We start from the raw sequence: 55,357 nt of genomic DNA on the forward strand, positions 1-55,357 counted from the left end.
GGCGATCAGGGAATGTCCGGTGAGTGTCACGGTATTTACTCCTAGGAGGTAGGCGGTCAGGAGAGGGTGGCGATGAGGGCTTTGAGGTCCGCGAGGTCCTGCGGCGCCAGGTTCTGCAGCGGGGTGCGGACCGGGCCTGCCGAACGGCCCACCGCGTCCAGGCCGCCCTTGACGATGGACACGGAGTAGCCCTTCACGCGGTCCCTGATATCCAGGTACGGGATAACAAAGTCGTTGAGCTTCCGGTTCACGGCGGCACGGTCGTTGTTGCGGACGTCCCGGTAGAAATCCAGGGCAAACTGCGGGACAAAGTTGTACATGGCGCTCGAGTAGGTACTCATGCCCAGCTGCAGCAGGGGAAGTGCGAACGTCTCCGCCGTGGGGAGTCCGCCCAGGTAGAAGAGCCGGTCGCCAAGCTTGGCGTAAACCCGGGCGTCGTGCTCCAGGTCGCCCACGCCGTCCTTGAAGCCGATCAGGTTCTCGTGCCGGTCCGCCAGGAGGGCCACCGTGGTGTCCTTGTAGATCGCGTTGGCGCGGTTGTAGATGATGACGCCCAGTGAGGTGGACCTGCAGATGGCGCTGACGTGCTCGGCCAGTCCCGCCTGGTCCGCCTCGGTGAGGTAGGGGGGCAGCACCAGGAGGCCGTCGGCCCCTGCGGCCTCGGCGGCTTGCGCGTTCTCGATGGCCTGGGCCGTGGAGCCGCCGGCCGAGGCGAGGACGGGAACCAGGGAACCCACTTCGTCGACGGCGGTACGCACCACGCGTGCCGATTCCGCCGGGGTCAGGGAGAATCCTTCGCCCGTGCCGCCTGCAGCGAACAGGCCGGCAACGGGAAAGCTGGCCTGCCAGGCAAGGTGCTTACGGTAGTTTTCCTCGTCGAACGCCAGCTCGGCGTCGAAGGACGTGACGGGGAAGGAGAGCAGTCCCTCCTTGAGTGTTGCGGCGAGTTCCTGGGGGGTGTACTTGGCCATGATGCGTTCCTTTGATTGCGGCGCCGGCTGGCCGGCGGAGGGCTGTTTTCTCCCTTCAGCCTAGGAATGCTTTTGATGCCTGTCCAAGAGTTTTAATGGATGGATTGATACCTTGCAGGTATCAACGACGTCAGGCGGCTTAGCTGACCAGGCCTGGGCGGTGCGGCCCGCGCTGGGCTACGGGCCGGCGTCGAACTCCAGGTCCTGCAGCAGCCGTGACAATGCCGGATTGCTGACCTTCCGGTTCCACAAGGCGTACAGCTCCACCTGGTTGCCGGGTGCGGGCGCCAAGGGAAGGAACTCGACGCCGCTGATGCCCAGCACCGTGGCGGAGGAGGGGACAAGCGCCACCCCGCGCTTGGCCGCCACCAGCGAAACCATCGTCACAATCTGGCTGACGGTGTGCACCACATTGCCGTGGCGGATGGGCAGGAGCCGGACCACCAGGTCGTAGAAGTAGCGGGCTTGCGTGGGGGAGTGCATGATCAGCGCCTCGTGACTGAAGTCTTCCGGCCCGATGGGCCGGTCCAGCGCCGTCAGGGGGTGCCCGGCCGGGACCGCCAGCATCACGGCTTCGTGGGAGAGCAACCGCGAATCGAAGGTCCGGCTGTCAAAGGGCGGGCGCGCCAGGCCCAGGTCCAGTTCGCCGGTCAGCAGTCCGTCCAGCTGCTCGCCGGTCACCAGTTCCTGCAGTTCGATGTCCACGTCCGGAATGATGCCGGAGATCTGCTCCAGGAGTGGGCCCAGGACGCTGAAGCCGCCGGCCGCCGTGAACCCGATCCGCAGGACCCCGGAACGACCGGAAGCGATTCTCCGGGCTGTGGCAGGAGCCCGCTCAGCCAGCGTGATCAGGCGGCGCGCCTCGTCCAGGAACGTCAGCCCGGCGGGGGTCAGCTGCACCTTCCGGTTGTCCCGCTCCAGCAACTCGGTGCCGACGATCCGCTCCAGTTTCTGGATCTGGCGGCTCAAGGGCGGTTGCGTCATGTTCAGGCGTTCGGCGGCCCTGCCGAAGTGCAGTTCCTCGGCGACGGCGACGAACCCTGCCAGCTGGTCGAAGGTGAACATAATGCCTTCCGGGTATCAACGGTGTACGGCCAAATCCTTGGAGGCATCATATCTGGCGGCGGCGGCGGCGCGCGGGCGGGCGGTCCGCGCGTCAGTCCAGCCGGGCCAGCTCCACGAGCGCATCCAGGACCTGGAGCTGGCCCTTGACCAGCTTCAGCCGGGCCTCTTCGAGGGAAAACCAGCGGGCATCGTCGATCTCCGGGAAATCCCGGATGGTGCCCGAACCCCTGGGCCATTCCAACGGGAAGGTGTTGCTGGCGACAATTCCGGGGTTGAAGTCATGTTCGGCGACAAACACGGTGATGATCTTCCCGCTGGACTGGCGGAATTCCCCCAGGAGGCGGTACTCGGCGTCCGGTGCGTCCGTCCCCATCTCCTCCGCAAATTCCCGCAGCGCGGCCGCCAGCGGGTCTTCGTCCGGGGTGTATTCGCCTTTCGGGATGGACCAGGCATGGGCGTCCTTCCGGGCCCAGAAGGGGCCGCCCATGTGGCCAATCCAGACCTCCAGGCCGGCGGCACTGTCCCGCCGGTAGAGCAGGATCCCCGCACTTCGGACCGGCATCTGGCTCCTCCCTGTGCCGGCGCGCGGCCGGCCCTGATCCGCCGTCCGGCGTTAACCCCGAATTCATGGCGCTGATCTAGGTTAAGCCCTCAGGCACTTTGCTCGAAGGGACCCATCATGGCCAGCATCGAGAACGTATTGGGCCGGCTGACGCCGGAGGAGCACACCGAGCTCCGCAACCTGGGCCCGCAGGGGCACCTGCCGCGGCACCTGCTTGAAGCCATCGACCGGGCGGCCGGGGGACCGGGCGCAGGCCGCGGCTACTACGTGTCCACCGGCAACGTCAGCTCCACCGGCGGAACCCTGGTGGTGCTGCGGGACGACGTCTCCGGCTGGCTCTTCGCGGACGAATCCCCGGACCAGCCGCCGCAGTCCTGACGGCGTGGGCCGCCGGGCACCAGGCTGCCGCTAGCCGATAAGCAGGCTCAAGGCCTCGGTCAGGTGCTCCACTTCCCGCACGGAGAAGCCCGGCGGTACAGGACCGGGCCCGTTGTGGCTTGCCGGCACCACGGCGTGCGTGAAGCCCAGCCGGTGCGCCTCCTGGATCCGCTGGTTGATGCCGGGAACAGGGCGGACTTCACCCGCCAACCCCACCTCGCCAAAGGCAATCAGCCGGATGGGCAAGGGTTTCCGGGCCTTCGCCGACGCCACGGCCAACGCCACGGCAAGGTCCGTGGCAGGCTCGCTGAGCTTCACGCCCCCCACGGTGGCCACGTAGGAATCGTCCTTGTGGAGCAGGCAGCCGGCGCGTTGCTGGAGGACGGCAAGCAGCATTGACACCCGCGAGCTGTCCAGCCCGCTGGTGGCCCGGCGCGGCTGGGAGTTGGGGCTTTCGGCCAGCAGGGACTGCACCTCCGCCAGCAGCGGACGCCTGCCTTCCATGGTGACGGTGATGCAGGTGCCGGACACGGGTTCCTTGGTGCGGCTGACAAACAGTCCGCTGGGATCGGTGAGGCCCTCGATGCCGTTTTCGTTGAGGTCGAAGCAGCCGACGTCGTCCGTGGGGCCGTAGCGGTTCTTGACGGCGCGCAGCAGCCTCAGCCGGGAATGACGTTCACCTTCGAACTGGCACACCACATCCACCAGGTGCTCCAGCAGGCGGGGGCCGGCGATGGAGCCGTCCTTGGTGACATGGCCAACCAGGAGGGTGGTCATGTTGCGCCGTTTGGCTGCGGCGATGATGGAGGCTGCCACTTCGCGGACCTGGGACACGCCGCCGGCGCTGCCGTCCACGTCCGCACTGCTCAGTGTCTGGACCGAGTCAACAATCAGCAGCCGCGGCTCGATTTTCTCGACCTGTCCCAGCGCCTGGCCAAGGTCCGTCTCCGCCGAGAGGTACAGGGATTCGGCGACGGCGTCGATCCGCTCCGCGCGGAGCTTCACCTGCGCCGCGGACTCCTCACCCGTCACGTACAGGACGTCCTGGGCGGTGCGGGCAAATTTGGCCGCCACGTCCAGGAGCAGGGTGGATTTGCCGACGCCGGGCTCGCCCGCCAGCAGGATGACGGCGCCCGGAACCAGGCCGCCGCCCAGCACCCTGTCCAACTCGTCCACGCCGGTGGGGAGGAACGCGGCAGTGGTGGCATCGACGTCGGCGATGCGCCGTGCCGGTTCCAGAACCGTGGTGGCGGCCGTGGTCCGGGCCACCGCCGCGCCGGTTTCCTCCACGGATCCCCACGCCTGGCATTCGCCGCAGCGACCCACCCATTTGACGGTGGTCCAGCCGCATTCGGCGCATTTGTAGGCCGGCGCCTTGGACGCCCGGGAAGTCTTTGTTGCCATGCGTCCAACCCTAGCCGCGGGCACCGACATCCCCGTACCTGCAGGACGTCACCGCGAGCCCATGATTGGCCGGATGGAGACTGCACCGGCGGGTAAAAGAGCCGCTAATCTATTCCTTGAAGTTCGCGGTCCAGCAGGGGCCGGGACTAAGCCCGTCGAATGGCCCATCAGTGACATCCAGCAGCGAAACAGCAGACCAGCGGACCCCCGTGACGCCGCACAACACTTTCCTGGACTGCCCCACAGGGACCGTCAGGTATTACTTCGCGGAAGGCGTCTTCCACTGGTCGGCCGGGCTGTACCGTATCTATGGATACGAAAAAGGGGAGATTGTTCCCTCGATGGACATGGCGCTCGCCCACATCGAGCCTGCAGACCGCCCGACAGTCCTGGCGTATTGGGATCATGTTGCCTCCGTGGGGGGACCCGCATCGATTTACCTCTCCATCCGCGACGCCAAAAACCGTCAGCACAAGTTGTTGTTTTCCGCGGACTACATCCTTGAGGGAGATGCGCCGGTTGGCGTGTGGGGCGTTGTGGCGGACCTGACCCAATCGATTCACACGGACCGTCACCAGCTCGCCACGGAGGCCGTTGCCGCATCAGCCCGCAGCAGGGCGGCGATTGAGCAGGCCAAGGGCATTCTGATGGGCCGCACCGGCGTCGATGCGGACGGGGCATACGCCCTCATGAGCCAGTTGAGCAACGAATCAAACCGCAAGGTGTCCGTGATCGCCCTCGAAATCATCGAGCGTGCCATCGCTTCCGCCGCAAGCGGGACAACACCGGATCACCCGCTGCTCCAGTAGGGCCCACACGTCAACGCCGCAACCAGCCCGCCTCCGCAGGAACTAGGGTCGGACGCCAAGGCCCGCCAGGTCCGGGACCAGCCACCGGTCGCCGGCCCGCTCCAGCGGAACCCGGGCCACCACTGCCGCGGACTCCGTGGGAATCGCGCCGAGGAGGCGTGGCACCGGGGGTGTACCGCCGTCGGCCGGCCCTTCCGGATCCCAGGCGACGGCGACGCCTTCGGCGGCCAGCGCTTCCTCGTCGAGCACCACCAGGACCAGCGGAATGGCCAGGTCCGCATAGGTCCCCGTCAGCGCCCAGGCCAGCTGCGAGGCGGTGGCGGCGTGGATGAAGCCGGTGTCATCAAACATGGTGGCGCGGGTTGCCACGTCGTATTCGCCGAAGCGGGCGCAGGCCTCCCAGTCATCCTCGATGGCCACATGGACCAGGCGCTGTCCGCTCATGATGAATCCTTCCTCGTAATGAAACGCCATCGTGTCATTAAGCGCGTAGAATCGCTACTGCAGCCAAAGTGAAGGAGCGGTGCATGGAACTGGAACGCAAGCGCGGCAGGCCGAGCGCCGGCGAACGGGCAGAGCGGCAGCAGCGGATCCTCGATCTGGCCATCCGGCTCTTTGGCCACTGCGGTTTTGCGGGGACTTCCCTGGACGCGCTGGCGGATCAGGCCGGGGTTACCAAGCGCACCATCTACGCCTATTTCACGGACAAGGAGGGGCTGTTCACCGCCGCGGTGGACCGCCAGCACGCGTACCTGGCGCAGGCGCTGGAGCCGGAAACTTCCCTGGCGGAGGCGGCCGCGCGGATTGTGGAGAGCCTGCATTCGGATGACGCCGTGACGCTGCACCGGATGGTCATCGCGGAGGCACCCCGCCTCCCCGGATTGGCTGCGGCCTTCTACCGGCACGGACCGCAGCGGTCCATCAGCTTCCTGGCCGCGCTGATTGAGCGGACCCCATCGCCAGCCCCCCGGGAGGCCGCCGAAGCGCTCTATACGCTGCTGCTTGGCGAGGCGCACCGCCGGCGGCTCCTCGGCCTGGCGCCGGCACCCGACCAGGAGCAGGCGAGGGCCCACGCGCGCCGCGCCCTGGCCCTCATCTGCCCGGACGCCGCATAAACCGTATTCCAACCGGGAAAGCACTTGCCCGCAGCTTCCGCCAGCCTGTATAGTCAGGTCCCGAAGGCGATTTCGCCTACAGGATTGTTACTCGGCAACGAGGCAAGACCTGAGACGCACAGTCCGTGCATCTCGGGTCTTTTTTTGTGCCCAAAAATAGACAGAGAGGTCTGACATGGCAAGTGTGGACTACCGGTCGTTGGCCGGAGATATCCTCGAGGGGGTGGGTGGCGAAGCCAACATCGCCAGCGCCACCCACTGCGCCACCCGGCTCCGGCTCAAGCTGCGGGACGAATCCAAAGCGGATACCCCGGCAGTGGAGAAGCTGCCCGGCGTCATCACGGTGATGAAGGCCGCCGGCCAGTACCAGGTGGTCATCGGCGACAACGTCCCCACCGTCTACGCGGAGCTGGGCAAGCTGACCCGGCTCGGCGATGACAGCGCGCAGGAGCAGGAAGCCGCCCCGCAGGGCAACCTGTTCAACCGATTCATCGACATGATCTCCGCGATCTTCTCGCCCATCATCTGGCCCCTCGCCGGCGCCGGCCTGCTCAAGGCCTTCCACAGCCTGGCCACCCAGCTGGGCTGGCTGGACCCCGTTTCGCAGACCAGCATAGTCCTGGCAGCGGCAGCGGATTCCTTGTTCTACTTCCTGCCGGTCTTCCTGGCCGTCACCGCAGCCAAGCGGTTCAAGGCCAACCAGTTCACCTCCATGGCCATCGCCGGCGCCCTGGTCTACCCCAGCATCGTGGCCCTCGCCGCCGCGACGGAACCCCTGAGCTTCGCCGGCATCCCCATGGTGATGATGAACTACACCAGCTCCGTCATCCCCATCATCGTGGCCGTCTGGCTGCAGGGCTACCTGGAGCGTTTCCTGATCCGCGTGCTCCCCGCCGCCATCCGGAACTTCACCACCCCGCTGCTCACCATCGTTGTGATGGTCCCGCTGATCCTGCTCACCGTTGGCCCCGTCACCACCTTCGCCGCGCAGGGCCTCTCCTCCGGCATCAACGCCGCCTTCACCTTCGCCCCCTGGCTCGCCGGCGGCATCATGGGCGGATTCTGGCAGGTTTTTGTCCTCTTCGGCCTGCACTGGGGCCTGGTTCCGGGCATGCTCAACGAAATCAGCACCCAGGGCTACTCCCTCCTCATGGGTCCCCTGGTGGCCGCGGTCCTGGCCCAGGCTGCAGCCACCCTCGCGGTAATGTTCCGCACCCACAACAAGGCCCGCCGCGCGGTAGCCGGCCCCGCAGCGCTCTCCGGTTTCCTGGCCGGTATCACCGAACCCGGCATCTACGGCGTCAACCTGCCGCTGAAGAAGCCGTTCTACTTCGGTATCGCCGGCGGTGTGGTGGGCGGCGCCATCGCAGCAGCAGGCGGCAGCGGCGCCACCGCGTTTGTCTTCCCGTCACTGCTGGGCCTGCCCGCTTTCGGAACGGTGGGCAACTTCGGCCTGCAGCTCGCCGGCACCGGCGTCGCCGTCGCCATCGCCTTCGCCCTGACCTTCTTCTTCGGCCCCCGCGAAGCAGCGGCGCCTGAATCGGCCGACGCCGGCACTTCCGGCCCGTCGCCCGCAGAGGCTGCGCTGGAGGCGGCTTTGCCCGTCCCGGCTGCAGCGGTCACCGGCGCCGTGGATATCATCGCCCCGGTCGCCGGGCAGGCAATCGCCCTGGCCGACGTGCAGGACAAGGTCTTCGCCTCCGGCGCCATGGGCAAGGGCCTGGGCATCATCCCGGCCGACGGCCGCATCTACGCCCCGATCTCAGGCTCCATCAAGGCGGCCATGAAAACCGGCCACGCCTACGGCATCAAGTCGGACAGCGGCGTGGAAGTCCTGGTCCACATCGGCATCGACACCGTCCAGCTGGACGGCCGCGGCTTCGAAGCTGCCGTGACCCGCGGCCAGCAGGTCCGCGCCGGCGACCTGCTCGCCGTCGTCGACCTCGCCGCCGTCGCCGCGGCCGGGTACGACACCACCACCCTGGTGATGGTCACCAACACCGCCCAGCTCGCCAGCGTGGACGCCGTCACCGGCGGCACCCTGGCCCAGGGCGACACCGCCATCACCGTCCAGGTCTGACCGGCACCTGCCGGCTTCCCCATTCCCGCACTGCAAAGGAAACGTACTGTGACCACCACATTCCCCAAGGGCTTCCTCTGGGGCGGCGCCACCGCCGCCAACCAGATCGAGGGCGCGTACAACGAGGGCGGCAAGGGCCTCTCCATCCAGGACGTGATGCCCAAGGGCATCACCGAGACCCCCACCGAGGGCCCCACCCCGGACAACCTCAAGCAGGTGGCCATCGACTTCTACCACCGCTACGAGGAAGACATCGCAGCCTTCGCCGACCTGGGGTTCAAGGTCTTCCGGTTCTCCATCGCCTGGAGCCGCATCTTCCCCCTCGGCGACGAGGCCAGCCCCAACGCCGAAGGCCTCGCGTACTATTCGCGTCTCCTGGACGAGCTGGAAAAGCATGGCATCGAACCGATGGTCACCATCAGCCACTACGAGACGCCCCTGCACCTGGCCCGGAAGTACAACGGCTGGACCAACCGGCAACTGATCGGCTTCTACGAAAACTACTGCCGCGCCCTGTTCGAAAACTTCGGCACCCGGGTGAAGTACTGGCTGACGTTCAACGAGATCAACTCGGTCATCCACGAGCCGTTCCTCTCCGGCGGCATCCCCACGCCCAAAGACCAGCTCACCCAGCAGGACCTGTACCAGGCCATCCACCACGAACTGGTGGCCTCGGCCCGCGCCACCAAGCTGGCCCGCGAACTGATGCCCGCCGCGCAGGTGGGCTGCATGATCATCGCGCTGCCCACCTACCCGCTGACCCCGGACCCCTCGGACGTGGTGGCAGCCATGCACACCGCCCAGGACAGCTACGCGTTCGGCGACATCCACTGCCGCGGCGAATACCCGGGTTACCTGCTGCGCAGGTTCCGGGACCAGGGCATCGAGCTGGAGATCACCGTCCAGGACAGGGAAGACCTCAAGCACACGGTGGACTTTGTCTCCTTCAGCTACTACATGAGCATCTGCGAGACAGCGGACCCGGCCAAAAAGATCAAGGGCGCCGGCAACATCATGGGTGGCGTCCCCAACCCCACCCTCAAGGCCTCCGAGTGGGGCTGGCAGATCGATCCGCAGGGCCTCCGCGTGGTCCTGAACGACTACTGGGACCGCTGGCAGAAGCCGCTGTTCATTGTGGAGAACGGCATCGGCGCCGTGGACACCCTGGTGGAGGTCGACGGCGGGAAGACGGTGGTTGACGACTACCGGATCGACTACTTCAACGACCACCTGGTCCAGGCCGGCGAAGCCATCGAGGACGGCGTCCAGCTGCTGGGCTACACCTCCTGGGGCTGCATCGACATTGTCAGCGCCTCGACGGCGCAGATGAGCAAGCGCTACGGTTTCATCTACGTGGACCGGAACGACGACGGCACCGGCTCGCTGGCCCGGTACCCCAAGAAGTCCTACGGCTGGTACAAGGAAGTCATCGCTTCGAACGGCGCGAGCCTGAAAAAGTAGTACCCCGCTGAAACCCGCTCAACGAAGAATGGAGGACGACATGGAAGTGTTGCGCGTATTCAACAACAACGTCGTCCTCGCACGTGCGGCCGGTAAGGGCGAAGTTATCCTTACCGGCCGCGGCCTGGGCTTCCAGGCCAAGCCCGGCCAGCAGGTGGACGAGGCCAAAGTGGTTCAGGTGTTCGTCCCGGAGGATGGGCGCAACGCGGACAACTTCGGCGCCCTGGTGGCGGCCATCCCGCCCGAACACCTGGCCCTGGCGGACCAGGCCCTGGAAATAGCCCGCGCCGGAATGTCCGGGCCGCTGAACTCCACCACCGTGGTGGCGCTCGCGGACCACCTGAGCTTCGCCATCAAACGGCTCCGCCAGGGCCTGGCCATGGACTACCCGCTGCGGGCCGAAGTGGCCCACCTGTACCCGGACGAACTCCGGATGGCGCAGCAGATTGTTGACTACGTCAACCGGCAGCTGGCGGAGAACCTGCCGCCGGAAGAGGCCATTGCCATTGCCTTGCATCTGGTGAACGCCGGTTTTGCCAGCGGCGACCTCTCCCACACGTACCAGATGACAGGGGTGTTCGCGCAGCTGTTCGAGGTGCTGGAACAGGCTTACGGGCGGGCTTTCGACCGGGAAACGGTGAACGCGGCCCGCTTTATCACGCACCTTCGGTATTTCTTTGTCCGCGCCCACACCGGCAGGCAGCTCGCCGAAGGCGCCACCGGACTGGGCCTGGCCATCCGGCAGGCGTACCCGGATGCCTACGGCACGGCCCTGAAGCTCCAGGCGGTCCTGGAACTGCGGCTGGGGGAGCCGCTCACCGAGGACGAAGTCACTTACCTCACCCTGCATGTGGCCCGGATGGCGGACGATCTCCGCCTGTCCCAGCAGACGGCCGGCTAGAGCGCCGGCAGCACGTCCCGGGCTTCCTGCGCGTCCATTCCCGTGGCCTCCAGCAGGTCCACCATCAGCGGCCGGAACAGCATCACCACCGTTTCGCCCTCCAGCCGCTGCACCTGGAGCAGCTTAGGATGCAGGCGCAACGCGATTTCGCTCAGGTCGCGGCGGGCAGTGCGCAGGTGTGCGCGGCGGGCACCGTCCTGCTGTTCAGCCAGGCCAAGGGAGAGTTCCTCGATGGCGGCAGCGGTTTCCTGCAGCACCTCGGCGATGTTTTCCGTGGCCTCGTCGGAGAGGGCCGCGTGGTTGATGGCGCTGGTGAGCCTGCGCGCGAACACCCGGCTGTTGCGCAGCGCCAGGTCGATGAAGTCCAGCGATTCCTTCAGCCGGTCCAGCTCGTCGCGGTGCCTGCGGTAGGCGGGGGCCAGGGTGGCCACCTCGCCGGAGGTCCGCAGCGACTGGCGCATTCCGTCCACCAGCGGCTGGCAGTTGCGGCCCCGGATGAGCGCGTGCCAGGCCTGCGTGGAATCACTGTTGGCCAGCGCGTCACCGCATTCGCGCAGCACCTCGGCCAGTTCGTGCAGCAGTTTCCGGACGTCCTTGCGCGGTTCCCGCCGGGGATCCTTGGGAATCAGCACCGTGATCAGCAGGGCGAAGAGGCCGCCCACTACGGCGTCGATGCTCCGGGTGAACGGTCCGCCGTCGGGCGCCGGCAGGAGCACCACCAGCAGTGACTGCAGCCCCAGTTGCGTGGTGAAGATGGTGCCGCTGTCCAGGAACCGGGCCAGGAGGATGGAGAAAAGAAGCACGACGGCGGCCTGCCAGATTCCGCCGCCCAGCCAGTGCAGGAGCAGGTCACCCACGGCGATGCCGATGGTGCAGCCCAGCCCCACCTCCACCACCCGGCGCAGCCGGGGTTCGCGGGAGAAGCCCAGGGCGAGCAGCGAGGACGTGGCAGCGAACAGCGGCCCGGAATGCCCCAGCACGTATTCGGCAAACGCGTAGGCGCCCACCGCGCAGACCGTCATCTGGATGGCCGGGACCAGGGAGTTCCTGCTGCGGATCATCCCGGTCCTGATGCGGCCGTGCAGGAACCGCCTGCCTGCTGAAAGTCCTGCTGCGGAAGCCATGCGTTCCAGTCTATGGCGGGGGCGTGTACTACGGCCCGAAGTGTGATCTGCGCAATGGTGACCCGGCAGTTGTAAGCCAATATCCCGCGGTCGTTAATTCTCCGTTCACTTTGGGGCGCCCGTCCCGTTACCTGCACCCCATAGCTTTTCTTGAAGGTACTGAACGTACGCATCGCGCAGCAGGGCTCTCCGTTCCCTGTCCGCACCTGAATCACCCTGGAAGGGGTACATCCTGTGAAGGCACTTCGCTTCGGCCGCCACGCGGCTCTCGCTGTTATTGCAGCCGGCGCTCTCGCGCTCACCGCCTGCGGTTCTGACAACGCCACCGGAACCACGCCCGCCGGCGATTCCACCTCAGCCGGCCCCAAGGTCACCGGCACCCTGACCGGCATCGGCGCCTCCTCCACCGGCGCAGCCATGGACGCCTGGAAGGCCGGCTTCACCGCCGCCAACTCCGGCGCCACCGTGCAGTACTCCCCGGATGGCTCCGGCGCAGGCCGCAAGGCCATCATCGACGGCTCCGCCCAGTTCGCCGGTTCCGACGCCTACCTCAAGGACGAAGAGCTCGAAGCCTCCAAGGCCCAGTGCGGTCCCGACGGCGCCATCAACATTCCCGTCTACATCTCGCCGATCGCCGTGGCCTTCAACGTCCCGAACGTCACCGAGCTCAAGCTCGACGCCGCCACCGTCGCCAAGATCTTCCGCGGCGAAATCACCAACTGGAACGATCCGGCCATCGCCGCCCTGAACGAGGGCACCACGCTTCCGGACCTCAAGGTCACCCCGGTGAACCGCTCCGACGACTCCGGCACCACGTCCAACTTCACTGACTACCTGGCCGCAGCAGCCCCCGAGGTCTGGACCGACAAGTCCGCAGGCGTCTGGCCCGCAGCCCTCCAGGGCGAAAACGCCAAGGGCACCTCCGGTGTGGTCAAGACCGTCACCGACACTCCGGGCGCCGTGACCTACGCCGATGACTCCGCCGTGGGCGGCAAGCTGGGTACCGCCGCCATCAAGGTCGGCGAGGAATTCGTCAAGATCTCCGCCGAAGCAGCAGCCAAGGCCGTTGAAGCAGGCAGCCCCGTCGAAGGCCGCTCGGCCACCGACGTTGCCATCAAGCTGGACCGCAAGACCACTGAAGCCGGCGCCTACCCGGTGGTCCTGGTTTCCTACCACGTGGTCTGCAGCACCTACGCCACCCAGGAAACGGCTGACCTGGTGAAGGCCTTCGAAAACTACGTAGTCTCCGATGCCGGCCAGCAGGCAGCAGCGGACTCCGCCAAGTCGGCGCCGCTCTCCGCCGCCCTTGCGGAGAAGGCCACCAAGGCGATCGAGTCCATCAAGGTCAAGTCCTAACCAAGCATTGACCCCACGTTCCCCGCTCCGCCAAAAAGCGGGGCGGGGAACGTGGTTGTGTCCGCTTCATCCGCCAGCTCCATTTCCCGATCGAAGGGCCGTCGAATGACCGCCACCTCCCTGACCAGCACCCAGGGCGCAGGCCGCGCCGGGGATAAAGTCTTCTCCGGCGCCGCGCTCGCCGCCGGTTGCCTCATCCTCGCCGTCCTTTTCGGCGTCGCACTCTTCCTTGTGGTCCAGGCCATCCCGGCCCTGACCGCCCCCGCCGACGAAATACAGGGCGGCGCAGGCTTCTTCACCTACATCGGGCCCATCGTGGTGGGCACGCTCATCGCCGCTGTCATCGCCTTGGTGATCGCCACCCCGATCGCCATCGGCGTGGCGCTGTTCATCTCGCACTTCGCCCCCCGCGGCCTCGCCGCCGGCCTGGGCTACGTGGTGGACCTGCTCGCTGCCATCCCCTCCGTGGTCTATGGCGCCTGGGGCGCAGCGTTCCTGGCCAAGGAAATCTCGCCGATCTACAACTGGCTGGCCGACAACATGGGCTGGCTGCCCATCTTCCAGGGCCCGGCGTCCGCCACCGGCAAAACCATCCTGACCGCAGGCATCGTCCTGTCCGTGATGGTGCTGCCCATCATCACGTCCCTGTCCCGCGAAATCTTCCTGCAGACCCCCAAACTGCATGAAGAGGCCGCCCTGGCGCTCGGCGCCACCCGCTGGGAAATGATCCGGATGTCCGTCCTGCCGTTTGCGCGGCCGGGAATCATCAGCGCCATCATGCTGGGCCTGGGCCGTGCCCTGGGCGAAACCATGGCCGTGGCCCTGGTGCTGTCCTCCGGGGCACTGACCGCCAGCCTGATCCAGTCCGGAAACCAGACCATCGCGGCGGAAATCGCCCTGAACTTCCCCGAGGCGAGCGGACTGAAGGTCAGCACGCTGATCGCCGCAGGCCTGGTCCTGTTTGTCATCACCCTGGCCGTGAACATGCTCGCGCGCTGGATCATCAGCCGGCACAAAGAATTCTCGGGAGCCAACTAAATGACCTCCACCCTCACCCCCGTGCGCAGCAAGCGCTCGGCGCTGACCAAGGGCCAGTTGCCCAAGTACGCCCCGCTGGTGGTCCTGGCGGCCGCATTGATCGTCGGCGCCGCCATCCTGGCCCTGGTGGGCTTCAACGCTTTCGGCTGGGGCATCGTCTCGGCCGTCCTGTTCGCCGTGGGCCTGGTGTCCTGGAGCGCCGCCGTCGAAGGCAGCCGCCGCGCCAAGGACAAACTGGCCACCTGCCTGGTGGTTGGCTCGTTCCTCGTGGCGCTGCTGCCCCTGGTCTCGGTCATCTGGACTGTCCTGGTCAACGGAGTCCCCGGCCTGCTGGCCCCCGGCTTCCTCACCAGTTCCATGAACGGCGTCACCGGCGTCTATGACAACCGGGCGGTGGAGGACGGCGCCCCGGTGCTGGGCGGCATTTACCACGCCCTCCTCGGCACCATCCAGATCACCCTGCTGGCCACCATCATCTCCGTTCCCGTGGGCCTGCTCACCGCGATCTACCTGGTGGAATACGGCAATGACGGCCGGCTGGCCCGGGCCATCACGTTTTTTGTGGACGTGATGACCGGAATCCCGTCCATCGTTGCGGGCCTCTTCGCGGCCGCCTTCTTCTTCGCGGTGGTGGGGCCGGGCACCAAGACCGGCGCCGTGGCCGCCGTCGCGCTTTCCGTCCTGATGATCCCCGTAGTGGTGCGTTCCAGCGAGGAAATGCTGAAGATCGTGCCCAACGAACTCCGTGAGGCTGCCTACGCCCTGGGCGTGCGCAAGTGGCGGACCATCCTTAAGGTGGTCATCCCGACGGCTATCTCCGGCATCGCGTCCGGCGTCACCCTGGCGATCGCCCGCGTCATCGGCGAGACGGCCCCCATCCTGGTGACGGCCGGGTTTGCCACCAGCATCAACTCCAACGTTTTCGGCGGGTGGATGGCCTCGCTGCCCACCTTCATCTACACGCAGATCCTGAACCCCACCTCGCCGGCCAACCCGGACCCGTCCTCGCAGCGGGCGTGGGGCGCCGCCCTGGTGCTGATTATCCTGGTGATGGTGCTGAACCTCGCGGCCCGGCTGATCGCCCGCGTCTTCGCGCCCAAAGCCGGCCGCTGACCTCCAGCCGCCCCGCCCGGGCCACCCCCCCATCAATTCATCCCAGTCAGTGAAGGAATACCATGTCTAAGCGCATCGACGTCAAGGACCTGAACGTGTACTACGGCGATTTCCTCGCCGTGGAGGACGTCACCATCAACATCGAGGCCAAGTCCGTCACCGCCTTCATCGGGCCTTCCGGCTGCGGCAAGTCCACGTTCCTGCGGACGCTGAACCGCATGCACGAGGTGCTCCCCGGCGCCCGCGTTGAAGGGGAAGTGCTGCTCGACGGCGACAACCTCTATGGCCCCGGCGTGGACCCGGTCACGGTCCGCTCGCAGATCGGCATGGTGTTCCAGCGGCCCAACCCGTTCCCCACCATGTCCATCCGGGACAACGTCCTGGCCGGCGTGAAACTGAACAACAAAAAGATCTCCAAGGGCGAAGCCGACGTCCTGGTGGAGCGTTCCCTGCAGGGCGCCAACCTGTGGAATGAGGTCAAGGACCGCCTCGAGAAGCCCGGCTCCGGGCTTTCCGGCGGCCAGCAGCAGCGACTCTGCATCGCCCGCGCCATCGCCGTGGAACCCCAGGTGATCCTGATGGATGAGCCCTGCTCCGCCCTGGATCCCATCTCCACGCTGGCCATCGAGGACCTCATCAACGAACTCAAGGACCAGTACACGGTGGTGATCGTGACCCACAACATGCAGCAGGCCGCGCGTGTGTCCGACAAAACCGCGTTCTTCAACATCGCCGGCACCGGCAAGCCCGGCAAGCTGATCGAGTTCGGCGAAACCCAGGGCATCTTCAGCAACCCCACCCAGAAGGCCACCGAAGACTACGTCTCCGGCCGCTTCGGATAAACCTCTGGTGCCGGCGGACCCAGGAGGCAGTTTTCCGTTTCCGGCAGGCCGTCGCCCGGGGGCCTGCCGTTATTCCGGGACCTCCAAGTGGAACCCGCAGCGGCACTTCAGCACCCGCGTTGGCAGCGAAATGGCGCTGAGCCCGGCGTTGGTGTTGGCGTTGCGGTAGCTGAGCCGTTCCACCTCGTGGTCCGTCCCTGCCATGGGAAATCCGCAGTGGATGAAATCCTCGCCAAAAACCATCACGCCGGCTATTCCGCGCACCTGGTTGAGGGCTGCTGAGACGTCCGCCGAGTATGCCGGGTGTTCATGGAACAGCCGGCAGCCGTCGCAGGTGTAGGACACCGTGACCAGGTCCCCGTCAGAACTGCCCAGGGCAATGACGGCGTGGATGGTCAGGTGGTGTTCCGTGCCGCAGTTGCCGCACCGGAGCTGTCGGGGTTGGGGCGGGAGCCGCCGTTGATTCGGGATGGACAAGGCGTGCGCTCTTTTCCATGTGGTGCATACGTAGCCGCCGATTCGCTGCAGCGGCACCCGTCCGCTGCCCTGCATACGACGTCGAACGGCAGTTCCGGCCCCCTTGCGGAACATATGCTCGAATTTACGTCACCCCGGATGCCCTGTACAGGGTCCCGCGGGTGTTCAGTGCTCCAGCGGCGTCAGCGCCAGGGCGAGCACGAACCCGAGGGCGGCCGCCGCCACGGGGGTCAGAAGCCACAGACCCAGGATCCGGATCACCAGGCGGCGGTTGGTGACGGAGAAGTTCTGGTTCTCCCCGGCGCCGAGGACCGATGCGGTCACCAGGTGCGTGGTGGACAGCGGCCAGTGCAGGCCGATGGCACCCACAAACAGCATCACGGCGCTGAAAATCTGCGCGACTGAACCCCGTAGCGGATCGATCCGGGTTATCTTGTGGCCAATGGTGTAGGAGATGCGCCAGCCGCCAAAGAGGGTCCCCGCGGTGATCATCACCGCGGAAAGCAGGGCAACCCACACCGGAATGGAGCCGCCGTCGGCATAACCGGCAGCCAGCAGTGCCAGCAGGAGGACGGCACTGACGCGCTGGCCGTCCTGGAGACCGTGCCCAAAGGCCACCGCGCCGGCCGCAATGGCCTGGCTTCGCCGGAAGCGCTGGTTCACCACATTGGGCTGGGTGTAGCGGGCGCCCCAGGTGGCCGGATAAACCAGCAGGAAAGCTCCGCTGTAAGCCACCACCGGCGACAGCAGCAGCGGCAGGATCACCTGGAACAGCAGCGACTGGTCCACCCCGCCCACGCCACCGCCGCCGACGGCCAGGCTCGCGAGCCCCGCGCCGGCCAGGCCGCCCACCAAAGCGTGGGTCGACGACGCCGGAATTCCGCGCCGCCACATCAGCAGCCCCCACGCACAGGAACTGACCAGGCCTGCAGTCAGGATCCCCAGGCCCTCAGGGCCGGGTGGAAGGCTGATCCAGGTCCTGGCGACAGCCACGGCGAGGCTGGCGCTCAGGAGCGCCCCCACCAGGTTGAAGAAGGCGGCCAGCAGCACGGCGACGCTGGGGGTCAGCGCCCTGGTCCGGGTGGCCAGGGCCACAGAGGTGGAAACGTCGCGGAAGCCGTTGAGGAAAGCAAACGCGGCGGTGAGCACCACCACCACGCCGAAGATAACAGCTGTCACTTCAGGATTCCTTGACGATGATGCTACCCACCTGGGTAGCGATGCGCCGCATGTCCTTGGTGACTTCCACCAGCTGGTTGGCAATGTCACGGTTGCGGGAGTACTGGGCCCACTTCATGTCGGCGATCATGTCCGCCACCCATACCCGGTGGGTCCGTTCCGCACGCTTGGCCAGCCGCAGGATCTCGATCCAGTAATCCTCGAGGTCATCGAGGTTGTTCAGCCGGCGCATGGCGTCCACGGTGAGCTCCGCCTGCCTGCTGATGATTTCCAGCTGGTCCGCGGCGCGCTTGGGCAGCCGGTCCAGCTTGTAGAGGCCCACCAGGTCCGCTGCCGCGTCCATCTTTTCCATGGCTTCGTTGAGGTAACGGGAAAGGGCGTACATGTCTTCGCGGGGGAGCGGGTTCACGAAGCTGGTGCGCATATGGGTCAGCAGCGCAAAGTGCAGTTCCGCGGACCTGGCTTCATGGTTGTGCATGTCGTCCACGAGTTTGCCGTGCTCGGAGGCCGGAACGCCGAGGATTTCCGCCAGGGTGGCCGTGGCCAGCACAATCTGCTGCGCCATCTGGGAGAGGAGGTTCAGCCCGGCGGGCTCCTGGGGGAAAAGGCGCAGCTTCACGTGTTTACCGGTCTCCGGGGAAAGTACAGGGCAGGGTTTGCTGCCGTGTGACTTGACGCCGGCGCGCAACTGGGGCTAACTCTACCGGCCCGGGTCTGGTGCCTTGGAACGGGACCGGAAGAGGACAGAAAAATGGTGCCGAACCGGATACGCCTCTCGGCGGTAGGCCGCTCTAGGCGGCTGAATGTTGAAGCCCGGGGGTTTCGCGGCTCGGCACCGGTTTCAGTGTTCTACTTTGGTTCGCGCAAGTCAACCTTGACAGATCCGGCGGCCCGGGTGCGGGCGGCCGTCAGTCCAGTTCGCCCAGCCGCCAGGCGTTGGCAGCGTGTTCCAGGTCCTCGGCCGTCTTCACCAGTTGGTGGGAGTTGCGGGTCAGCTTGCTGGCATGGGCTTCGTTGGAGTGCTCGGCGCCGTCGGCGATCGTGGCCTGGCCCAGCGCCACGACGCGGCAAAACGCGGCGGAACGCTCCAGCGCAACGTCGAACTCGCCGTCGAACGCCCCCGAAAGGATGGCGTCCGCCATGGCCGTCATTTCCTCGGCTCCGGGCGGCTCAGCAGCACCTGCCACCACGTTGGCCACCTGGGCCGTGTCCTTGCCGGCCCGGAAGTAAACGGAAATCCGCTCGGGATCCTGGACCGTTGCCGCGCGGAGGGCGTAAAGCCGCCACAAGGCGCCGGGCAGGGACCGGGCGGGGCTTTCGGCCCACATTTCGGCGATTGCTTCCAGGCCCTGTTCGTCGGCGAGGCGGACCAGCCGTTCGGTGATGACGGGGTCGTCGCTGTCGCGGCCGTGCCGGACCAGCGCCTGGGCTGCAAGGTGGGCGGCCTCGGAGACCCGCGCCGGGTCCGCGCCGCCGGCAAACGGCTCGAAATCGATGGGGGCGAAAGGCTTCGGCTTGTGGTGCCGGTTTGCGCCGCCATAGGGAGTAGGTGCTGCTTGCTCGCTCATGCCCCCACGCTACTCCTGTGCCGCCGCTGAAATCGAGCGTCCCCCTGGCCTTCAGGCGTGGAGGGAGAGGCACGACGGCGGCGCCCGGGTCGCGTGCCCAGGCGCCGGATTCATGGGTTAGAGTATTAACGTCCAGAAATGGACTGGGCCGGAAGGTGCCGACGCTCTGCGTTTGGACCTCCGGTTGGGGCCTTTAGCTCAGTTGGTAGAGCATCGGACTTTTAATCCGTGGGTCGTGGGTTCGAACCCCACAGGGCCCACCCGCGAACGTGGTAATCCCCCGGCAGCCGCTTTGGTTGCCGGGGGATTTCTGCATTCCGGGACTACATGCCGGCAACCCGCGGCCCAGCGGAGGCCGGCAGCCACGCGGCACCCGCGGCAACGTCCGTGAAGCGCCGGCCGATCAGGGCGTACCCCGCCGGGTCCGGATGCAGCCGGTCCGGCAGGTGGGCGGCGTCGGCGGCGCCGAAGAGTTCCAGCCCGTCCACGTAGTGGAGGTTGCCGTCGTCGGCCTGCCGCTGCGCCACGGCGCCGGCGATGATGTCCCGGGCATCCTGCAGGGTGAGCAGCCCGTCGTTGGGCCGGCGGGGAAGGTCCGTGGCCAGGAAGGCGCCGTCCACCAGCCGGGACGGGCCCGGTCCCTGCTCGTGCTCCGGGCAGTGAATGGGGGAGATCAGCACCAGCGGCGTCTCCGGGTGGCCGTCCCGGATGGTGTCCAGGAACCCGTGCAGGGCCGGGGCGAAGGTCCGGCGCCGCAGGCTGGCGCTGTTGATGATGTTGATGCCCACCTTCAGTGTGATGAGCCCGGCAGGCTGGTCCCGGATGGTCCGCGCCACGAACTGGTCGAGGTGCGCGGAGCCGGCCAGCCCCAGGTTGAACAGGTCCAGGCCCAGGTTCCGGGCGGCGATCACCGGCCACACGCCCAGTGGCGTGTCCGCATGCGAGGCCTGGCTGATGGAACTGCCGTAGTGGACCCATCGCGGTTCCCGGCGTGGCGCTGGCCGCAGCGGCTCCCCGGCGCGGACAGCATGGATCCTGAGCCGGCCGCGGTGCGGCAGCCAAACGGAAACGGTCCGGCGGCGGCGGGGGCCGGGGAGCTCGAACCGCAGCACTGAGGGGGCGCCCGGCGTCAGGACCGGAGGGCGGTCGGGAAAGGTTTCCACCACGTCCCCGTCGCTGACCAGGCGGCTTTCCTCGAACCCGTCCGGGCCGGTGACGCTGATGGCTGCGGGCTGCAGCGGACGCCACCGCCAGGCGGCGGACTCCCGGATGAAGGTAGCCTCGATTTCCAGCCAGGCCGCCTCCGTCTCAAAGTCGAGCCGGACCCCGGAGGCTGTGGAATTGGCGTTGTGCAGGGCAACGTCGCCACCGAACTGCGCCTGCGCCCAGGCCGGCAGCCGGCGGATCACGGTCCCCCCGGGCCCGTGGCTGACGTCCAGGGCGCCGCGGACCGCCACTGCCACGGCGGCGGGGGACAGGTCGGAGCTCACGCGCGGCCCCGCAAGATGGCGACGATGGCTTAGCTCCCCTGCCCGGCGCGGTACACGTGGACCAGCGCATTGGCGTGGCCGTGGCCCATGCCGTGCACGGACTTCAGCCAGGTCACCTGTTCCGCGTGCTTGAGCCCGGCCACGGCATCCAGCGCCGCCAGCCAATGCTCAGCAGGCTGGCCGTACTTGGCTTCAATGGAAGGGAAGTAGGACCGCGGGCCCTTGACGTTTTCGCTCATCCCGCCATTCCAGCACGGTCCGGCGGGGCGCGGGGAGCACCACGCCCCGCCGGCACCGGCAGAATAGGCACATGGCAAACAGCAGCAAGGGCAGGATGCCGCGTCTCGAGGACGTGGCTGACATCGCCGGGGTTTCGCACCAGACCGTCTCGCGGGTGGTCAACAACCACCCCAACGTCAGCAGCGCCACGCGGGAAAAGGTGGAAGCGGCAATAGCCCAGCTGGGCTACCGGCGGAACACGGCCGCCCGGAGCCTGGTCACCCGGCGCTCGCAGACCATCGGGGTGCTGGCCAGCGAGCTGTCCCAGTACGGTCCGGCCAACACGCTGCTGGGGGTGGAGCAGGCCGCCCGGGACGCCGGATATTTTGTCAGCATCGCCGCGCTGCGGGAGGTGGGCCGGGAGGCCATTTCCGACGCCGTGAACCACTTTATGGACCAGGCAGTGGATGGCATTGTGGTCCTGGTGCCGCACGCGGATACCCTGCTGACGCTGGAGGAGCTGAACCTGCCCGTCCCGGTGGTGGCCGTAGGATCCGCGGGCAGCGGCGCGGTGAGCGGCGCCATGGTGGACCAGCGCCGGGGCGCCAGGATCGCCGTCGAGCATCTTATTGCGCAGGGGCACCGGCGGATCGGCCACGTGTCGGGGCCGCCGGACTGGACGGATGGGTCCGAACGCGCGGAAGGCTGGCGGGATGCCCTGCGCGACGCCGGCCTGCCGGACAAACTCCTGCTGGAGGGGGACTGGAGTGCCGGCAGCGGTTACGGGATCGGCCGGACCCTCGCTGCCGGGCTCACGGCGACGGCCCTTTTTGTGGGGAACGACCAGATGGCGCTGGGCCTGCTGCGTGCCTTCGCGGAGGCCGGGGTGAAAGTGCCCGACGACGTCTCCGTGGTGGGCTTCGACGACCAGCCCGAAGCGGGGTACTTCACGCCGCCGCTGTCCACCGTCCGGCAGGACTTCGAGGAGTTGGGCCGGCGCTGCATCGACGCCATGCTGAAGGAGATCGAAGCCGGCGCCGGCGTCAGCTCCATCGTGGTGACCCCCGAGCTGGTGCTGCGGGCCAGCACGGCACCTCCCGCCTGACCCGTTCCGGCAGCCCTGCCGCTGATATTCCCACCTCTGGAGGCGGCCGACGGCGTATCCCGGCGACCCGCCGTCGTCACCGGGGTGCCAGGCGGCAAAGGTGGGCAGATTCAGCGCCACCGGGCGCCCGATGCCCTTGACTCACATCTTGTTAGCGCTCACAATAGTTTCAGGCCGCGAAGTGGCGGCAGCAACTGAAGGAATCTTCTTATGGACGCTGTGGAAGGCCGGGACGCTTACGTCGTCGGCGTGGATTATGGGACCCTTTCGGGCCGCGCCGTGGTGGTCCGCGTGCGGGACGGCAAGGAACTGGGCAGCGGCGTATTCGACTACCCGCACGCGGTGGTCACCGACGCCCTGCCCGCAAGCACCGGCGGATCCGCCAGGCTTCCCGGCGAGTGGGCCCTCCAGGTCCCCAACGACTACCGCGATGTCCTGCGCAACGCCGTCCCGGCAGCCGTGGCCGACGCCGGGATCGATCCGGCCGCCGTCGTCGGAATCGCCACTGACTTCACTGCCTGCACCATGGTGCCCACCAAGGCCGATGGCACGCCCCTGAACGAGGTGGCCGGTTTCGCCAACCGGCCACACGCCTACGTGAAGCTCTGGCGGCACCACGCGGCCCAGCCCCAGGCGGACCGGATCAACCAGCTCGCCGCGGAACGCGGCGAGGCCTGGCTGCCGCGCTACGGCGGACTGATTTCCTCGGAATGGGAATTCGCCAAGGGCCTGCAGCTGCTGGAAGAGGACCCCGGGGCCTACGCCGAGATGGACCACTGGGTGGAAGCCGCCGACTGGATCGTATGGCAGCTCTGCGGCCAGTACGTCCGCAACGCCTGCACCGCCGGCTACAAGGGGATCTACCAGGACGGCCGCTACCCCTCCGGGGACTTCCTGGCCGCCCTCAACCCCGGGTTCGAGGACTTCGTCAGCACCAAACTCGAACACACCATTGGCCGGCTGGGTGACGCCGCCGGCTACCTCACCGCCGAAGCTGCGGCCTGGACGGGACTGCCGGAAGGCATCGCCGTGGCCGTGGGCAACGTTGACGCCCACGTCACCGCGCCCGCAGCCAGGGCCGTTGACCCGGGCCAGCTGGTGGCCATCATGGGTACCTCCACCTGCCACGTGATGAACGGCACCGAACTCCGCGAAGTACCCGGCATGTGCGGGGTGGTGGACGGCGGCATAGTGGACGGGCTCTGGGGCTACGAGGCAGGCCAGTCCGGCGTTGGCGACATCTTCGGCTGGTTCACCAAGCACGGCGTCCCGCCGGCCTACCACCAGGCCGCCGCGAAGGCCGGCCTGGGCATCCACGAATACCTCACCGAACTGGCCGCCGCACAGGCCATCGGCGGGCACGGGCTGATCGCCCTCGACTGGCACTCCGGCAACCGCTCGGTCCTGGTGGACCACGAACTCTCCGGCATCGTGGTGGGCCAAACCCTCGCCACCAAGCCCGAGGACACCTACCGGGCACTTCTTGAAGCCACGGCCTTCGGCACCCGCACCATCGTGGACGCCTTCCGGGACTCCGGAGTACCCGTCAAGGAGTTCATCGTGGCCGGCGGCCTGCTGAAGAACCGGCTCCTGATGCAGATCTACTCCGACGTCACCGGCCTGCAGCTCTCCACCATCGGCTCCACCCAGGGCCCGGCCCTCGGCTCAGCCATCCACGCCGCCGTGGCTGCCGGAAAGTACCCGGACATCCGCGTGGCCGCCGCCGCCATGGGCGCCGAACCCGGCGAGGTGTACACCCCGATCCCGGAAAACGTGGCTGCCTACGATGAGCTGTTCCAGGAATACCGGACCCTGCACGATTACTTCGGCCGCGGCACCAACAACGTGATGCACCGGCTCAAGGCCATCCAGCGGCGGGCCGCCGGCTCGCTCCCGGCAGCCGGGGCGGACACTGAGGCAGTTGCCGGGGTGAACGCATGAGCGCCGCCGGAATCCTGGACGCCATTGCCAAAGTCCGCGCCGACGTCTGCACCCTGCACGCCGAGCTGACCCGGTACCAGCTGGTGGTCTGGACGGCGGGGAACGTCTCCGCGCGGGTCCCCGGCGAGGACCTGATGGTCATTAAGCCTTCCGGCGTCTCCTACGACGGGCTGGCCCCCGAGCTGATGGTGGTCACCGACCTTTACGGGGTGCCCGTGGCTGGCAACGCCGGGGCGGAATGGGGCAACCCGGCGCTGTCGCCGTCGTCGGACACGGCAGCGCATGCCTACGTCTACCGGCACATGCCGGAGGTGGGCGGCGTGGTCCACACCCACTCCACCTACGCCACCGCCTGGGCCGCCCGCGGCGAGGCGATCCCGTGCGTACTCACCATGATGGGTGACGAGTTCGGCGGGTCCATCCCGGTGGGCCCCTTCGCGCTGATCGGCGACGACTCGATCGGGCAAGGCATCGTGGAGACCCTCCGCGGCTCCAGCTCCCCGGCCGTGCTGATGCAGAACCATGGCCCGTTCACCATCGGCAAGGACGCCACCTCGGCCGTGAAGGCAGCCGTGATGTGCGAGGAAGTGGCACGCACCGTGCACATCTCGCGGCAGCTCGGCGAGCCGGTGTCCATCGACCAGGGCCACATCGACTCCCTTTACGCCCGCTACCAGAACGTTTACGGCCAGTAATGGCCCGGCACCAACTTCCAGGAGAATCCATGTCCAACGCAGCAAGCACCTCCCTCAACGGCTTTGAGGTCTGGTTCCTCACCGGCAGCCAGCACCTCTACGGCGAGGATGTCCTCAAGCAGGTGGCGGCCCAGTCCCAGGAGATCGCCAACCAGCTCAACGCCAGTTCTTCGGTGCCGGTGCGGATCGTCTGGAAACCGGTCCTGACCGATTCCGACGCCATCCGCCGGACCGCGCTGGAGGCCAATTCGAACGATTCGGTCATCGGCGTCACCGCCTGGATGCACACGTTCAGCCCCGCCAAGATGTGGATCCAGGGCCTGGACCTGCTCCGCAAGCCGCTGCTGCACCTCCACACGCAGGCCAACCGGGACCTGCCCTGGGCGGACATTGACTTCGACTTCATGAACCTCAACCAGGCCGCCCATGGCGACCGCGAGTTCGGCTACATCCAGTCCCGCCTGGGCATCGCCCGCAAGACCGTGGTGGGGCACGTCTCCAACCCCGAGGTGTCCCGGCAGGTGGGGTCCTGGCAGCGCGCCGCCGCCGGCTGGGCCGCCGTCCGCACCCTCAAGCTCACCCGATTCGGCGACAACATGCGCAACGTCGCCGTCACCGAAGGCGACAAGACCGAGGCCGAGCTGCGCTTCGGCGTCTCGGTCAACACCTGGTCCGTCAACGAACTCGCCGACGCCGTCCACGGGGCAGCGGAGGCCGACGTCGACTCCCTGGTGACGGAATACGAGGAGCTTTACGATGTGGTCCCGGAACTCCGCGCAGGCGCGGCCCGGCACGACTCGCTCCGCTACGGTGCGAGGATCGAACTTGGGCTGCGCAGCTTCCTGGAAGCCAACGGGTCCGCGGCGTTCACCACGTCCTTTGAGGACCTGGGCGCCCTCCGCCAACTGCCCGGCCTGGCCGTCCAGCGGCTGATGGCCGCCGGCTACGGCTTCGGCGCCGAGGGTGACTGGAAGACAGCCATCCTGGTCCGCGCCGCCAAGGTGATGGGCGGGGAACTCCCCGGCGGAGCCTCCCTGATGGAGGACTACACCTACCACCTGGAGCCGGGCTCGGAGAAGATCCTCGGCGCACACATGCTGGAGGTCTGCCCGTCGCTGACCGCCACCAAGCCCCGCCTGGAAATCCACCCGCTGGGCATCGGCGGCAAGGAAGATCCCGTCCGCCTGGTGTTCGACGCCGATGCCTCCGCCGGCGTCGTCGTCGCCCTGTCCGACATGCGCGACCGGTTCCGCCTGGTGGCCAACGCCGTGGACGTGGTGCCGCTGGACCAGCCCCTGCCCAACCTGCCCGTCGCCCGTGCCCTCTGGAAGCCCCAGCCGGACTTCGCCACCTCCGCCGCGGCCTGGCTCACGGCCGGCGCCGCGCACCACACGGTGCTGTCCACGCAGGTAGGGATGGACGTGTTTGAGGACTTCGCCGAAATCGCCAAGACCGAGCTGTTGACCATCGATGAGGACACCACCATCCGCCAGTTCAAGAAGGACCTGAACTGGAACGCCGCGTACTACAAGCTCGCCGGCGGGCTTTAGGGTCCGGTTTCGGCCCGGACGCCTAGCACCTCACCGGTGTGAGAGCGTCCGGGTGTCCGGCCAGTCGGCCAGGATCTCCGCGGCCACCATGGCTCCGGCGTTGTGCAGGTCGAGGGCCAGCTGCAGGCTCCTGCCGGCAAGGACCGCAAACGCGCGCGCCGCCGCAATCGCCGGCAGGGGAAACGCGGCGGGATCCGGCACAAAGAAAACCAAGGCGGCCGAAGCGCCCGGCCTGAGCCTGAGCCGGACCGCCAGCATGCTGCCGAACCCCGCCCCGGCCAGGCGGGTGGAGTAGCCGGGCCAGCGGATGTCGGCGGCACCCTGCAGGACCACCACCGGCGGCCCGCCGGCCAGGACCTCCGCCACCGGCCCCTCGCCCGTTCCCGTTCCGGCGGCGGTGGCGGGAACGCCCCGGTCCAGCAGTGCCGCGGCCCTGGCTGACGTGCCGTGGCGGGCAACCGGACGGCCGGACTCGCTTACCACCAGTCCGCAGTCGAGCGCCGTCACGGACGCGGGATGAGCGGAAGATCCACCACCAAAATCCAGGATCACGGCGCGGGCAGCAGCCGCCACCAGCAGCTCGATGGAGCCGGTTAGATCATCGGCATCCGCCACCGGGTCCAGGAGCGCTTCCATGCGCTGGGCGTCCGTGACGGTTGGGGCCGGACGAAAAAGAGGGCCGGCGACGGCTGGGGGAGAAGCCTCGGTCTCAAAGGCTTCCTCGTCGCCGGCCCCGTTCAGTACCCGGGCCAGATGGTCCGGGAAATCTGCGCGTACGTAGTGAGTCTGAATGGACCCCCACACCCCCTCGTGAGCCAGGTACTCAGGCTGGGGAAACATCCCTGCCCTGAGATAGAACCTAATGCGGTATCCGGCGCCGGTGAATGGGTAAGCGGTACTCGACTTTGCTGCGGGGGACTACTTGGTCCGTGTTCCGCCGGGCAGTGCTTGACTCCGTGCCGGGGACCGTCAACAATATTTCTATAACGTTGTAAAACACAGACAAGGAAGTTTTTTCGTGACCACAGCAGACCAGTCCGCAGCGAAGATCACCATGGATCCCGCGTTCGCGGTGGGACCCGTCCGGCGGCGTACCTTCGGATCCTTTGTCGAACACCTGGGCCGGTGCGTCTACACCGGCATCTTCGAACCGGAGCACCCCACCGCGGACGAGGACGGCTTCCGCGGCGATGTCCTGGACCTGACCCGCGAGCTGGGCGTCTCCACCATCCGCTACCCCGGCGGAAACTTTGTCTCCGGCTACCGCTGGGAAGACGGCGTGGGCCCGGCCGGCCAGCGTCCCGTGCGGCTGGACCTGGCCTGGCACTCCACCGACCCCAACCTGGTGGGTGTGGACGAATTCGCCAAGTGGTCCGCCAAGGCCGGCGTTGAACCCATGATGGCCGTCAACCTGGGTACCCGGGGTACCCAGGAAGCCCTGGACCTGCTCGAATACTGCAACATCGACGGCGGAACGGACTTCTCCGAACAGCGCCGGAGCAACGGCGCCCCGGAGGGTTACGGCATCAAAATGTGGTGCCTGGGCAACGAAATGGACGGTCCCTGGCAGATCGGACACAAAAACGCCCAGGAATACGGCCGGCTGGCGGCCGACACGGCCCGCGGCATGCGCATGACCGACCCGGACCTGGAACTGGTTGCCTGCGGCAGCTCAGGCCCCACCATGGACACGTTCGGCGAATGGGAGCGGGTAGTGCTCACTGAAACCTACGACGTGGTGGACCTGATCTCCGCCCACATGTACTTCGAGGACTTCGGCGACCTGCAGGAACACCTGGCCTCCGGGCAGCGGATGGAAACCTTCATCCGCGACATCGTCAGCCACATCGACCACGTGAAGTCGGTCCGGAAGTCCAGCCGCCAGGTCAACATCTCCTTCGACGAGTGGAACGTCTGGCACATGAGCCGCGACGAATCCAAGGTCCCCACCGGCAAGGACTGGCCCGTCGCCCCCGTCCTCCTGGAGGACACCTACACCGTGGCCGACGCCGTGGTGGTGGGCGACCTGCTGATCACCCTGCTCCGCAACACGGACCGCGTCCACTCGGCCAGCCTGGCCCAGCTGGTCAACGTCATCGCCCCCATCATGACCGAGCCAGGTGGCCGCGCCTGGAAGCAGACCACGTTCCACCCGTTTGCGCTGACGTCCCGGCACGCAGCCGGCACCGTGCTGCAGCTCGCCGTCGAATCCCCGCTGGTCAGCGGCGGAGAAACGGCCGACTTTGCCGCCGTCTCAGCCGTTGCCACCTACGACGCGGACAAGGGCGAGGCGGTGGTGTTCGCCGTCAACCGCTCCGCCACTGACGCGCTCGGCCTGGACGCCGTTGTGTCCGCGCTGGGGAACGTGAGCGTGGTGGAGGCGCTGACCTACACCAACAAGGACCCGTACTGGCAGGCCACCGCTGACGATTCCACCTCGGTGCTGCCCGCGGAAAACGTCACGGTCAAGGCCGACGGCGGCCGGCTCACGGCAGAGCTGCCCGCCGTGTCCTGGTCCATGATCAGGCTGTCCGTGGGTTCCTGACCCGGCACTGCACGGCCCGGCGCAGGCGTCCTCATGACGACGGCGGCCGCAGGTGGGAGGATGGACGGCATGGAGCTGCACATCACGGGGGATCCCGCCGCGGACAAGTTGTTGAGTGAGGACGCTTTTGCGTTGCTGACCGGAATGCTGCTGGACCAGCAGGTCACCATGGAATCCGCGTTTGCCGGGCCGGAAAAGATCCGGACCCGCCTGGGCTCGGTGGAACCGGCGGCCATCGCCGCCCACAACCCTGAGGCTTTTGTGGAGCTCTTCAAGGAACGCCCGGCTGTGCACCGGTTCCCCGGCTCCATGGCCGGCCGCGTCCAGGCGTTGGCGGAAGCCGTGCAGGGCGAGTGGGGCGGGGACGCCACCAATATCTGGACCCAGGACGGTCCCGACGGCGCAGAGGTGCTCCGACGGCTCAAGGCGCTGCCCGGATTCGGTGAGCAGAAAGCGCGGATCTTCCTGGCGCTGCTGGGTAAACAGTGCGGGCTTTCGGCGGCCGGGTGGCAGGAGGCTGCGGGCCATTACGGTGAGGCAGGTTCCTACCTTTCCGTGGCTGACATTGTGGATCCGGAATCCCTGGTCAAAGTCAGGGCCAGCAAGCAGGCCGCCAAGGCTGCAGCGAAGGCCGCCAAAGCCTGAGGGCAGTGCCCGGGATGGGTGCCGGGCTGCCACTGTTGCGGCGGATTCGGTGCGGGCCCGCCGGTTCTGCAACGATGTATCCGGAACGCGGCAGGATCACACGAAGGAGCCCTTGATGGCGGTCACCATGAACGACGTTGCACGGGCGGCCGGTGTTTCGCTGAAAACTGTCTCCAACGTGTTGAACGACTACGAGTTCATCAGGCCCGCCACGAAGCAGCGGGTCGAGGATGCCATTGCCGAGCTGGGCTACGAAGCCAACCTCACCGCCCGGAGCCTGCGCTCCGGTAAGACCTCCATGCTGGGCCTGGTCCTGTCCGACCTTTCCGCGCCGTACTACGCGGAGCTGGCCTCCCGGCTGATGACGGCAGCCTCCCGGCGCGGCTACCGCGTCCTTGTGGAGCAGTCGGGCGCCGGGCAGGCCGCGGAACGCAAGGCCCTGCAGGGCCCCTTCCGGCAACTGACGGACGGCCTGTTGTTCACGCCGCTGGCGATGGACGCGGACGACATCTCCGCCCGGGTGGGCACCAAGCCCCTGGTGATGCTGGGCGAGCACGTGGTGGATCCGCGCTTTGACCTCGTGACCATGAAGAACCAGGAAGCCGCCGCCGCCCTCACCCGGCACCTGCTGGCGGGCGGCCGCCGCCGGATCGCCGTCCTCGGGGCACACGCGGACGAGACTGCCGGCGGTGGCGGGCTGCGGCTGACCGGCTACCGGGAAGCCCTCGCCGAGGCGGGTGTCCCCTTCGACCCCGCGCTTGTCACCAAGGGCGACTGGCGCCGCGACGCCGGGGCAGCCGCCGTGGCAGGCCTGCTGGATGCCGGGGTGGAGTTCGACGCCGTGTTCGGGCTGAACGATGCATTGGCCCTCGGCGCCATGCACGAACTGCTGATCCGGGGCGTGCGGGTGCCGCAGGATGTTGCGGTGGCAGGGTTCGACGACATCGACGAGGCCCGCTTCGCCTCACCCTCCCTGACCACCGTCTCGCCCGGCATGGACGAGATCGCCGAGCGGTCCATCAGCCTGCTGCTGGACCGGATCAGCGGGACCGAAACGGCGGCGTCCGGAGTCCACGTCGAGGCTGCGTTCGAGCTGAAGATCCGGGAATCTGCGCCCTAGCCGGGCCCTGGAGAGCGGCCCATTACACGCCTGAAACGTCCCCGAAACCTTTGACACTTAGTGTGGTGCCACCCACAGGCCGTTGAAGGGAAGTCCATGCATCTGATGCCGCGTGAGCAGGAGAAGCTCCTGATCGTGGTGGCCGCCGACCTGGCCCGGCGGCGCCAGGGCCGCGGACTCAAGCTCAACCATCCCGAAGCCGTGGCCATCATCAGCTACGAGCTGATCGAAGGGGCCCGGGACGGCCGCACGGTGGCCGACCTGATGAGCTACGGCACCACACTGCTGCGCCGGGAGGACGTGATGGAAGGTGTCCCGGAGATGATCCATGACGTGCAGATCGAGGCCACCTTCCCGGACGGCACCAAACTGGTCACCGTCCACGACCCCATCCGCTGAAGGGCACCGCCATGATTCCAGGAGAGTACATCCTCCGGCCTGAGCCGGTCACAGCAAACGCCGGCCGGGATGCGGTGGAGGCGCAGGTGGTCAACACCGGCGACCGGCCGGTCCAGGTTGGCTCGCACTTCCACTTCGCCGAAGCCAACGCCGCCCTCACCTTCGACCGCACGGCAGCATACGGCCGCCGCCTGGACATCCCCGCCGGCACCGCCGCACGGTTCGAACCCGGGGACTCCCGGACCGTCCGGCTGATCGCCCTGGCCGGCGCACGCGAGGTGTTCGGGCTCAGCAACGCCGTCAACGGCCCGCTCGACGGCGGCCGGCCCGGAACCGTGAAGGAACCCGCATGAGCTTCGAGATTCCCCGCCGGCAATACGCCGACCTGTACGGGCCCACCACCGGCGACCGGATCCGCCTGGCGGACACCGAACTGTTCCTCGAAATCGAGCAGGACCGCACCGTTTACGGCGAGGAGGTGGTGTTTGGCGGCGGGAAAGTGATCCGCGACGGCATGGGCCAGAACGGCCAGGCCACCCGCGATGAGGACGTCCCGGACACCGTGATCACCAACGCCGTGATCCTGGACAGCACCGGAATCTACAAAGCGGATATTGCCCTCAAGGACGGCCACATCCTCAAAATCGGCAAAGCCGGCAACCCGCAGATCACGGACGGCGTGGACATTGTGATCGGCGCCAGCACCGAGATCATCGCCGGGGAACGGAAAATCCTCACCGCCGGCGGCGTGGACACCCACATCCACTTCATCTCCCCGGACCAGGTCCCCACCGCCCTCACCAGCGGCGTGACCACCATGATCGGCGGGGGCACCGGCCCGGCCGAAGGCACCAAAGCCACCACCGTGACCCCCGGTAAATGGCACATCCAGCGGATGCTGCAGGCGGCGGAGGGACTGCCCATCAACATCGGGCTGTTCGGCAAAGGCCACGCGTCCGCCGTCGAACCCCTCGCCGAGCAGATCCGGGCCGGCGCGATCGGGCTGAAAGTCCACGAGGACTGGGGCTCCACCACATCCTCCATCGACATGTCACTCACCGTTGCGGACCAGTACGACGTCCAGGTGGCCATCCACACCGACACCCTGAACGAATGCGGGTTTGTGGAGGACACCATCCGGGCCATCGGCGGCCGGGTCATCCACACCTTCCACACCGAAGGCGCCGGCGGCGGCCACGCCCCCGACATCATTAAAATCGCCGGCATGCCCAACGTCCTGCCCGCCTCCACCAACCCCACCCTGCCGTACACCCGCAACACCATCGAAGAGCACCTGGACATGCTCATGGTGTGCCACCACCTGAACCCGGACATCCCGGAGGACGTGGCCTTCGCCGATTCCCGCATCCGCGCCGAAACCATTGCCGCCGAGGACGTGCTGCAGGACCTGGGCGTCTTCGCCATCACCTCCTCCGACTCGCAGGCCATGGGCCGGGTGGGCGAGGTGATCACCCGCACCTGGCAGGTGGCGGACAAGATGAAAAAGCAGCGCGGCGTGCTCAAGGACCCCGCCGGCGGAGCCCACGGCGCCGCTGCGGGCCTGGGCGCGGAAAGCGACAACTTCCGGCTCAAGCGTTACGTGGCGAAATACACCATCAACCCCGCCATCGCTCAGGGCATCGCCGACTCCGTGGGTTCCGTGGAGGAAGGCAAATTCGCTGACCTGGTCCTGTGGGATCCAGCATTTTTCGGCGTCAAACCTGAACTGGTCCTCAAAGGCGGGCAGATTGCCTATGCCCTGATGGGTGACGCCAACGCCTCCATCCCCACCCCTCAGCCGCGCACCATGCGGCCCATGTTTGCCACCTTCGGGAAAGCCCTGCAGCAGTCCTCCATCACCTTCCTGTCCCAGGCCGCCATCGACGCCGGCGTCCCCGCGGAGCTGGGCCTGGAAAAGGTCATCCGGCCGGTCTCCGGCATCCGCACCCTCACCAAAGCCGACCTCAAGTACAACGACGCCACCCCCGACATCCAGGTGGACCCGGAAACGTACCAGGTGACGGTCGACGGCGAGGACGTCACCTGCGAGCCCTCCGACGTGCTGCCCATGGCGCAGCGATACTTCCTCTTCTAACCCCGGGAGCCCCCGCATGATCATCGAAAAAGTCCTCGGCAACCTGCACGAACTCCCCGACCCACACACCTACGCCGGCCTGCACCACGAAAAAGTGGTGCTGCCCAGCGCGCAGCTGGTCAAACGCATCCAGCGCGCCACCACCGACCACGGCAAGGAACTCGGCATCCGGCTGCCCTCCGGATCCGGGGACCTGCGCGACGGCGACATCCTGCACGTCTCCGGCAACAACCTGATTGTTGTCTCCGTCCTGCCCACCGACGTGCTGGTCATCGCACCCCGCACCCTCCACGAGATGGGCGTGGTGGCCCATTCCCTGGGCAACCGCCACCTCCAGGCCCAGTTCTTCGACTCGACCTCCGACTACGCGGCCGAGGTCATGGTGTGCGCCTACGACCACACCGTCGAGGACTACCTGCTCCACGTCGGCGTGCCATACTCCCGGCAGGAACGCGTTCTGCCCGTGCCATTCCGCCATGCTGAGCACAGTCACTAGGTTCGGCGCCTTGTTGGGTGCGCTACGGGGTGTGGGGGGCTGTGCTGCTTCGGCGGGAGTTAGGGGCCGTGCCCGTCCCCAGCCGCTCCCAACCCTCGCAAGCTCGGGTCGGGGCCCTCGCGGCAGTGGGCCCCCCGCGGTGCCCGCCACGCCGCGGCCCCTAACTCCCGCCTCCGCCGATCCGATTGGTCACCCATCGCCGGGGTACCCATCGTGACTTATCAGCTGGCTCTGCAGCAGCTTACTGACTCTGCGCTTCCTACTGGGGCTTTTGCCCACTCACTGGGGTTTGAGAGCTATGTCGACGCCGGGCTGGTTGCTGATGAGGCTTCCTTTGGGGCCTGGCTTGGGGCCTTTATTTCACAGTCGCTGACTTATTCCGATGGGTTGGCCATCCGGTTTGTGTACGAGGGGTGGAATGTTGCGGAGTTGGATTCGCTGTTGTCCGCTTCGCTGCTGCCGCGGCAGGTCCGGGAGGCCAGCGCCAAGATGGGCGGCCGGCTTCTGGAAATCGGCGGCGAAATCTTTCCTTCCGCTGAACTGGCGCTGTACCGGGACCTGGTGGGCGGCGGCCGCGCGGTGGGGCACCAGCCGCTGGCGTTCGCCGTCGTCGCCCGCTCCCTGGACGTGCCGCTGGCGGAGGCGCTGGCCGCCTACCTTTTCGCCACGGTGACGTCGCTGACGCAAAATGCCGTCCGCGCCATCCCGCTGGGCCAGAACGCCGGGCAGCGGCTCCTGCGGGAGGCGGCCGACGGCGTTGCTGCCGCCGTCGAACGCGTCAAGCACCTCACACCTGACGACTTCGGCGCCGTCAGTCCCGGCCTGGAAATTTTTCAAATGCGGCACGAGCGTCAACGTGCCCGGATGTTCATGAGCTAGCAGGAGGAAACCCATGAGTGAACCCATCAAAATCGGCATCGGCGGACCGGTGGGCGCCGGCAAAACCCAGCTGGTGGAGCGCCTCACCCGGCACATGAGCGGCGACATTTCCATGGCCGCCATCACCAACGACATCTACACCATCGAGGACGCCAAAATCCTGGCCGCCAACGGCATCCTCCCCGTGGACCGCATCATCGGCGTGGAAACCGGCGGCTGCCCCCACACCGCCATCCGCGAAGACACCTCCATGAACACCGCGGCCATCGAGGAGCTCAAGGCCCGCCACCCCGACCTGCAGGTCATCTTCGTTGAATCCGGCGGTGACAACCTCTCCGCCACCTTCAGCCCCGAACTGGTGGACTTCTCGATCTACATCATCGACGTGGCCCAGGGCGAAAAGATCCCCCGCAAAGCCGGCCAGGGCATGATCAAGTCCGACCTCTTCATCATCAACAAAACCGACCTGGCCCCCCACGTCGGCGCGGACCTCAACGTCATGGAGCGGGACTCCCGCGAGTTCCGCGGCGCCAAACCCTTCTGCTTCACCAACCTCAAAACCGACGAAGGCCTGGACGCCGTCATCGAATGGGTGCGGCGCGACGTCCTGATGCTCGACCTCGCGACATGAGCACCGGCAGTTCCGTCGTTGACTCACCTTGGGCGGCGCCCGCGGATGAAGGGCGCCGTGCCCGCTCCGCGGTGCCCGCCACGCCGCGGCCCCCTTCATCCGCGGCCGCTAAGCGCCCGGCGAGGGGTCAACTGGAGCTGGGCATCGAGATGCGCGGAGGAAGGTCGATCGCGTCCAGTCAGTACCATCGAGGTGCTCTTCGCGTGTTGCGGCCGCATTACCTTGATGACTCCGGGCAGGTTTGCTACGTCTTGGTGAATCCTGGCGGGGCTTACCTTGGGGCTGACCTGTTTTTGCTGGATGTTGAGGTCCGGGCCGGGGCTGATCTTTTGCTGACGACGCAGTCGGCTACCAAGGTTTACCGGACTCCCGGGTCGTTTGCCGAGCAGCGGATGGCCGTGCGGCTGGGGGAGGGCGCCAGGCTGGAGCTGATGCCGGACCAGCTGATCGCCTACCGCGAGGCCAGCTACCGGCAACATTCCGCGTTTACGGTCCGGCCGTCGTCGGCCCTGGTGATGGCCGAGGTGGTGACCCCTGGCTGGTCGCCGGACGGCGCCGCGTTCGGCTACGAGGAAGTCCGGCTCCGGAACGAGGTGCGGGTCCTGGCTGACCACGGCGGCTTGGAGCTTCTGCTGCTCGATAACCTGTTGATCCAGCCGCCGGCACGCGACGTCACGGGCCTGGGCTTTATGGAAGGCTTCAGCCATCTGGGCTCCCTGGTGGTGGTGGACGCCCGGGTTGACCAGGCGCTCGCCGACGAGCTGCACCTGCTCACCGCCGGGTTCGACGCCTTGGCCGGTGTCTCACTCACCCGGACCGTGGCGGGAACCACGGGCCTGGTGCTGCGGGCCTTGTCTGACAGTACCGGTGAGCTCAACCGGCTGCTCGCTGCCTGCACCAACCTGCTCCGTGCGCGCTGGCACGGACAGGAACCCCTGAACCTGAGGAAGCACTGATGACCGCCATGACCCACCTCGCCACCTTCTACCGCGAGCGGGAAGCCCTGCCCATCCGGACCCGGCTGATGTTTACCTTCGGCGCCGTGGCCCTGCTTCATGTTGCCGCCGTTGTGCTGTTGCTGGTGGGCGGCGGCGGCGCGCCCGGCGGGCAGGTCCTCACCTTGGGCCTGCTGCTCACCGCCTACCTGGCCGGCATCAAGCACAGCTACGACTGGGACCACCTGGCTGCGATCGACAACTCCACCCGCAAGTTCGTGGCGCAGCGCCAGGACCCGGTCAGTGTCGGCTTCGCGTTCAGCCTGGGACACAGCTCGGTGGTTACCCTTGCGGGGATCCTGGTAATCGCGGGCGCCGCCGCGGTGGGCGAATCCATGCAGGAGGGGACAACCGGCAACCTGGTGCTCGGGTTGATCGGGAGCGGCGTCTCGGGCCTGTTCCTGCTGGCCATGGGCCTGTTCAACGGATCAGCGTTCACCCGCTCCGCGCGCGCCTACCGCAGGGCCCGGGCCGGGGGCGCCATCGAGGCGCGCGACCTGGAGCCCGCGGGCCTCGTGGCGAAGCTCCTGGCCCGGCCGCTGGCCAGGGTGCGGCGGCCACGGAACATCTACGTGATCGGATTCCTGTTCGGGCTGGGGTTCGACACCGCCACGACCATCGGGTTGCTGATGATGACCACTGCCGCGTCCCTGGCCGGGGTACCACCCATCGCCCTGCTGGCCCTGCCGCTCGCTTTCACGGCCGCGATGACCCTCTGCGACTCCCTCAACGGAGTGGCGATGATGCGGATGTACCGGTCCGCGCTTGATGACCCGCAGCGCAAACTGGGTTTCAACGCCGCGGTGACCGGCATTTCAGCCGTCTCGGCCCTGTTCATCGCCGTGATCACGCTGGGCGGCTTCTTCGACGCCGCGTTTGCCCTGGACGATCCGCTGACCGGATGGCTGGGGGCGATCGACCTGGGCGAAGCGGGCCTCCTCCTGGTGGCCCTGCTGCTGGCCGTGTGGGCTGCGGCGGCGTTGCTGGGCCGCTCCGGAAACTCCCCGGCCGCCGGGCTCAGGCCGCCATCCCATCCTTGACCTGGGAGCGGTGCTGCCGGGTGGCAGCCGCCTGCCGGGGTGCCGACCGGCGCAACGTGACCCGGCCGCCGTCCGGCACTGTCGCATCCGCCACCAGGTGCACGCCGTGCCCGATCAGCACTCCCGCGCCGATCCGGGAGTGGCTGCCCACGTGTGCCCGGTTCCCGACGATCGACCCCTGGCCCACGCGGACGCCGGCGCCCACCACGGCCCGGTCGCCGATCTCAGCGTCGCGGCCGATCCAGCTGCCGGCGCCGATCCTGGCGCCCGATCCCACGCGGGCGCCCTGCTCCACATAGGCCATGGCGCCGATGTGCGCGCTTTCGGCCACCATCGCGCCGGGCGCAACAAGCCCGCCGCCGTTGGCATGCCGGGCGTACCGGGTGATCTTGCCGGCGTCGTCTTCCACTGATTCAAATTTGGCGTTCATGTAATTCCTTGTCCATTCAATGGCGTACCAGACTCTCAGTTAACGGTCCGGAACCGTGAAGGATTCCCGGGACGGCAACGTTTTCCGGTGTCCGGCCCCACGGCGGGGGGTCTGTGTTTCCTGCGACGGGCTTCCTAGACTGGAGCCATGATCACTGTTGCCGGAAGCGTTGAAACCAAACTGTCCGCGGATAAGGCCTTTGCCTTCCTGAGCGAGTTCGAGAACACCAGCCAGTGGGACCCCAGCACGCCGGTCATGGACAAGCTGACACCCGGCCCGGTGGCAGTGGGCCACAAGTACCACGCAGAGGCCGAGTTCCGGGGAAAACGGCAGTCACTCGAGTACGTTGTGATTGAACTTTCCGAGGGCCATATCAAGCTCCGCGGCCACAACAAGACCGTCACGGCGCTGGACACCATCGAGGTCCGGCCCGCCGGCACCGGGTCCGTGGTGGACTACAAGGCCGAGTTCAGCATCAACGGCCCGGCCAAAATCATCCAGCCACTCCTGAAACCGGCATTTATGTCGCTCCGGGACCCGGCGCTGGACGGAATCCGGGACAAACTCAACTCCCTGGCCGGTGCCTGAGTCCCGCTGAGCCGGGCCGGTTAACCGCCGGGCCGCTTAACCTTCCAGTTGCCCGGCGGTCGCCGCCTCGAAAAATTCGCGGATCTCCCGGCGCGGGTCGAACGCCACGCTCACGTCGGCATCCAGGACCACGGTGGCGCGCTGGGCCCCGTATTCCGGCCACTCCGCTCCAGGCAGCACCGGGATCCCCGTCGCGGCGAAGGCTGCCCACGCGGAGCTCATCGTGTCGCTAAGGGCCTGCGGTGCCGTGCCCCTGGTGAGGAATGCCGACTCCGGTGAGTTGAGGTGCCGGAACACAAAGGCGATCTCCAACGCATGGCAGGAGCCCAGCCGGCCGCCCATGGCAGGGCTGGGCCAGGTAAACAGGTACGCATGGTTCCGGCCAGGGACAGTGGCGGCCGCAGCACTGCCGGCCCACTCCTCCCGGGCGGCCAGCAGGCGGTTGCTGGGCTGGCGGTACACCGAGTCCGCGATGGCAGCCTCCAGCAGCACCTTCCCGTCGGATGCTGGTGCAGCGCCGGGGGCCGCGGCATGGACCCGGCCCAGCGCTTCGGCGTAGCCCGCGGCGTGGGCACGCGGGATTCCCGCGCCGGCCAGAACGGATGCCACCCGATCAGTGAACGCGGGTCCGGCCGGGTTGTCGGGCCGCAGTTGCACACTGAAGGAGCCTTCATTCAGGTTGGTCCCGATCAGCAGGTCAACCCCGCCGTTCAGCCCGGCCCGGACCGCCTCCAGCGGCGGCCGCGGCAGGGCCGGCGTGCCCACCGTGGGCTGGAACGGCAACGGCACGGCATATGACGACGCTGCCGTGCGCTGCACCAGCTTTTCCTGCGCGGCAAGGAGCTCCGCCACCGGAAAATCCAGCAGTCCGGCAGCGGACCCGCTGTCCAGGCCGCACAAGGACAGGAATTCCGTGGTGAGCCGCGCGGAATCCGCCGGGGTGCGGTACCGCTCGGCCGTGCCGCTCTGCATCACGGCCCGCCGGAAAAGACCGTCCGACGCCGGCATGCCCAGCACGGTGCCGATGGCTGCGGCGCCCGCGGACTCGCCAAAGACGGTCACGTTCTGCGGGTCGCCGCCGAAACCGGCAATGTTCCGGCGCACCCAGCGCAGCGCTGCCAGGATGTCCAGCAGGCCAACGTGGGACGAATCGGCGTACTCAGGGCCCAACAGCTCCGGCAGATGCAGGAAACCCAGCGCACCCAGCCGGTAGTTGACGGCCACCACAACGGCACCCGCGGCGGCAGCCAGGGCGCCGCCGTCGTACATGGCATCGCTGTTGGCGCCGCTGAGGTAAGCGCCGCCGTGGACCCACACCAGCACTGGTCGGTCAGACCCGGCCCCGGATTCCGGCGTCCACACGTTGAGGTTGAGGCAGTCCTCGCTCCAACGCCTGGGCGTGGAGCCCGGCGGTGCCTGCAGGTCGGGGTTCTGCGGCGCGGCGGGGCCGGGGCCGGCAGCGTCCCTGATGCCCGGCCAGGCAGGGGCGGGAACAGGCGGACGGAAACGCTGCCCGCCGGTGGGCGCGGCGTAGGGAATTCCGAGGAACCGGTGGACCAGGGTGCCGTCCACAGTGGCGGTGGTGCCTTGGACAGTTCCCTGCTGCGTGTGGGCAAGCTTCATGGGTGCCACGTTACGGGGTGGCCGCGGGTAGGGTGGAGTCACCGTTTGGCAGTGAGCGGCCATAGTGATGTGGCTTTCCTTAAAGACGGAGGGGAAAAATTCTTGGCTGACGCCGAATGCCCGGACAGCGGGCTGTTTGCTGCTGTGGCGGCGCATGTGCAGGACCTGGTCCTTGCCGACACCGATGCCGAGGGCCTCCTCGCAGCTGTCGCCGGTCATGCGGCCACCGCGCTGGGGACCCCGGAGTGCGGCCTCTGGTGCGGGATCAGCCTGGCCCGCCCCAAGAAGCCCCTGGTGGTGGTGGGAAGCGATCCGCGCGCCCGGCTCCTGATGCTCCTGGAAGGCAGGAACGGCGACGGGCCGGGGGTGGACGCGGACCGTTCAGGCGCCGGCGTCCTGAGCCCGGACCTGTCCCTGGAAGAGCGGTGGCCCGATTATGCCGGCGCGGCCCGCCGGCAGGGGATCGCTTCTGTCCTCTGCCTGCCACTGCAGCTCGACGACGACGCCACCGGCTTGGTCAGCATCTACAGCAGGCGCCGGGATGGGTTCGCCGACGGCGGCTTTGAGCGGGCCGAAGGTTTTGTGGCCCAGGCATCCAAGGGCCTCACCCTGGCGCTGCGGATGACCAAACTGCGCGAGACCCGTGACGGCATGAGCGCCGCCATGAAGTCCCGCACCGTGATTGACCTTGCCACCGGCGCCATCATGGCCCAGAACAAGTGCGACCAGGATTCGGCGTTCCGGGTGCTGCTGAACGCCTCCAACAGCCGCAACCTGAAACTCCGGGACGTTGCGGGAGCGGTCATCACCTCAGTGGCCGGTGAAGGCCGGGTCATTACCTACTTCGACGAGTAGGGATCCTGGAAATCCGTGGGCCGGCCGGCCAACGGGAAATCGCTGAGCGGCACCCTGCCCAGCAGGCTGTTGGCTGCGCAGTGCTCGTTGATGGCCTGCGCCAGGGCGTCCCTGTCCTTGGCGGGCAGCTTCAGGTTACCCGCCAGGTAGGACCGGAGGTCCTGTTCCGGGGCATCGCCACCCAAAGCGATGTATTCCAGCCAAAGGTGCGTCGGATCCAGGCCGTGTTCGGCGATGACACCGCCGGTCAGTACCTGCTGGTCCGCCTCATCCATGGTCCCGTCCTCAGTCTTGGAAAGTATAGAACGCAAGGCATTCGGAGCGGACGGGCCGATGGATGGGTGGACTTCCAAACTTTTTTCAGACCGGCTGCGACACTTGGTCCCGGGCCATCCGGCCCAGCCAGCGCGCGCTTTCCTTGGGGGTGCGTTGCTGGGTGGTCCGGTCCACGGCAATGAGGCCGAACTTGGGCCCGTACCCGAAAATCCATTCGTAGTTATCAAACGCTGACCAGGCGATATACCCGCGGACATCGATCCCGTCCGCGAGGCAGGACGCTACCCCGGCCACCGCGGTTTCAAGGTATGCCACCCTCTGGGCGTCGTCATCGGTGGAGAGCCCGTTCTCCGTGACGATCACGGGAACCCCTGCCACCCGGGCAGCCTCCCGGATGGTGGCTTCGAGTGCCTGCGGATAGACTTCCTCACCGCTTTGGTTGGTCGGGGCGCCGGCCGGAGCCGGCGCCAGGCCCCCGGCGTTGAAGACGGTCCGCCCGTAGGTCTGGATCCCCACAAAGTCGTCGCCCCGCGAGGCCAGCAGGAAGCGTTCGTTGACGTCCCGGCGCACCTGGTCGGCCCGTTCGGCGCCGCCGTCCACGGACTGGATGTCCGAGTTGGCAAGGGTCCAACCCACCAGCAGGTCCGGCCGGTGGGCCTTGATGGCGGCCGTTCCGGCCCGGTGCGCGGCGACGCCCACCTCGAAGGCCGCCTCAGAGGCTGCGAACTGGAAGTAGGAGACCTGCTCCGCCGGGATGCCCAGCTTTTCGCCGGCAGAGACCCACATGGGCAGGGAACCGCGCTGCCCGGGGGCTGCCACGGGAAGGCCGAAGTTGGCCAGGAGGGGGCCGAGGTTGGGTTCATTCAGGGTGCAGGCCACACCGATCAAATCACCCAGGTGGGCCATGACCCGGTCGCAGTAGCGGGCAAAGAGTTCAGGAGTGCGGGAGTCCTCCCAGCCACCGGCCTGCAGCAGCCACCGGGGGGAGGTGAAGTGGTGGAACGTGACCACCGGTGTGAGGCCGTGCTCGTGGCAGGCCAGCAGGACCCGCCGGTAGTGCTCCAGTTCCGCGACGGAAAAGAGCCCCTCGGCGGGTTCAATCCGGGCCCATTCCAGCGAAAAGCGGTAGCTGGTGAAGCCCAGCCCGGCGATCAGGGCGATGTCCTCACGGTAGCGGTGGTAGTGGTCGATCGCATCGCCGGACGGCTCCGCGAAGGACGTACCCGGCAGGTGTTCCAGGAACCAGGCGTCGCTGTTGACGTTGCCGCCGTCCACCTGGTGGCCGGCGGTGGCTACGCCCCAGAGGAAGTCCTGCGGGAACTGGGATTGGGTGGCCATGTTGATCCTTTCGTAAGGGGCGCCCGCAGACGGGCGCCGGGCGTCGCTGCCCTTTTATCCATCCTCCGGCCCGGCGTGACGGGCGCCACAATACATTTTCAATCAATGACATTCTCATGTCCGCGGGAATTCGCTGCGGCTGATCCTTGAGGGGAGCCAGGCAGCTGCCGGCACACCACATGTTTACTTTCTCCGTTGTCCAACACGAATGCGAAGGCGCACCAATGAGACTTCAGACCACCAAGAGCCGGGGGAGCGCCGCTGTCCTGGCCGGCGCCCTGCTGATGGGTTCCCTGGCTGCCTGTGGCGGCGGCACCCAGACTGCCAACACGGCCGTTGACAAAACCACCCTGACCATCGGCGTGGAGAGCGACTCCGCGTCGTTCGGCTACGACCCCATCCGGGTGGCTGACGCCCAGCGTCAGTTTATGGAAGGACTTTACGACACCCTCCTGGACCTGCAGCCGGACGGCACCGCCGGCCCCGGCCTGGCCTCAGCCTTCGCCTACAACGCGGACAGCACGGTGCTGACGCTGACCCTCAAGGAAGGTGTCACCTTCACCGACGGCTCCACCCTGGACGCCGCCCTGGTCAAGGCAAACCTGGACCGCCGCACGGACGCCGCGTTGAGCACCTACTCAGCCATCGCCAAGGGCGGGGCGCAGGAAATCAGCAGTGTCGACGTCGTCAGCCCCACCCAGGTGGCCATCACCTTCGCCAAGGCCCAGCCGGGCTTCGAGAAGAACCTGACCTCCACCATGGGCATGATCGTCGGCAAGACCGGCGTGGCCGACTCCGCCAGCTTGGCCACCAAGCCGGACGGCTCCGGCCCCTACACCCTTGATGCCAGCACAGTTAAGGGCAACAAGTACGTGCTGGTCAAAAACGACAAAAATGCCGACGCCGCCGATTACGCCTACAACAAGATCGTCTTCAGCGTCATCCTGGACCCGCAGGCCCGCGCCAACGCACTGGTCTCCGGCCAGGCCGACGTCGCCCAGCTGACCTCTCCCACGGTGGACTTCGCCAAGTCCAAGGGCGTGGGGGTGTCGCAGATCGGCGGCACCGTCCAGACCATGATTTCCTTCGACAAGACCGGCAAGACTGCTCCCGCCTTCGCAGAGGAGAAAGTCCGCCAGGCCATCCAGTACGCCATCAACCGCAAAGCCCTGGTGGACGCGCTCCACAAGGGTGACGTCCCGGCCTGGAACGCTTTGCCCAAGGATTCCGCCGGCTTCACCACGGAGCTGGACACCCGGTTTGCCTACTCCCCGGAAAAGGCCAAGAGCCTGCTCGCGGAAGCCGGCTACGCCAACGGCTTCGAGTTCACCATCATCGCCGGCGCCCAGACCCAGACCGACCTGCAGGCCATCCAGAAGGACCTCGCTGCCGTGGGCATCACCATGAACGTGAAGATGGCCGCCTCCACGGACGAGGCATTCGCCGCCGTCGCCACCACCCCGCTGGGCTACGCGCCGCTGACCTGGGACAACCCGCTGGGCCTGATGTACGGGGCCATCCTGAACGGCTTCACCAACGTCCAGAAGGCCACCGATGACCAGCTGTCCGCCGCCACCGGAGAGGTTGCCGCTGCCAAGGACGACGCTGCCCGGAAGACGGCACTGACCAAGCTCAACACCCGCCTTGTGGAGTCCGGCTGGATGATCCCTCTGTTCGAGTCCCTCTCCAATTGGGGCTACAACACCAAGAAGGTCTCGGAAGTGGAGTTCGCAGGCTCCAACTCCTACCCGCTGCTCTCGTCCTTCAAGCCCACCAACTGACACAACCCCGCCGGGCGCGGCTTCCGCGGAAGCCGCGCCCGGCCTGACCAACGGAGGTCACCATGGCATTGTTCGTCGCCAAGCGCCTGTTGATGGCGCTGGCCACCGTGCTGGTGGTTGCGGTACTGGCATTCCTGCTGGTGCACGCGATGCCCGGCAGTCCCGGAGCGGTTTCGCTGGGCGCCGGCGCCTCACAGGAAGCCATCGATGAGGTGAACCAGCGCCTCGGCTGGTCCGATCCGCTGTTCAGCCAGTTCTTCCGCTGGCTGGGGGACGCGGTTCAGGGCAACCTGGGCACCTCGCTGATCGACGGCCGGTCCGTCAGCGCGGACCTGGCGTCCCGACTGCCGGTTACCGCTTCCCTCGCCGCCGGCGCCACACTGCTCAGCGCCGTCCTGGGCATCGCCCTGGGCGTCACAGCCGCAGTCCGCGGCGGCCTGCTGGACCAGGTGATCGGCGGGTTCATGGGACTCCTCGTGGCCCTGCCGGCGTTCTGGATCGGCATCATCTTCGTCTACCTCTTCGCCGTCCAGTCCTCAGTCTTCCCCGCCACCGGCTACGTCCCGTTCGAGGTTTCCCCGCAGGACTGGGCGCTGTCCCTGGCGCTCCCGGTTATTACCCTCGCCGTAGGCGGGGCGGCGTTCATCGCCCGGCAGACCCGGGCCTCCATGCTCGAGGCGCTGCAGCAGGAACACATCCGGACCCTCCGCGCCACGGCCACGCCCACCTGGAAAATCCTCTATGTCCACGCTTTGCGCTACGCCTCGCTGCCCATCGTGGCCGGGATCGCGCTGCAGTTCATCGGCCTGTTCGGCGGTTCGGTCATCGCCGAGCAGCTGTTCGCCATGCCGGGCCTTGGCCAGGCCGTCCAGACCTCCGTCAGCACCCACGACGCCCCCGCCGTCCAGGGCGTGGTGGTGATCGCCACCGTGGTGGTGGTCGCCGTCAACCTGGTGCTGGAACTCGCCACCAAGTTCCTCGACCCGAAGTTGCGTGCCTCATGATCCCCAACGTTGCCCCCGCCCCAGCAGATTCCACCGCGACGCCGGCCCTTGCCCCGGCGGGCACCCCCGGAAAGGCAGCCCTCACCAGGTTCTCCCGGCACCGGCTTTTCGCCTCGCCGGGCGCCGTGGCCGGGCTCATCTGGCTGGCCGCCATAGTGGCCGCCTCCCTGACGGCGCCGCTCTGGCTGCCGTTCCGGACCGAGGACCAGGATTTCACCGCCGTCCTGTCCGGCCCCACCGCCGCGCACTGGCTGGGCACCGACGAACTGGGCCGCGACATCCTCAGCCGCATTTTCGCTGCCGCCGCCGGCACCCTGGGGACCTCAATGATCACGGTGCTGGTGGGCGTCGGCCTCGGGACCATCCTTGCGATGGCTGCGGCCGGGGCGGGCGACCGCGCCGAGGCGGTCATCAGCCGCGTCACGGAAGTCATGATGTCCCTGCCGGGAACCGTCATCATCCTGGCAGTGATCGGCGCCGTGGGCACCAACATCCCCCTCATCATGGCCATCCTGGGTGTCCTGATCTCCGCCGGCATCTACCGGGTGATGCTGGGCCAGGCGAAGTCCCTGCAGTCCCAGCTCTACGTGGATGCCGCCAAGGTGGACGGCATGGGTGCCCTGGGCATCAGCCTCCGCCACGTGTTCCCGGGCCTGGTCAACACCATTGTGGTCCAGGCCGCGCTGATCTTCGCCGTCGGCATGCTCATCCAGGCAGGCCTGGCGTTCATCGGCTTTGGCCCGCCCATCCCCGAGCCCAGCTGGGGCGGCATGATCCAGGGCGCTTCCCAGCACGTCTATGACGCGCCATGGATGATGGTCCCCACCGGCGTGGTGCTGGCACTGACAGTGCTGGCCGCCAACGCGATCGGCAACGCCCTGGGCAAGGCGCCCAACGCGGCCGCCTCCCACCTGCCCTCCGCCGCAGCGCGCCGCCAACGGGCCAAGGCAGTGTCCGCCGCGGGCGCCGCCGACGCGCCGGACGGCCTGGCGAAGGGCCTCCTCAGCGTCCGCAACCTCTCCGTAGGTGTGGACAACGGTGTCCGCCTGGTCACGGACGTCTCCTTCGACGTCGAGCAGGGCACCGTCCTGGGCCTGGTGGGCGAATCCGGTTGCGGCAAGACCATGACCGCGCTGGCGCTCCTGGGCCTGCTGCCCTCCGGCGTATCTGCAGCCGGCGGCCAGATCCTTTGGAACGGCATGAACCTTGCCGCCGCCACGGACAAGGAAATGGAAGGCATCCGCGGCCGGGACATCGCCCTGATCTCGCAGGAACCCATGCGGGCGCTGGACCCCATGTTCACCGTGGGCTACCAGCTCACCGCCACCATCCGGCGGCTCCGCGGCATGGGCCGGAACGCTTCCCGCGCCGAAGCCCTCAGCCTGCTGGAGAAGGTGGGCATCGTGGACGCCGCCGGGATCCTGAAAACCTACCCGCACCAGATCAGCGGCGGCATGGCCCAGCGCGTTGCAATCGCCCTGGCCCTGGCCGGGAAACCCCGGCTGCTGGTGGCAGACGAGCCCACCACCGCCCTGGACGTCACCGTCCAGGCCGAGATTCTCTCCCTGCTCCGGGGCCTGGTCAAGGAAACGGGGATGTCCGTGGTGATGGTGACGCACGACCTTGGTGTGGTGGCGGACATCTGCGACCAGGTGGCAGTGATGTACGCCGGCCAGGTGGTGGAAAACGGCCGGACGGCCGACATCCTCGATGACCCGCGGCACCCGTACACCCTCGCGCTGCTCGCCGCCGACCCGCACGCCAACCACACGGACATGCCCGAGCGCCTCGCCACGATTCAAGGCCAGGTCCCGCAGCCCAAGGACTGGCCCTCCGGCTGCCGCTTCGCGGCCCGCTGCCAGTTTGCCGGCTCGGCGTGCCTGGCTCCGGTTCCGCTGCTGTCCTCCGGAACCGGCTCCGGCCTGGTCCGGTGCGTCAAGGCGGACGAACTTGCCGTCGAAGGCCTGGACTGGGTGGCCACCGACGTGGCACCCCACCGGCTGCTGGACCTGTCCCCGAAACAGCTGAACGTCACCGAAAAGGACCTGGCATGAGCATCGAAACACCGGCCCGGACCGGCACCACCACGGCGCCCATGCTGGCGGTCAAGGACCTTGTGGTCCGCTACGGCCGCGGCCGGAAAGCCGCGGCTTCGCCGGCAGCCGTCGATGGCGTCAGCTTCGACATCGCGCCCGGCGAAACCGTGGGCCTGGTGGGGGAATCCGGCTCCGGCAAATCCACCATCGGCAAAGCCATCCTGGGCCTGCAGAAGGTCTCCGGCGGATCCATCGCCTACCAGGGCACGGACATCACCGCCGCCGGGCCCGGCCAGCGCCGCGCGCTTGGCGGGGAACTCCGGGCCGTCTTCCAGGACCCCAACTCTTCCCTGAACCCGCGCAACACTGTGGGCGCTTCCCTGATGGAACCACTCAAGCTCCGCGGCACCGCAGCGGCGGAAGCCCGGAGCAAGGCGGAAGACATGCTGGAACGCGTTGGCCTGCCGCGGGACGCGGTGGACCGCTACCCCAGCCAGTTTTCCGGCGGCCAGCGCCAGCGGATCTCCGTGGCCCGGGCCCTGATCTGCGATCCCAAACTGGTGGTCTGCGATGAGGCCGTCAGTGCGCTGGACCTCTCCACCCAGGCCCAGGTGCTGAACCTGCTCGCGGACCTCAGGGACGAGCGGGGCCTCAGCTACCTCTTTATTGCCCACGACATCGCCGTGGTCCGGTTCCTCGCCGAACGGGTGGTGGTCCTCTACCGCGGCCAGGTGATGGAAAACGGCCCCGCCGATGAGGTCACCGGCAACCCGCGGCACCCCTTCACGCAGGCGCTTGTGGCGGCTTCGCCCGTACCCCGCCCCGCCGAACAGGCCGCCCGCCGCGAGGCTCGCGAATCCCTGGGCATCCGCACCGGCGCGGCAGCCACTCCCGGGCCCGGCGGATGCCCGTTCCGGCTCCGCTGCCCCCTCGCCACGGACCTGTGCCGCGACGAACGCCCTGCCCTGCGGCGCGTCGGCGGCGCCGACGTAGCATGCCACTATGCCTGAACACCTTTTTCCACCCGCACTTTCAGAACGGATCCCCATGACGTCCACCCCGTGGCAGGCAGCCATGATCACGCCCACCCAGGAGTTCGACGGCGCCCCGCGGCTCCGGAAGGAGTTCGCCCTGGACACGGGCCACGGCGCCGTGGCCTCAGCCACCCTGCGGGCCACCGCCTTCGGCGTCTACGAGGCTTTCATCAACGGCAGCCCGGTAGGGGACGACGTCCTGAGCCCTGGCTGGAGCTCCTACGAATGGCGGCTCCGCTACCGCAGCTACGACGTCACCGCCCTGCTGGGACAGGAGAGCGTCCTCGGCGTGGAACTGGGCAACGGCTGGTACCGCGGCCGGCTGGCCTGGCACGGCGAGTCCAACCTGTACGGCAGTGAGCTGGGGTTTTTCGGCCAGCTGGACATCACCTTCGCGGACGGCCACGTCCAGACCGTCGCCTCCGATGACACCTGGCAGGCAGGCCCGTCCGCCACCACGTTCAACGACCTTTACGACGGGCAGGTTCTGGACGCCCGCCGGGTCCAGCCAGGCTGGTCGGCTCCCGGTTTCGCGGCAGCGTCCGACGGCGGGTGGGCCGGTGTGCGGACCCTGGCGTTCGACGCCGGCCGGCTGGCAACGCCGGTTGGCCCGCCCGTGGTGCGTACCGGCGTCGTCCGCCCCGTGGAAATCCTCACCTCACCCACCGGCAAAACGCTGGTGGACTTCGGCCAGAACCTGGTGGGCTGGCTGAGGTTCACCGTCCAGGGCGAGGCCGGCGCCGCGATCACCCTGCGGCACGCAGAGGTCCTTGAAGACGGTGAACTGGGGGTCCGGCCGCTCCGCTCAGCCAAGGCGGCGGACACGTTGATCCTCTCCGGTGGCAGCGACTTCTTCGAGCCCACCAAAACATTCCACGGGTTCCGCTACGCCGAGGTCACGGGCTGGCCCGGCACCCTCACCACGGATTCGCTCGAAGCCGTGGTGGTGCACTCGGAGCTGGAGCGGATCGGTGAGTTCGAATGCTCCAACCCGCTGGTGAACCAGCTGCACAGCAACATCGTGTGGGGGCTGCGCGGGAACTTCCTCGACCTGCCCACCGACTGCCCGCAGCGGGACGAACGGCTTGGCTGGACCGGCGACATCGGTGTGTTCGCCCCCACCGCCGCGTTCCTCTACGACGTGCAGGGCTTCCTGCAGGACTGGCTGCTGGACCTCGCCGCGGAGCAGGAAGCCGCGGACGGGCTGGTCCCCATCACCGTCCCGGACGCGCTGAAATACTGCCCGCAGCCGCCCGAATTCCCCAAACCCGAGTCCTCCGCCCTGTGGAGCGAAGCGTCAGTCTGGGTGCCGTGGGCGCTGTGGGAAGCCTACGGCGACCTCGGCGTGCTGCGGAACCAGTACGCCTCGATGGCCTCGCACACCCGCCGGGTGGAAACGCTGCTGTCCCCCGAAGGGCTGTGGGACCAGGGCTTCCAGTTCGGCGACTGGCTGGACCCGGACGCCGCGCCGGACCAGCCGTGGGCTGCCAAGGCCGACACCGGTGTGGTGGCCACCGCCTGCCTGTACCGGACGGCCCGGATCACTGCGGAAACGGCCCGGCTGCTGGGCAAACCGGAGGAATCGGAGTACTTCGAAGCGCTCGCGGCCCGCGTGCAGCGGTCGTTCGCCAAGTACTACGTGGCCGCTGACGGCACCATCCACAGCGACTGCAGCACCGTGTACGCGCTGGCCATCGCGTTCGACGTGCTGGAAACCCCGGAACTGCGCGACTTCGCCGGCAACCGCCTGGCCCAGCTGGTCCAAAAGAACGGCTACCGCGTGTCCACCGGATTCGCCGGGACGCCGTTCATCACCCACGCGCTCACGGACACTGGCCACCTGGAAGACGCGTACCGGCTCCTCCTGGAGGAGCAGTGCCCGTCCTGGCTGTACCCCGTGACCATGGGTGCCACCACGGTGTGGGAACGCTGGGATTCGATGCTTCCGGACGGATCCATCAACCCCGGCGAGATGACCAGCTTCAACCACTACGCCCTGGGGGCCGTGGCGGATTGGATGCACAAGGTGGTGGGCGGCATCAGGCCGCTGGAGCCGGGCTACGCCAGGATCCTCATTGCCCCGCAGCCCGGCGCCGGCATCGACTGGGCCCGGACCAGCCTCGCGACGCCCGCGGGGCAGGTCCGGGTTGATTGGCGGATGGTGGACGGCCGGCTGGCCGTGGAGGCCACCGTCCCGGCCGGCGTGAGCGCCGACGTCGACCTGCCGGGCCGGGAACGGTTCACCGTCCAGGGCGGCAGCCACGTGTTTTAGCCCTTGACGGCGCCCTGCGTGACACCTTCCATGACCCAGCGCTGGCAGAACAGGTAGACGATGATGGCCGGCGCCATGGCCATCAGGTACGACGCGAAGGACACGTTGTAGTTGTTGCTGAACTGCGTCTGGAAGATGCTCTGCACCACTGGGAGGGTCTGCAGGGCGGGGTCCGAGGTGATCAGCGACGGCATCATGAAGTCGTTCCAGGAGGCCAGGAAGGCGAAGATCCCCACGGTGGCGCTCATGGGCGCCAGCAGCGGGAAAATGAGCTGCCAGAACGTCTGCCAGGTGCTGGCGCCGTCGATCCTGGCGCTTTCCTCCAGTTCCGTCGGGATGGAACGGAGGAACGCCGTGAACAGCAGGATGCTGAAGCTGAGCTGGAACATGATGTGCAGCAGGACCACGCCGGCGGGGTTGTCCAAGCCCACCAGGCCGGTCAGCTGGATCTGGGGGAGCGCCACCACGGGGAACGGGATGAACATCGCAGCCAGAAGGTAGAAAAACGAATACCGGAACAGTTTGCGGTCCCAGTTCCGGGAAATGGCGAACGAGGCGAGGGCACCCAGGATGACGGTACCGGCGACGGTGCCGGCCGTGATGAGGACGGTGACGGCGAAGGCTGCAGGGAAGTTGGTCAGGTTCCAGGCGGTGGTGAAGCCTTCGAGGCTGAACGGTGCGGGCAGGGAGAAAGCGTTGCCGTCCACTGCCTGCGCCTGGGTTTTGAACGCCATGGAGATGGTCACGTACAGCGGCACCACAACGGTCAGCGCGCACAGCACCAGGATGGTGGTCAGTGGCCAGTTGGCCTTGTCGCCCCGGCTCCGGGGTGACGCTGCGGCGCGGCGGGGTGCCTTGGTGCCGGCGGCCGTCGCGGTTTCGGCGCCCTCGATGGCGGGGGTGTTGAGGATGGTCATCAGAGCGCGTTCCTTCCGCGGGTGATCCGGAGCTGGAGCAGGGAAATGGCCACCACGATGATGAAGAACATGGCGGCGTTGGCCATCTGGTAGGCGTAGTCGCCACCGGTGAACCCGGTGACGATGGTCATGGGGATGCTCCGGGTGGCGGTCCCGGGGCCGCCGTTGGTGAGACCCACAATCACGTCATAGGCGTTAAGGAAGTTCTTGAAGCCCAGCAGGACGTTGATCACGATATAGCCGGCCACCAGGGGCAGCGTGATCCGGACCAGCTGCGCGAACTTGCCGGCGCCGTCCAGGTCGGCGGCCTCATAAACGTCGCCGGGGATTGCCAGGAGGCCGGCGATGTAGATCAGCAGCGTTCCGGGAATGGCCTGCCAGGTGGTGACAAGGACGACGCCGATCCAGGCCAACTCAGGATTGGCCAGGATGCTTTCACTCAGCCAGCCCACGCCGGCCGCCCGCCCCAGTTCCGGCAGCGAGTTGGAGAACAGGAAGTTGAAGACGTAGGCGATGATGATGCCGGAGATGACCATGGGGATCACGAAGACCGCGCGCAGGCTGGTCTTCAGCCTGATCTTGGCAGTGAGCCCCACCGCCAGGAGGAAGGCCAGGACGTTCACCAGGACCACCGTCACGGCCGCGAAACCGAAGGTGAACAGGTAGCTGGCCAGGACGGCGGGGTCGGAGAACAGGGCAACGTAGTTGATCAGGCCTACAAAGTCCCAGTCGCCGAACCCGATGGAGTTGGTGAAGCTGAAGAAGATGCCGATGATGGCCGGCAACGTGATGGAGAGGGTGAAGAGCACCAGGCTCGGGACGAGGAACGCGTAGTAGATCTTCTCCACTTTGCGTTTGGGGCGGGGGGAAAGTGTTGTTGCTGTCATCGCCTGTTCTTTCTGTCCGTCAGCGGCGGAGCGCCAGGCGCGCCCAGTCCGCGTCCAGGGTGCTCAGGGCTTGGGTGGCATCGCCGCCAAGGGCGATTCCCTGGATGTAGTTCTCGGTGGGAATGGTGAGCGGGATGGCCTTGGAGGGTCCCTGGTAGAAGTCCCCGGCCTCGAAATAGTCCCTCATTCCGGTGATGCGGGGGTCCGTGGCCGGTGCAGCGTCGGTGGTGGTGCCGTAGCCCAGTTGGGCAGCGTTGTATTTGTCCATCACGTCCTGCCGGAACAGGTAGCTGAGGAATTTCCGGGCTGCATCCTTGTGCTTGGATGCCTCGGGGATCCAGGCGGCGAGGTCGATGTTGACCCGCACCTCCAAGTCCTCCGGGTTTTCCGTCATGGGCAGCGGGAACGTGCCCAGTTCCAGGGACGGGGCGGTCTTGGCGATCTCACCGAAAGCCCACGGGCCCTGCAGGTACATGGCCGACTCACCCTTGGCGAACGCCAGGTTACCGTCGCCGTACCCCTTGCTGGCGGCGTCGGCGTTTGTGTAGTTGTCGATCAACTGCTTCATGCGGCTGACCGGCTCCTTGAAGTCCTTCTGGAAGGAGGCAGGGCTGTCCGGCCCAACCTCCGTGCCCAGTTCGTTCATGGCCTTGTAGAAGTCCGCCACGTCCACTTCGCCGCCTACGGTGTAATCGAACCAGCCCTGCGCCGCGGTCCAGGGGTCCTTGAACGTTCCATAGAAGGGGGTGATGCCGGCGGCCTTGAGCTTCTCGCAGGCAGCCGTCAGCTCCGCGTACGTGGTGGGGACTTCGATGCCCTGTTCCTTGAAGATCTGCTTGTTGTAGATCACCGATGCCGCCATCACGGAGTACGGCAGCACGCTGGTCCGGCCGGGGTAGGAGGCGTACTGGGTCACCAGGTCCTGGACTTCGGGGAGGATCCGGCCTGCTTCGGGCATGTCGCTGAGGTCGCTGAGGGCGCCCCGCTCCATAAAGCGGGCCATTTCCATGTTGTAGTTCAGCAGGCCCAGATCCGGCGGGTTTCCCCGGAGGAAGCCTGCCTGCAGGTTGGAGGACGAATCGAGGACGATCTCGACGTCGTCGTTGGCGGCGTTGTACTCCTTGATGAGTTCGCGGAAGTACGGGATTGCCTCGGGTTTGGAGAGGTGGAACCTCACGGTTTCCGGGGCGTCCGCGCTGCTGCAGGCGGAGAGGCCTGTTCCGAGCATCAGGACGCCCAGGAGTGGGGCGAGGATTTTTGCGCTACGGCGTCGGGGCACGGGGAGGATCCTTTCGGGGGCCGGTGTCGGCTCAGGTGTTGTTTCGGCTATTAGATTTAGCTTGCGAATCAACTGTCCTGCGACAATGATGCAGTACAGAACCGACGCGGTCAAGGATTGGCAGTGATGACGGACACAGGAATTGCCGCCCCGCGCGCCAGCCTGCAGGCAATGCTGAATTTTGTGTGGGCGGCGGAAGCCTTCGTGAGTACGGACGCGATGGCGGCCACGGGACTGACGCGTTCCACAGCCATCGAGGCGTTGGACGGGCTAATCAGCCTTGGCCTCCTTGAGGAGCTTCCCAATGCCCGCGCCACCGGTGAATACAGCAAGGGCAGGCCGTCGCGGCGGTTCGCCTTCCGCCCCGGGGCTGCCGTGGTGGTGGGCCTGGACGCGGGCCGGACCCACCTCACCACCACCATCGCCGACCTTTCGGGAAACCCCCTGGCGCGGCAGACCGTCCGGCTTGACGTTGACAGCGGCGCCGCGGAACGGCGGGTGGCCGTGGTGTCCGCCATCGATGCGGCCCTGCTCGAGGCCGGCCGGGAACGCAACGAGGTCCTTGCGGCCGGCGTCGGCGTCCCGGCGCCGGTGGATGCCGTTGGCGCATCGCCGCGCCAGGAGGGCGGCTTCTGGCAGCGGATGAATCCCGGCCTGCAGCAGCTGCTGGAGGAGTGGGTGCCCATTGTCCGGATCGAGAACGACGCATCGCTGGCCGCCATCGCCGAGGGCAGCGTGGGGGCGGCCGTAGGTCTGCGGCATTTTGTGGTGTTGCTCGCCGGGGACCGGCTGGGCGCGGGAGTAGTGGTGGATGGCCGCCTGCTGAAGGGCAAGCACGGCGGTGTGGGCGAGATGATGGCCTTCGACTACGTTTTTGGGGTTGAGTCGGTGGTGGGGATCGGCCTGCAGCTGGCCGACTGGGTCCGCGAAGCCAAGGCGGCCGGCGATCTTCCGTCCGGACATCCCCTGGCGCCGGTGGCGGCCGCGGACCTTACGGGCCGGATGGTCCTGGACCTTGCCCGATCCGGGGATGCCTGGACGCGGGCCCTGGTGGAGCGCGCGGGAGCGCTCCTCGCCCGGGTAACCGGCGTTTTTGGCAGCCTGTACGACCCGGAGCGGGTGATTGTGGCCGGGGCGGTGGTGGAGGGTCTGGATGAGGTGCTGGCCGTGGCGCAGGACTTGCTGCCCGGGGAAATCAACCTGCCAGCCCCGGAGCTGCTGCTGTCCGCGCTCGGCGCCACGTCTGTGGCCACCGGGGCCGTGCACGCAGCCCTCGAAGCGGCCCGCAGTGACGTCCTGCGATTGGGGCGCCCGGTCGCTTCCGCCCGGCCGCCCGGTGCGATGAACTAGGAGGAGGCGCGCCAACGGCCGGAACGCAAGGTTCCGGCCGTCGGACTTCGTGTTGACGTGCCGCCTGGGCTTAGGCGCGCGCTGATTCCTGAAGGTATTCCTCATCTTCGGCGACGTTTGAGTTCCGGCCCAGGGCCAGGCCCACCATGGTGAGGACACAGGCCACCGTCAGGTAGATGGCCACGGGCAGCCAGCTGTTGTAGGCGCCCATCAGGAGGGTGAACATAAATGGCGCCACGGCGCCGCCGATGATTCCGGCAAAGGTGTACGCCAGCGAGCTGCCGGTGGAGCGGAGGCGCGGGCTGAACTGTTCCACCACGAACGCGGCCTGCGGGCCGTACATAAAGGAGTGGAACACCAGGCCCAGCACGGTGCCGATGATCAGGACCGTAGCGGACT

54 protein-coding genes and 1 tRNA gene (1 of these 55 cut by a window edge) are annotated in these 55,357 nt (G+C 67.4%); 34 read left to right on the forward strand and 21 right to left on the reverse strand.

Annotated features, from left to right (window positions below; all coding sequences use genetic code 11):
* Window positions 1-56 precede the first annotated feature (56 nt).
* The 3 genes from kdgD to ACU18_RS03635 all read right to left on the reverse strand — a co-directional run bounded on the left by kdgD (window position 57) and on the right by ACU18_RS03635 (window position 2,598).
* Window positions 57-971, reverse strand: coding sequence for a 5-dehydro-4-deoxyglucarate dehydratase (kdgD, locus tag ACU18_RS03625; protein ID WP_050684179.1), 915 nt, complete (start codon window positions 969-971; stop codon window positions 57-59).
* Window positions 972-1,148: 177 nt separating this feature from the next.
* Entirely contained in the window at window positions 1,149-2,036 is an 888-nt protein-coding gene (locus tag ACU18_RS03630; protein WP_050684180.1) for a LysR family transcriptional regulator, read from the reverse strand.
* 91 nt (window positions 2,037-2,127) lie between these two features.
* Window positions 2,128-2,598, reverse strand: coding sequence for an NUDIX domain-containing protein (locus tag ACU18_RS03635; RefSeq protein ID WP_050684181.1), 471 nt, complete (start codon window positions 2,596-2,598; stop codon window positions 2,128-2,130).
* A gap of 117 nt (window positions 2,599-2,715) precedes the next feature.
* Between ACU18_RS03635 and ACU18_RS03640 the strand changes: the two genes are divergently transcribed.
* On the forward strand, window positions 2,716-2,976 hold the full coding sequence (locus ACU18_RS03640) for a hypothetical protein (protein ID WP_050684182.1): 261 nt from the start codon (window positions 2,716-2,718) through the stop codon (window positions 2,974-2,976).
* Window positions 2,977-3,006: 30 nt separating this feature from the next.
* Here ACU18_RS03640 and radA read toward each other — a convergent pair whose 3' ends face one another.
* Complete coding sequence (radA, locus tag ACU18_RS03645; protein ID WP_050684183.1) at window positions 3,007-4,380, reverse strand: DNA repair protein RadA; 1,374 nt, start codon at window positions 4,378-4,380, stop codon at window positions 3,007-3,009.
* 170 nt (window positions 4,381-4,550) lie between these two features.
* On the opposite strand from radA, the gene ACU18_RS03650 reads away from it, so the two are divergent.
* Window positions 4,551-5,189 carry an ANTAR domain-containing protein gene (locus ACU18_RS03650; protein ID WP_050684184.1) on the forward strand — a complete coding sequence of 213 codons (639 nt, stop codon included), beginning with the start codon at window positions 4,551-4,553 and terminating at the stop codon, window positions 5,187-5,189.
* A gap of 42 nt (window positions 5,190-5,231) precedes the next feature.
* On the opposite strand, the gene ACU18_RS03655 is transcribed toward ACU18_RS03650, so the two are convergent.
* Window positions 5,232-5,633 carry a DUF952 domain-containing protein gene (locus tag ACU18_RS03655; protein WP_050684185.1) on the reverse strand — a complete coding sequence of 134 codons (402 nt, stop codon included), beginning with the start codon at window positions 5,631-5,633 and terminating at the stop codon, window positions 5,232-5,234.
* An 83-nt stretch (window positions 5,634-5,716) separates the two neighbouring features.
* Here ACU18_RS03655 and ACU18_RS03660 point away from each other — a divergent pair, with 83 nt between their 5' ends.
* The 4 genes from ACU18_RS03660 (at window position 5,717) to ACU18_RS03675 (ending at window position 10,746) form a co-directional block, all read left to right on the forward strand.
* Window positions 5,717-6,304 carry a TetR/AcrR family transcriptional regulator gene (locus tag ACU18_RS03660; protein ID WP_050684186.1) on the forward strand — a complete coding sequence of 196 codons (588 nt, stop codon included), beginning with the start codon at window positions 5,717-5,719 and terminating at the stop codon, window positions 6,302-6,304.
* A gap of 175 nt (window positions 6,305-6,479) precedes the next feature.
* Complete coding sequence (locus tag ACU18_RS03665; protein ID WP_050684187.1) at window positions 6,480-8,384, forward strand: beta-glucoside-specific PTS transporter subunit IIABC; 1,905 nt, start codon at window positions 6,480-6,482, stop codon at window positions 8,382-8,384.
* A gap of 48 nt (window positions 8,385-8,432) precedes the next feature.
* Window positions 8,433-9,845: a glycoside hydrolase family 1 protein gene (locus ACU18_RS03670; RefSeq protein WP_157407552.1), complete on the forward strand. Its 1,413-nt coding sequence runs from the start codon at window positions 8,433-8,435 to the stop codon at window positions 9,843-9,845.
* 40 nt (window positions 9,846-9,885) lie between these two features.
* Complete coding sequence (locus tag ACU18_RS03675; protein WP_050684189.1) at window positions 9,886-10,746, forward strand: PRD domain-containing protein; 861 nt, start codon at window positions 9,886-9,888, stop codon at window positions 10,744-10,746.
* Here ACU18_RS03675 and ACU18_RS03680 read toward each other — a convergent pair.
* Window positions 10,743-11,870 carry an FUSC family protein gene (locus ACU18_RS03680; protein WP_050684190.1) on the reverse strand — a complete coding sequence of 376 codons (1,128 nt, stop codon included), beginning with the start codon at window positions 11,868-11,870 and terminating at the stop codon, window positions 10,743-10,745. The genes ACU18_RS03675 and ACU18_RS03680 overlap by 4 nt on opposite strands.
* Window positions 11,871-12,104: 234 nt before the next feature.
* Between ACU18_RS03680 and pstS the strand changes: the two genes are divergently transcribed.
* The 4 genes from pstS to pstB all read left to right on the forward strand — a co-directional run bounded on the left by pstS (window position 12,105) and on the right by pstB (window position 16,219).
* Entirely contained in the window at window positions 12,105-13,226 is a 1,122-nt protein-coding gene (gene pstS, locus ACU18_RS03685; protein ID WP_050684191.1) for a phosphate ABC transporter substrate-binding protein PstS, read from the forward strand.
* A 105-nt stretch (window positions 13,227-13,331) separates the two neighbouring features.
* Window positions 13,332-14,264, forward strand: coding sequence for a phosphate ABC transporter permease subunit PstC (pstC, locus tag ACU18_RS03690; RefSeq protein ID WP_050684192.1), 933 nt, complete (start codon window positions 13,332-13,334; stop codon window positions 14,262-14,264).
* Window positions 14,265-15,377, forward strand: coding sequence for a phosphate ABC transporter permease PstA (gene pstA / locus ACU18_RS03695; protein WP_050684193.1), 1,113 nt, complete (start codon window positions 14,265-14,267; stop codon window positions 15,375-15,377).
* Between the two features lie 62 nt (window positions 15,378-15,439).
* Complete coding sequence (gene pstB / locus ACU18_RS03700; RefSeq protein WP_050684194.1) at window positions 15,440-16,219, forward strand: phosphate ABC transporter ATP-binding protein PstB; 780 nt, start codon at window positions 15,440-15,442, stop codon at window positions 16,217-16,219.
* Between the two features lie 69 nt (window positions 16,220-16,288).
* Here pstB and ACU18_RS03705 read toward each other — a convergent pair whose 3' ends face one another.
* The 4 genes from ACU18_RS03705 to ACU18_RS03720 form a co-directional block, all read right to left on the reverse strand.
* A complete protein-coding gene (locus ACU18_RS03705; RefSeq protein ID WP_050684195.1) occupies window positions 16,289-16,696 on the reverse strand; it encodes a hypothetical protein in 408 nt (135 codons plus the stop codon).
* 165 nt (window positions 16,697-16,861) lie between these two features.
* Window positions 16,862-17,875, reverse strand: a complete 1,014-nt coding sequence (locus tag ACU18_RS03710) for an inorganic phosphate transporter (protein ID WP_050684196.1) — start codon at window positions 17,873-17,875, stop codon at window positions 16,862-16,864.
* A 1-nt stretch (window position 17,876) separates the two neighbouring features.
* Window positions 17,877-18,494: a DUF47 domain-containing protein gene (locus ACU18_RS03715; protein ID WP_050684197.1), complete on the reverse strand. Its 618-nt coding sequence runs from the start codon at window positions 18,492-18,494 to the stop codon at window positions 17,877-17,879.
* 289 nt (window positions 18,495-18,783) lie between these two features.
* The gene (locus ACU18_RS03720; RefSeq protein ID WP_050684198.1) at window positions 18,784-19,443 is read right to left on the reverse strand and encodes a hypothetical protein; all 660 of its coding nucleotides are present in this window, start codon (window positions 19,441-19,443) and stop codon (window positions 18,784-18,786) included.
* Between the two features lie 187 nt (window positions 19,444-19,630).
* Between ACU18_RS03720 and ACU18_RS03725 the strand changes: the two genes are divergently transcribed.
* Window positions 19,631-19,703: transfer RNA gene (locus tag ACU18_RS03725), tRNA-Lys, on the forward strand.
* A gap of 63 nt (window positions 19,704-19,766) precedes the next feature.
* On the opposite strand, the gene ACU18_RS03730 is transcribed toward ACU18_RS03725, so the two are convergent.
* Window positions 19,767-20,933, reverse strand: coding sequence for an SGNH/GDSL hydrolase family protein (locus ACU18_RS03730; RefSeq protein WP_050684199.1), 1,167 nt, complete (start codon window positions 20,931-20,933; stop codon window positions 19,767-19,769).
* Window positions 20,934-20,962: 29 nt separating this feature from the next.
* Complete coding sequence (locus ACU18_RS03735; RefSeq protein ID WP_050684200.1) at window positions 20,963-21,172, reverse strand: DUF4287 domain-containing protein; 210 nt, start codon at window positions 21,170-21,172, stop codon at window positions 20,963-20,965.
* Between the two features lie 71 nt (window positions 21,173-21,243).
* Here ACU18_RS03735 and ACU18_RS03740 point away from each other — a divergent pair, with 71 nt between their 5' ends.
* The 4 genes from ACU18_RS03740 (at window position 21,244) to araA (ending at window position 26,443) form a co-directional block, all read left to right on the forward strand.
* On the forward strand, window positions 21,244-22,257 hold the full coding sequence (locus tag ACU18_RS03740; RefSeq protein WP_050684201.1) for a LacI family DNA-binding transcriptional regulator: 1,014 nt from the start codon (window positions 21,244-21,246) through the stop codon (window positions 22,255-22,257).
* Between the two features lie 210 nt (window positions 22,258-22,467).
* Window positions 22,468-24,198, forward strand: coding sequence for a ribulokinase (araB, locus tag ACU18_RS03745; RefSeq protein WP_050684202.1), 1,731 nt, complete (start codon window positions 22,468-22,470; stop codon window positions 24,196-24,198).
* Window positions 24,195-24,893, forward strand: coding sequence for an L-ribulose-5-phosphate 4-epimerase (locus tag ACU18_RS03750; protein ID WP_050684203.1), 699 nt, complete (start codon window positions 24,195-24,197; stop codon window positions 24,891-24,893). Before araB ends, ACU18_RS03750 begins: the two co-directional genes overlap by 4 nt.
* Before the next feature lie 29 nt (window positions 24,894-24,922).
* The gene (araA, locus tag ACU18_RS03755) at window positions 24,923-26,443 is read left to right on the forward strand and encodes an L-arabinose isomerase (protein ID WP_050684204.1); all 1,521 of its coding nucleotides are present in this window, start codon (window positions 24,923-24,925) and stop codon (window positions 26,441-26,443) included.
* 30 nt (window positions 26,444-26,473) lie between these two features.
* On the opposite strand, the gene ACU18_RS19550 is transcribed toward araA, so the two are convergent.
* The gene (locus ACU18_RS19550) at window positions 26,474-27,079 is read right to left on the reverse strand and encodes a hypothetical protein (RefSeq protein WP_050684205.1); all 606 of its coding nucleotides are present in this window, start codon (window positions 27,077-27,079) and stop codon (window positions 26,474-26,476) included.
* 382 nt (window positions 27,080-27,461) lie between these two features.
* Between ACU18_RS19550 and arfA the strand changes: the two genes are divergently transcribed.
* The 11 genes from arfA (at window position 27,462) to ACU18_RS03815 (ending at window position 37,288) form a co-directional block, all read left to right on the forward strand.
* Window positions 27,462-28,988 (forward strand): arabinosylfuranosidase ArfA, encoded by a 1,527-nt coding sequence (gene arfA / locus ACU18_RS03765; RefSeq protein ID WP_442853701.1) that lies wholly within the window; start codon window positions 27,462-27,464, stop codon window positions 28,986-28,988.
* Between the two features lie 60 nt (window positions 28,989-29,048).
* Window positions 29,049-29,633 carry an HhH-GPD-type base excision DNA repair protein gene (locus tag ACU18_RS03770; protein ID WP_050684206.1) on the forward strand — a complete coding sequence of 195 codons (585 nt, stop codon included), beginning with the start codon at window positions 29,049-29,051 and terminating at the stop codon, window positions 29,631-29,633.
* 115 nt (window positions 29,634-29,748) lie between these two features.
* A complete protein-coding gene (locus tag ACU18_RS03775; protein ID WP_050684207.1) occupies window positions 29,749-30,753 on the forward strand; it encodes a LacI family DNA-binding transcriptional regulator in 1,005 nt (334 codons plus the stop codon).
* A gap of 96 nt (window positions 30,754-30,849) precedes the next feature.
* Window positions 30,850-31,152 carry an urease subunit gamma gene (locus ACU18_RS03780; RefSeq protein WP_050684208.1) on the forward strand — a complete coding sequence of 101 codons (303 nt, stop codon included), beginning with the start codon at window positions 30,850-30,852 and terminating at the stop codon, window positions 31,150-31,152.
* A gap of 11 nt (window positions 31,153-31,163) precedes the next feature.
* A complete protein-coding gene (locus ACU18_RS03785; RefSeq protein ID WP_050684209.1) occupies window positions 31,164-31,505 on the forward strand; it encodes an urease subunit beta in 342 nt (113 codons plus the stop codon).
* Entirely contained in the window at window positions 31,502-33,247 is a 1,746-nt protein-coding gene (gene ureC / locus ACU18_RS03790; RefSeq protein ID WP_050684210.1) for an urease subunit alpha, read from the forward strand. The genes ACU18_RS03785 and ureC overlap by 4 nt, the downstream gene beginning before the upstream one ends.
* A gap of 16 nt (window positions 33,248-33,263) precedes the next feature.
* Window positions 33,264-33,743: an urease accessory protein UreE gene (gene ureE / locus ACU18_RS03795; RefSeq protein ID WP_050684211.1), complete on the forward strand. Its 480-nt coding sequence runs from the start codon at window positions 33,264-33,266 to the stop codon at window positions 33,741-33,743.
* Between the two features lie 210 nt (window positions 33,744-33,953).
* The gene (locus tag ACU18_RS03800; protein WP_050684212.1) at window positions 33,954-34,622 is read left to right on the forward strand and encodes an urease accessory protein UreF; all 669 of its coding nucleotides are present in this window, start codon (window positions 33,954-33,956) and stop codon (window positions 34,620-34,622) included.
* A gap of 13 nt (window positions 34,623-34,635) precedes the next feature.
* Window positions 34,636-35,253: an urease accessory protein UreG gene (gene ureG, locus ACU18_RS03805; protein ID WP_050684213.1), complete on the forward strand. Its 618-nt coding sequence runs from the start codon at window positions 34,636-34,638 to the stop codon at window positions 35,251-35,253.
* Window positions 35,250-36,209, forward strand: a complete 960-nt coding sequence (locus ACU18_RS03810) for an urease accessory protein UreD (protein ID WP_082178171.1) — start codon at window positions 35,250-35,252, stop codon at window positions 36,207-36,209. The genes ureG and ACU18_RS03810 overlap by 4 nt, the downstream gene beginning before the upstream one ends.
* Complete coding sequence (locus tag ACU18_RS03815) at window positions 36,209-37,288, forward strand: HoxN/HupN/NixA family nickel/cobalt transporter (RefSeq protein WP_050684214.1); 1,080 nt, start codon at window positions 36,209-36,211, stop codon at window positions 37,286-37,288. Before ACU18_RS03810 ends, ACU18_RS03815 begins: the two co-directional genes overlap by 1 nt.
* On the opposite strand, the gene ACU18_RS03820 is transcribed toward ACU18_RS03815, so the two are convergent.
* Window positions 37,266-37,718, reverse strand: a complete 453-nt coding sequence (locus ACU18_RS03820; protein ID WP_050684215.1) for a DapH/DapD/GlmU-related protein — start codon at window positions 37,716-37,718, stop codon at window positions 37,266-37,268. The two genes, ACU18_RS03815 and ACU18_RS03820, sit on opposite strands and share 23 nt — an antisense overlap.
* 147 nt (window positions 37,719-37,865) lie before the next feature.
* Here ACU18_RS03820 and ACU18_RS03825 point away from each other — a divergent pair, with 147 nt between their 5' ends.
* On the forward strand, window positions 37,866-38,306 hold the full coding sequence (locus ACU18_RS03825) for an SRPBCC family protein (protein ID WP_050684216.1): 441 nt from the start codon (window positions 37,866-37,868) through the stop codon (window positions 38,304-38,306).
* Between the two features lie 36 nt (window positions 38,307-38,342).
* On the opposite strand, the gene ACU18_RS03830 is transcribed toward ACU18_RS03825, so the two are convergent.
* The gene (locus ACU18_RS03830; RefSeq protein WP_050684217.1) at window positions 38,343-39,929 is read right to left on the reverse strand and encodes a carboxylesterase/lipase family protein; all 1,587 of its coding nucleotides are present in this window, start codon (window positions 39,927-39,929) and stop codon (window positions 38,343-38,345) included.
* A 102-nt stretch (window positions 39,930-40,031) separates the two neighbouring features.
* Here ACU18_RS03830 and ACU18_RS03835 point away from each other — a divergent pair, with 102 nt between their 5' ends.
* Window positions 40,032-40,784, forward strand: coding sequence for a GAF and ANTAR domain-containing protein (locus ACU18_RS03835; RefSeq protein WP_050684275.1), 753 nt, complete (start codon window positions 40,032-40,034; stop codon window positions 40,782-40,784).
* Here ACU18_RS03835 and ACU18_RS03840 read toward each other — a convergent pair.
* Window positions 40,769-41,059: a hypothetical protein gene (locus ACU18_RS03840; RefSeq protein WP_050684218.1), complete on the reverse strand. Its 291-nt coding sequence runs from the start codon at window positions 41,057-41,059 to the stop codon at window positions 40,769-40,771. The genes ACU18_RS03835 and ACU18_RS03840 overlap by 16 nt on opposite strands.
* An 85-nt stretch (window positions 41,060-41,144) precedes the next feature.
* Window positions 41,145-42,398 carry a glycoside hydrolase family 1 protein gene (locus ACU18_RS03845; protein ID WP_050684219.1) on the reverse strand — a complete coding sequence of 418 codons (1,254 nt, stop codon included), beginning with the start codon at window positions 42,396-42,398 and terminating at the stop codon, window positions 41,145-41,147.
* A 224-nt stretch (window positions 42,399-42,622) separates the two neighbouring features.
* Between ACU18_RS03845 and ACU18_RS03850 the strand changes: the two genes are divergently transcribed.
* From ACU18_RS03850 to ACU18_RS03870, 5 genes are all read left to right on the forward strand, one after another.
* On the forward strand, window positions 42,623-44,179 hold the full coding sequence (locus tag ACU18_RS03850; RefSeq protein ID WP_050684220.1) for an ABC transporter substrate-binding protein: 1,557 nt from the start codon (window positions 42,623-42,625) through the stop codon (window positions 44,177-44,179).
* 62 nt (window positions 44,180-44,241) lie between these two features.
* The gene (locus ACU18_RS03855; protein WP_050684221.1) at window positions 44,242-45,183 is read left to right on the forward strand and encodes an ABC transporter permease; all 942 of its coding nucleotides are present in this window, start codon (window positions 44,242-44,244) and stop codon (window positions 45,181-45,183) included.
* Window positions 45,180-47,237 (forward strand): dipeptide/oligopeptide/nickel ABC transporter permease/ATP-binding protein, encoded by a 2,058-nt coding sequence (locus ACU18_RS03860; RefSeq protein WP_050684222.1) that lies wholly within the window; start codon window positions 45,180-45,182, stop codon window positions 47,235-47,237. Before ACU18_RS03855 ends, ACU18_RS03860 begins: the two co-directional genes overlap by 4 nt.
* Window positions 47,234-48,229, forward strand: a complete 996-nt coding sequence (locus ACU18_RS03865) for an oligopeptide/dipeptide ABC transporter ATP-binding protein (protein ID WP_050684223.1) — start codon at window positions 47,234-47,236, stop codon at window positions 48,227-48,229. Before ACU18_RS03860 ends, ACU18_RS03865 begins: the two co-directional genes overlap by 4 nt.
* Before the next feature lie 37 nt (window positions 48,230-48,266).
* Entirely contained in the window at window positions 48,267-50,525 is a 2,259-nt protein-coding gene (locus ACU18_RS03870; RefSeq protein WP_050684224.1) for a glycoside hydrolase family 78 protein, read from the forward strand.
* Here ACU18_RS03870 and ACU18_RS03875 read toward each other — a convergent pair.
* From ACU18_RS03875 to ACU18_RS03885, 3 genes are read right to left on the reverse strand one after another with little or no spacing between them, the layout of a single operon-like run.
* Complete coding sequence (locus tag ACU18_RS03875) at window positions 50,522-51,442, reverse strand: carbohydrate ABC transporter permease (RefSeq protein ID WP_050684225.1); 921 nt, start codon at window positions 51,440-51,442, stop codon at window positions 50,522-50,524. The two genes, ACU18_RS03870 and ACU18_RS03875, sit on opposite strands and share 4 nt — an antisense overlap.
* Window positions 51,442-52,329: a carbohydrate ABC transporter permease gene (locus tag ACU18_RS03880; protein WP_050684226.1), complete on the reverse strand. Its 888-nt coding sequence runs from the start codon at window positions 52,327-52,329 to the stop codon at window positions 51,442-51,444. Before ACU18_RS03880 ends, ACU18_RS03875 begins: the two co-directional genes overlap by 1 nt.
* A gap of 19 nt (window positions 52,330-52,348) precedes the next feature.
* The gene (locus ACU18_RS03885; protein WP_050684276.1) at window positions 52,349-53,557 is read right to left on the reverse strand and encodes an ABC transporter substrate-binding protein; all 1,209 of its coding nucleotides are present in this window, start codon (window positions 53,555-53,557) and stop codon (window positions 52,349-52,351) included.
* Window positions 53,558-53,734: 177 nt separating this feature from the next.
* Between ACU18_RS03885 and ACU18_RS03890 the strand changes: the two genes are divergently transcribed.
* Window positions 53,735-54,958, forward strand: coding sequence for an ROK family protein (locus ACU18_RS03890; RefSeq protein ID WP_050684227.1), 1,224 nt, complete (start codon window positions 53,735-53,737; stop codon window positions 54,956-54,958).
* A 70-nt stretch (window positions 54,959-55,028) separates the two neighbouring features.
* Here ACU18_RS03890 and ACU18_RS03895 read toward each other — a convergent pair whose 3' ends face one another.
* Window positions 55,029-55,357, reverse strand: the 3' portion of a protein-coding gene (locus ACU18_RS03895) for an MFS transporter (RefSeq protein ID WP_050684228.1). Its footprint extends 1,015 nt past the window's final position; 329 of the gene's 1,344 nt are visible here — the last part of the coding sequence; its start codon lies beyond the right edge, outside the window — the gene reads right to left on this strand; it ends in the stop codon at window positions 55,029-55,031.

The organism is Arthrobacter sp. ZBG10, from assembly GCF_001238605.1.
In the GTDB taxonomy this organism is placed as follows: domain Bacteria; phylum Actinomycetota; class Actinomycetes; order Actinomycetales; family Micrococcaceae; genus Arthrobacter.

Excerpts from the sequence above, each read along its gene's own strand:
- ureG (WP_050684213.1), top strand. The coding sequence starts at position 34,636 with ATGAGTGAACCCATCAAAATCGGCATCGGCGGACCGGTGGGCGCCGGC.
- ACU18_RS03655 (WP_050684185.1), bottom strand. The coding sequence starts at position 5,633 with ATGAGCGGACAGCGCCTGGTCCATGTGGCCATCGAGGATGACTGGGAG.
- ACU18_RS03780 (WP_050684208.1), top strand. The coding sequence starts at position 30,850 with ATGCATCTGATGCCGCGTGAGCAGGAGAAGCTCCTGATCGTGGTGGCC.
- ACU18_RS03845 (WP_050684219.1), bottom strand. The coding sequence starts at position 42,398 with ATGGCCACCCAATCCCAGTTCCCGCAGGACTTCCTCTGGGGCGTAGCC.
- pstC (WP_050684192.1), top strand. The coding sequence starts at position 13,332 with ATGACCGCCACCTCCCTGACCAGCACCCAGGGCGCAGGCCGCGCCGGG.
- ACU18_RS03875 (WP_050684225.1), bottom strand. The coding sequence starts at position 51,442 with ATGACCATCCTCAACACCCCCGCCATCGAGGGCGCCGAAACCGCGACG.
- ACU18_RS03635 (WP_050684181.1), bottom strand. The coding sequence starts at position 2,598 with ATGCCGGTCCGAAGTGCGGGGATCCTGCTCTACCGGCGGGACAGTGCC.
- ACU18_RS03825 (WP_050684216.1), top strand. The coding sequence starts at position 37,866 with ATGATCACTGTTGCCGGAAGCGTTGAAACCAAACTGTCCGCGGATAAG.
- ACU18_RS03740 (WP_050684201.1), top strand. The coding sequence starts at position 21,244 with ATGGCAAACAGCAGCAAGGGCAGGATGCCGCGTCTCGAGGACGTGGCT.
- radA (WP_050684183.1), bottom strand. The coding sequence starts at position 4,380 with ATGGCAACAAAGACTTCCCGGGCGTCCAAGGCGCCGGCCTACAAATGC.
- ACU18_RS03840 (WP_050684218.1), bottom strand. The coding sequence starts at position 41,059 with ATGGATGAGGCGGACCAGCAGGTACTGACCGGCGGTGTCATCGCCGAA.
- ureE (WP_050684211.1), top strand. The coding sequence starts at position 33,264 with ATGATCATCGAAAAAGTCCTCGGCAACCTGCACGAACTCCCCGACCCA.
- araB (WP_050684202.1), top strand. The coding sequence starts at position 22,468 with ATGGACGCTGTGGAAGGCCGGGACGCTTACGTCGTCGGCGTGGATTAT.
- pstB (WP_050684194.1), top strand. The coding sequence starts at position 15,440 with ATGTCTAAGCGCATCGACGTCAAGGACCTGAACGTGTACTACGGCGAT.
- ACU18_RS03680 (WP_050684190.1), bottom strand. The coding sequence starts at position 11,870 with ATGGCTTCCGCAGCAGGACTTTCAGCAGGCAGGCGGTTCCTGCACGGC.
- ACU18_RS03785 (WP_050684209.1), top strand. The coding sequence starts at position 31,164 with ATGATTCCAGGAGAGTACATCCTCCGGCCTGAGCCGGTCACAGCAAAC.
- ACU18_RS03665 (WP_050684187.1), top strand. The coding sequence starts at position 6,480 with ATGGCAAGTGTGGACTACCGGTCGTTGGCCGGAGATATCCTCGAGGGG.
- ACU18_RS03775 (WP_050684207.1), top strand. The coding sequence starts at position 29,749 with ATGGCGGTCACCATGAACGACGTTGCACGGGCGGCCGGTGTTTCGCTG.
- ACU18_RS03815 (WP_050684214.1), top strand. The coding sequence starts at position 36,209 with ATGACCGCCATGACCCACCTCGCCACCTTCTACCGCGAGCGGGAAGCC.
- ACU18_RS19550 (WP_050684205.1), bottom strand. The coding sequence starts at position 27,079 with ATGGAAGCGCTCCTGGACCCGGTGGCGGATGCCGATGATCTAACCGGC.
- ACU18_RS03890 (WP_050684227.1), top strand. The coding sequence starts at position 53,735 with ATGACGGACACAGGAATTGCCGCCCCGCGCGCCAGCCTGCAGGCAATG.
- ACU18_RS03830 (WP_050684217.1), bottom strand. The coding sequence starts at position 39,929 with ATGAAGCTTGCCCACACGCAGCAGGGAACTGTCCAAGGCACCACCGCC.
- ACU18_RS03865 (WP_050684223.1), top strand. The coding sequence starts at position 47,234 with ATGAGCATCGAAACACCGGCCCGGACCGGCACCACCACGGCGCCCATG.
- ACU18_RS03675 (WP_050684189.1), top strand. The coding sequence starts at position 9,886 with ATGGAAGTGTTGCGCGTATTCAACAACAACGTCGTCCTCGCACGTGCG.
- kdgD (WP_050684179.1), bottom strand. The coding sequence starts at position 971 with ATGGCCAAGTACACCCCCCAGGAACTCGCCGCAACACTCAAGGAGGGA.
- ACU18_RS03640 (WP_050684182.1), top strand. The coding sequence starts at position 2,716 with ATGGCCAGCATCGAGAACGTATTGGGCCGGCTGACGCCGGAGGAGCAC.
- ACU18_RS03820 (WP_050684215.1), bottom strand. The coding sequence starts at position 37,718 with ATGAACGCCAAATTTGAATCAGTGGAAGACGACGCCGGCAAGATCACC.
- ACU18_RS03720 (WP_050684198.1), bottom strand. The coding sequence starts at position 19,443 with ATGAGCGAGCAAGCAGCACCTACTCCCTATGGCGGCGCAAACCGGCAC.
- ACU18_RS03660 (WP_050684186.1), top strand. The coding sequence starts at position 5,717 with ATGGAACTGGAACGCAAGCGCGGCAGGCCGAGCGCCGGCGAACGGGCA.
- ACU18_RS03735 (WP_050684200.1), bottom strand. The coding sequence starts at position 21,172 with ATGAGCGAAAACGTCAAGGGCCCGCGGTCCTACTTCCCTTCCATTGAA.
- ACU18_RS03860 (WP_050684222.1), top strand. The coding sequence starts at position 45,180 with ATGATCCCCAACGTTGCCCCCGCCCCAGCAGATTCCACCGCGACGCCG.
- pstA (WP_050684193.1), top strand. The coding sequence starts at position 14,265 with ATGACCTCCACCCTCACCCCCGTGCGCAGCAAGCGCTCGGCGCTGACC.
- ACU18_RS03810 (WP_082178171.1), top strand. The coding sequence starts at position 35,250 with ATGAGCACCGGCAGTTCCGTCGTTGACTCACCTTGGGCGGCGCCCGCG.
- ureC (WP_050684210.1), top strand. The coding sequence starts at position 31,502 with ATGAGCTTCGAGATTCCCCGCCGGCAATACGCCGACCTGTACGGGCCC.
- ACU18_RS03750 (WP_050684203.1), top strand. The coding sequence starts at position 24,195 with ATGAGCGCCGCCGGAATCCTGGACGCCATTGCCAAAGTCCGCGCCGAC.
- ACU18_RS03770 (WP_050684206.1), top strand. The coding sequence starts at position 29,049 with ATGGACGGCATGGAGCTGCACATCACGGGGGATCCCGCCGCGGACAAG.
- ACU18_RS03885 (WP_050684276.1), bottom strand. The coding sequence starts at position 53,557 with ATGCTCGGAACAGGCCTCTCCGCCTGCAGCAGCGCGGACGCCCCGGAA.
- ACU18_RS03870 (WP_050684224.1), top strand. The coding sequence starts at position 48,267 with ATGACGTCCACCCCGTGGCAGGCAGCCATGATCACGCCCACCCAGGAG.
- ACU18_RS03880 (WP_050684226.1), bottom strand. The coding sequence starts at position 52,329 with ATGACAGCAACAACACTTTCCCCCCGCCCCAAACGCAAAGTGGAGAAG.
- araA (WP_050684204.1), top strand. The coding sequence starts at position 24,923 with ATGTCCAACGCAGCAAGCACCTCCCTCAACGGCTTTGAGGTCTGGTTC.
- ACU18_RS03855 (WP_050684221.1), top strand. The coding sequence starts at position 44,242 with ATGGCATTGTTCGTCGCCAAGCGCCTGTTGATGGCGCTGGCCACCGTG.
- ACU18_RS03850 (WP_050684220.1), top strand. The coding sequence starts at position 42,623 with ATGAGACTTCAGACCACCAAGAGCCGGGGGAGCGCCGCTGTCCTGGCC.
- ACU18_RS03630 (WP_050684180.1), bottom strand. The coding sequence starts at position 2,036 with ATGTTCACCTTCGACCAGCTGGCAGGGTTCGTCGCCGTCGCCGAGGAA.